The organism is Microbacterium stercoris (assembly GCF_017592545.1).
Classification (GTDB): domain Bacteria; phylum Actinomycetota; class Actinomycetes; order Actinomycetales; family Microbacteriaceae; genus Microbacterium; species Microbacterium stercoris.
The window spans coordinates 113,088-168,903 of record NZ_JAGFOA010000005.1 but is presented as its reverse complement, the minus strand read 5'-3'; the positions used below and the strand labels follow the sequence as shown (position 1 = coordinate 168,903).

Below are 55,816 nucleotides of genomic sequence, written 5' to 3'. Positions count from 1 at the left end.
CGAGGTCGAGGCTCGCGGTGGGCTCGTCGAGAAGCAGCAGCTCGGGATCGGTCATGATCGCGCGGGCCACCTGCACGCGCTTCTGCTCGCCCTCGCTGAGCGTGCCGAAAGTGCGGTCGGCGAGGTGATCGAGGCGCCACTCCTCGAGCACACGCAGGGCGCGCCGTTCGTCGATGTTCTCGTACTGCTCATTCCAGCGGCCGAGCACCGAGTACGCCGCGGTGAGCACCGCGTTCAGCACGGTCTCGTCGTTCGGGATGCGACGGGCGAGCGCCGACGACGCGAAGCCGATGCGAGGACGCAGCTCGAACACGTCGGTGCGACCCAGCTGCTCGTCGAGGATCTCGACCGTTCCGGAGGTGGGGTGCAGCAGCGTGTCGGCGAGCTGCAGGATGGTCGTCTTGCCTGCGCCGTTGGGCCCGAGCACAACCCAGCGCTCGTCGTCGTTCACCGCCCAGGTGAGTCCATCCACGATGTTCCGGCCTTCTCGGCGGACCACGACGTCATCAAAGGAGAGCACGGTGGGCATGCCGTCCAGCCTAGTCGCGAGCCCAGAGGGCGCAGGTGGGACGCGCGGGCCGGGTAATCTCGTTGCTCGTGACTGCTGCGCGTTTCCTCGTCGTCTTCGACGCCGATTCGACCCTCATCCGCAACGAGGTCATCGAGCTGATCGCCGACGAGGCCGGACGCGGCGCCGAGGTCGCCGCGGCGACCGAGGCGGCCATGCGCGGCGAGGTCGATTTCGCCGCGAGCCTGCGCTCCCGGGTGAAGGAGCTGACGGGCGTGCCGGTCGCCTCGTTCGATCGGGTCAAGAGCCGGATCGAGCCGACCCCGGGTGTGACGACGCTCATCGACGCCATTCACGCCAAGGGAGGCCTCGCGGCGGTGGTCTCGGGCGGCTTCCACGAGATCCTCGACGACATCGCACCCGCGCTCGGGGTGGACCTCTGGCGGGCGAACCGCCTCGCCGCGGCGCAGGGCGTGCTGACGGGCGAGGTCGACGGGCCGATCGTCGATGCCGCCGCCAAGCGCGAGTGGCTCACGTGCTGGGCTGCCGAGAACGGCGTGCCGATGTCGCGCACGATCGCCATCGGCGACGGTGCCAACGACCTCCTGATGCTCGAGGCGGCGGGCCTCGGCCTGGCCTTCAACGCAAAGCCCGCCGTGCGCGCCGCCGCTCCGCTCGTGATCGGCCCGGTGGACCTCTCCCAGGTCATCCCGCTGCTCCCGTGACCCGGCGGCACCGGATCACCAGGGCATAGGGCGATCCGGATCCCTCCGGCTGTCGTCGGGGAACTCCGGCAGCGGCTCGCCCCCGCCGCGGATGCACAGCCACCGCAGCTCGCCATCGCTGTCGGGCAGCGCGCGCCAGGTGCGCAGCACGTTCTGACCGACGCGCACGACGCTTCCCGGCCCCACCTCGACGACCTCGTCGTCGAGAGCCATCTGCCCGCGCCCGGAGAGGAAGACGTACAGCTCCTCGATGCGCGAGTGCGTGTGCCAGTAGCCCGCTTCCTCGCCCGGCACGAGGGCGTTCGCGGACAGACCGATGTACTGCGCCGCGAGCTCGTGGTCGACGATGCGTCGACCATCCCTCGACCGCGCCGCATCGAACCCGCCGTGATGCGCGCGCCATTCGTCGAGTGCACCGATCTCGAGCACTTCCCAGTCGGGCGATGCGACCTCGCTCATCCCTGCTCCTCCTGCTGCCAGCCGCCATCGGCGTGCGTGTAGACGATCCTCGTGTGCCGGCGGTCCGGCGATCCCTGCCAGAACTCGATGCGCTGCGGCACCAGCCACCACCGAACCCAGTCGGCAGGGTCGATGCCGTCGCGCGCCGCCGCCGAGCGGGCCGCGAGATCGGCCGCCGACTCCTCGGATGAGGCCTCGACCACCTCGCCCCGCGCCCGCACGGCACGCATCAGCGGCTGCCACCAGAAGCTGAGCGCGGCGGCGGACCGCCCAGCCAGCTGCGCGCCTTTGCGTGAGCGCCGCGGCCCGGCGAAGGCGAAGCCCCGGGCACCGAAGTCCTTCAGGAGCAGTGTGCGCGCGTCCGGCACTCCGTGGGCGTCGACCGTCGCGAGCGTCATCGCGTGAGGTTCGGCGACACTCTCCGACGCGAGCCGGATCCAGGTGTCGAACATCCGCACCGGATCCGCGGCGGCCGCCTCCCGGGCGGGAGCAGTGCCGGCGAGCGCCGGCAGCGACCGCAGCCACGTCTCGTTCGTCATCGCTCCCCCAGCAGACCGAGGAAGCCCCGCACGGCCGAGCGCATGGCATCCGGATCCTGTGCGGCGCGGGAGAGCACGTACCCTCCCTGGATGATCGCGACGGCCGCCGTCGCGCGGTCGCGTGCGTCGCCGTCCGACAGCCCCTGCTCGCGGAAGACCGCGCCGACCTCGTCCAGGAGGCGACGGAAGTAGCCGGCGACGTCGTCGCGCAGTGTCGCGTCGGCCATGACGAACGGATCCGAGGTCAGGCGCCCGATCCGACAGCCTCTGATCGCATCGCGCGGCCGCTGGAGATAGGCGGCGAGGCGCGAGCGCGGATCGGCCTCGCCGTGAAGATCGGCCTCGGCCGCGGCCAGCGCGGTGCTCACCGTGCGCTCGACCGCGGCGATCGCGAGCTCGCGTTTCGAGGGGAAGTGGTGATACAGGCTCCCCTGTCCGACTCCGCTGCGCTGGAGCACCTGCCGGGGCGTCGTCGCGGCGACCCCGCTCTCGGCGTACAGCTCCTGCGCCGCGCCGATGAGGGTGTCGCGTGTGTCTGAGGACATGGTGCGAGTGTGACATACCTAGAGGTAGGTCTGGAAGTGCCCGTTATGGTGAGGCGATGAACGCCGCTCTCATCTGCCCGGTCCTCGCCGCGGAGGCCGTCGTCGAACGCCACCGCGACCAGCTCGACACGTCCAGCGAGATCGGCGTGCCGCCCCACGTGACGGTCATCGTCCCGTTCGCGCTCCCCGACGCACTCGACGAGTCCCTGCGAGCCGAGCTCGCGGCGGTGATCGCTTCGGTCAGCGCGTTCTTCGTCGAATTCACCGACATCGGCTGGTTCGGAGAGGAGGTCGCGTGGCTCCGGGCTGCCGATGACTCCGGCTTCCGTGCCCTCACGAGCGCCGTCCACCACGCGTTCCCCGACTTCCCGCCCTACGCCGGAGAGTACGAGGACGCGGTGCCTCACCTCACGATCGGCACCGCGCCGCCCGGCACTCCCGCGACGCTGCGGGCCGCGACAGCGAACATCAGATCCGCGCTGCCCATCCGGGCGGTGATCTCCGAGGTGCATTACGGCACCTACGAGGATCACGCGGGGTCGTGGCGAGTCCTGGAGCGGCTGCCGCTCGGGTCGGTCGCCGGGGAGCGCACCGCTGAACGATGATGGGCGTATGAGCGCCGCACCCGGATCCCCGCGCACGACAGTTCACCTCGTCTCGCTGGCGCTCACCCTGGTCGCAAGCCTCGTCGCTCTCCTCGCTCCGACGTTCGCCGTCGCTGTCGCCCGCCACACGGGGAGCGGCGACGAGTTCGAGATGCGGGAATCGCTGCTCGCGTACATGGGACCCATGGCGATCCTGCTTCTGCTGATCCCGGTGGCGATCGCCGCGCTTCCCGTCGTCTTCCGACCGGCCGGCACGGCGCTCACGGTGGTGACGGCGGTGCTGCTCAACGTCTGGGTGTTCCTCGGCCTTGCGACCGTGGGCATGTTCTACATCCCCGCGGGCGTCGGCGTGCTCGCAGCGATCTTCGCCCCGCGACACGGCCGGGGACGCCCCGTGGCCGACTGACCCCTCGCGAGATGTCGGTGGTCGGCCGTAGCCTGCGGGCATGACCGACGTGATCCTGATCCCGGGCCTCTGGCTCGACGCCGACTCCTGGGGCCCCGTGACGACCGCGATCGATGCGGCCGGGCACCGCGCACATCCCCTCACCATGCCCGGCGTCGGCGAACCGGCCGCCGCGTCCTCCGACATCGGCATCCACGACTGGGTCGAGCGCGTGGTGGAGCACATCGACATGATCGACGGCCCGATCGTCGTGGTCGGGCACTCCGGCGGCGGGAACGTCGCCTACGGCGCCGTCGACAGACGTCCCGATCGCATCGCGCACGTTGTGCTCGTCGACACCGTGCCGCCGCCGGACGGCGCCGACATCTCGGAGTTCCCCGTGACCGACGGCGTGGTGGCGTTCCCCGGCTGGGACTTCTTCGGCGACGACGCGGGCGACCTCGACGAGGCGACCCGCGAACGCACCGCGGCGATGACGCGCAGCGTGCCGGCGCGTGTGCCGACCGACGCGCTGCGCCTGACCGACGATCGGCGCTTCGAGGTGCCGGTCACGATGCTGTCGGGCGCGGCTGACGAAGCCGAGGTGCGCGGGATGCTCGAGCAGTGGCCGGCATGGCGTGACAACGTCGCTCGCATCCGGTCATTCGAGGTGGTGAAGCTGGGCACGGCGCACTGGCCCCAGTTCTCGAAGCCCACGCTGCTGGCGGGCGAGATCCTGAAGGTCGCCGACCGCGTTCAGTGACCCATGCCGAGGCCGCCGTCGACTGGGATCACGGCACCCGAGATGTACGCCGAGTCGTCCGACGCCAGCCAGGTCACCGCGGCCGCGACCTCGGCGGCCGAGCCGTAGCGTCCGGCAGGGATCGCCTTGCGGTACTCGGCCTGGGTCGACTCGTCGAGCTCGGCCGTCATGTCTGTCTCGATGAACCCGGGAGCCACGACGTTCGCGGTGATGTTGCGCGCACCGAGCTCGCGCGTGAGCGAGCGAGCGAATCCGACGAGAGCGCTCTTCGACGACGCGTAGTTGACCTGGCCTGCCGACCCGTAGAGGCCGACGACGCTCGAGATGAGGATGACACGGCCGAAGCGGGCCTTGAGCATCCCCTTCGACGCGCGCTTGACCACACGGAACGAGCCGCCGAGGTTGGTGGCGACGACGCTGTCGAAGTCGTCTTCGCTCATGCGCAGCAGCAGCGTGTCCTTGGTGATGCCGGCGTTGGCGACGACCACCTCGACCGGCCCGAGCTGACGCTCGACCTCGGTGAACGCGGCGTCGATCGCGGCCGAATCGGTGACGTCGGCCCGCACGGTCAGCGTGCCCTCGGGGCCCTCGCCGCTGCGAGCGGTCACCGCGACGCGGTACCCCTCCTGAACGAAGCGCTCCGCGATCGCCCGGCCGATCCCGCGGTTGCCCCCGGTCACGAGGACCACACGCCCGGTGCTGTCGATGCTCACGATTCTTCGCTCCTGTCCGTCCGATCCGGCGATCCGCCGATCCTGGCCAGCCTACTGACCGCACCGTGTGGCACCGGGGTGCGGGCGCGCACAAACCCCGCTGGGAAGGCCTGTACTCCCAGGCCAACAGGGGCCGCGCGGCGTAGGCTGGATGCATCGTGCGATCCCCCAGAAAAGACCACTCCGCCGCCCAGTCGGCGACGTCGCTGCCCGTCTCTCCGAGTGACGACGCCAGCGACCGCGTGCGCAACTACCTGCTCACCATGGGCATCCGCGTCGCGTGCGTCATCCTGGCAGCTCTTGTGCAGCCCTTCGGCTGGTGGACGTGGGTCTTCGCGGTCGGCGCGGTGTTCCTGCCGTACATCGCGGTGGTCGGTGCGAATGCCGCCAGCGCCCGGTCCGCCACCACCGCACAGGCGCCGGAGATCGCGATCGAGCAGGCCGCGGAGAAGCCGGCCGAGGCGCCGCAGACACCTCCCACGGTGATCCGGATCAGCGAATCGCCTGCGAAGAAGCAGGATCGAGAGCCAGAGGCATGATCGGCGATCTCCTGGGCGGCGGCTTCGACGCCCCCACCTGCTCCCGCGCGGGCTGTCACGAGGCCGCGACGTGGACCATCGCGTGGCGCAACCCTCGCATCCACACCGCCGAGCGCCGCAAGCTCTGGCTGGCGTGCGACGAGCACGTGGGATACCTGCGCGAGTTCCTCGCGGCCCGCGACTTCCCCCTTGAGGTCACCGCCGGAGTGGAGGGCGCCGCATGAGCGTGATGAAGCAGCGCGCGGCGCGCTGGAGCGTCTATGCCGCGATCGCGATCGCATTCGCCATAGCGTGCGCGTATCTGTCGAACTGGCAGTTCTCTCGCAATGAGGAGCGCGCGACGATGCTCGCGCTCGTCGCGGCCAACTACGACGCCGAGCCGATCGATGCGGCGACCGTGCTCGACCAGGGGTTCGACCCCGAAGACGACGAGTGGCATCCCGTCGTGATGACCGGGCGCTATCTCACCGACCAGCAGCTGCTCGTGCGCAACCGCGCTCAGGGCGGCACCAGTGCCTTCGAGGTGCTTGTGCCCTTCGAGCTGGCCGACGGCCGCATCGTCGTCGTCGACCGCGGCTGGGTCGCCCCGGGCGAGCACGAGGTGCCCAAAAACGTCCCACCGGCACCCGAAGGCGAGACGACCGTGATCGGCAGGATGCGCCCGGGCGAACCGCTGCCGAAGTCGGGACGCAGCGCGCCCGATGGCCAGCTGCCGACCATCCATCTGCCCTCCGTCGCCGAGGTGGCAGGCGAGACGACCGAGACGTCGTTCTACCTGCTGATGGTGTCGGAGGACCCCGCGCCCGCGACGCGCCCTTCCGAACTCGCCTCCCCCACCGACGACCCCGGGCCGCACCTGTCCTACGCGATCCAGTGGATCCTGTTCGCGATCATGGGCTTCGTGTTCATCGGGTACATGATCCGCACCGAGATCAAGGCACGGCGCGAAGACGCGGAGGACGCGGACGACGACGAAGAGCTGCCCGCCGCGAAGATGCGCGCGGGGCGCGCGCCGCGCAAGGACCGCGACGCCGACGAAGAGGACGCCCTGCTCGACGCCTGAGCCGCGGGACGCGGCCCGGGCGGGTCAGGCCAGCGTGATCAGGTCGAGGTAGGACTTGTTCCAGATGTCCTCGACGCCGTCCGGCAGCAGCAGCACACGCTCGGGGTTCAACGCCTCGACGGCGCCCTCGTCGTGCGAGACGAGCACCACCGCGCCCTCGTAGTGCGAGAGCGCACCGAGGATCTCCTCGCGCGAGGCGGGGTCGAGGTTGTTGGTGGGCTCATCCAGCAGCAGCACGTTCGCACTCGAGACGACGAGCGTGGCCAGCGACAAGCGCGTCTTCTCGCCGCCCGACAGCACACCCGCCGGCTTGTGCACGTCGTCGCCGGTGAAGAGGAACGATCCCAGCACCTTGCGGGCCTCGGTCTCGTTGAGGTTCGGCGCCGCCGACACCATGTTCTCGAGCACCGAGCGCTTGACGTCGAGGTTCTCGTGCTCCTGGGCGTAGTAGCCGATCTTGAGGCCGTGACCCGGGAGGATCTCGCCCGTGTCGCTCTTGTCGGCGCCCGCGAGGATGCGCAGCAGCGTCGTCTTGCCCGCACCGTTGAGGCCCAGCACCACGACCTTGGACCCGCGGTCGATCGCGAGGTCGACGCCCGCGAAGATCTCCAGGGCGCCGTACGACTTCGACAGCGACTTCGCCATCAGCGGCGTCTTGCCGCAGGCGGCCGGCTTCGGGAAGCGCAGCGCGGCGACGCGGTCGTCCTGGCGCACTTCCTCGAGCCCTGCCAGCAGCTTCTCGGCGCGCGCGACCATCTGGTGAGCGGCGGCGGCCTTGGAGGCCTTGGCGCCGAAGCGGGCGGCCTGCTGCTGCAGCACGGACGCCTTCTTCTCGGCGTTGGCGCGCTCCTTCTTGCGACGCTCCTCATCGGCGACGCGCTGGCGCAGGTAGTGCTTCCAGCCCATGTTGTAGATGTCGATGACCTGGCGGTTCGCGTCGAGGTAGAAGACGCGGTTCACCGTCTCCTCGACCAGGTCGACATCGTGGCTGATGACGATCAGGCCGCCCTTGTACGACTTCAGGAACTCGCGAAGCCAGATGACGGAGTCGGCGTCGAGGTGGTTGGTGGGCTCGTCGAGGATCATCGACTCGGCATCCGAGAACAGGATGCGCGCGAGCTCGATGCGGCGGCGCTGACCACCGGACAGCGTCTTGAGGGGCTGGTCCAGGATGCGGTCGGGCAGCGAGAGGTTGCTGGCGATCACCGCGGCCTCCGCCTCGGCGGTGTACCCGCCGAGCGCCTCGAAGCGCTCCATGAAGTGCGCGTAGCGCTTCATCGCCTTCGCGGAGACCTTCGGGTCGTCCGACCCCATCGCCTCCGACGCCTCACGCATGCCCAGCTGCAGCGTGCCGAGACCGCGCGCGTCCAGGATCCGCGTGCGCGCGAGCATCTCGGGGTCGCCGGAGCGCGGGTCCTGCGGCAGGTAGCCGAGCTCGCCCGACCGCGTCACGGTGCCGTTGGCCGGGATCAGGTCACCCGCGAGCACCTTCGTGAGCGTGGTCTTTCCGGCACCGTTGCGCCCCACGAGACCGACCTTGTCGCCAGGGCTGACGCGGAAGGAGACATCGGACATGAGCATGCGCGCGCCCACGCGGATCTCGAGGTCGTGCACGGCAAGCACAGCGGACGTCCGTTCTTCAGAAAGCGGGAAATCGGCCGCAGATTCCGGGAGGAGCAGGCCAGCGTCCCAGCATAGCTTCCGCGGACGGACGGATCCTGTGCGCCGGACCGCCCGTGTCGCTCACCGGAAGTAGAGGTGGTGGTGCCGGCGACAGCCCGGGTTGAAGTCGCGACCGCAGGCGCCGCAGCGCGAGGTCGCGCGGTACTGCGCGATGGGGGTGGTGCCACCGCAGACGCCGCACAGCAGGGCATGGCGATCCCCCGCATCGGCGGACCAGGGCTGGGCCGGGTGGCCTGCGTCGTCCGCGTGGCAGTCGTGGCACGGATACCAGCGGTCGCAGCACGGGAACAGGATCGCCAGCACGTCGAGTTCGGTGTGCCAGTGCACGCATCGCGTCTGCGCGTCGACATTGCGTCCGTGCACCACGTGATCGCCCACGCGGATGGCGCCGATCGACTGCTCGTTCATGCGAGTCCGCGCGCGGTGAGCGCGTCGCCGACGTCGTCGGCGTGGCGCAGCGACATCACGAGGAGGGGGACGACGGCGCGCGGCCCGAGCCGCACGCCCCGCGCGCGCTGGGCATCGCGGATCCGCGTCGCGAAGTCGGCGACGACGGGCACCAGCGAGATGGCAAGAGTGAGCGTGAACCCCACTCTCCAGGGGTCGACTCCGACGCGGCGCAGCGGCGTCAGGGCGACCTGCAGCGCATCGAGCAGGTCCGCCGTGCGGGTGGTCAGCGTCAGGAGACTCGCGAGCAGCACGACCGCGATGATCCGGGTGGTGTTGACGATCGCGTCCGCCGGCGTGAGGAAGATCAGCTGCATCACGACCACGAAGACGACCAGCCAGCGCGTCAACCAGAGCTGCTTCAGCCAGGTGACCGGGCCGAACCCGCCGAGCGCGAACGCGCCGAAGACGAGCACGATCGCACCCCCCGCGAGGAGCGGCGTGCGCGCCCCGATCGAGATCGTGAGCGAGAGCACCACCAGGCCGGCGAGCTTCACGCCCGCCGGAAGGCGGTGCAGCGGACTGCTGCCCGGGCGATAGAGCGAGATCACGGCGCGAGACCCTCGCGTGCGGGGTCGCCGTGCTCGGCCCGGTATCGGGCGATCACCTGAGCGGGCTCCCCCGTCTCGACGAGTCGTCCGTCCGCGAATCGCAGCGCGACATCGCACCGTGCCGCGAGCTCGAGGTCATGAGTGACGATGACCGTCTGCGCGACGACGTCCTCGAGGAGGAGCCGACCGATCCGGCGCGCATTGCCGAGGTCGAGCAGTGTGGTCGGCTCATCCGCGACGACGACGGCAGGCTCGCGGATCAGCACCGAGATCAGCGCGAGAAGCTGCTTCTGTCCGCCGGACAGGCTGTACGCGGGCTGGTCGGCCCGCTCCCCCAGCCCGTGCCGCTCCAGCGCCGCCGCGACGCGCGCCGCGATCTCGCTCTTGTGCAGACCGGACCCCCGCAGCGACAGCGCCACGTCCTCCGCCACCGTCGGCATCAGGATCTGCGCATCCGGATTTGTGAAGACGAATCCCACTCTCTCGCGGATGCGTCTCGGATCGCGTTGCACGTCGATCCCGTGCACCGTGACACGCCCCGTCGTCGGCGCGAGGAGTCCGTTGAGCAGACGAGCGAATGTCGACTTGCCGGATCCGTTCGCGCCGATCACCGCGATCCGCGACTGATCGAGGCGCACCGAGACGTCGCGCAGCACCGGCTGCCCGCCGAGCTCGACCGATACCCCGTCGAGCTCGATCGACGGGGGCGACGACGCGTCGGTGCGCTCGCTCATCAGACCGTGTCGGCCTTCGCCTGCGCGCGCACCTCGGCACGCGCCGTCGGCGCGAAAGCGAACGCGGGCGGATATGCGCGCCACACAGCGGCCGCGAGCACCCCGGCCAGGAGCGACTTGAGCGCATCGCCCGGCAGGAAGGCGACGTTCGAGACGAGGGCATCCAGCGACGAAAGGCCCGCGACGAGCACAAGACCGAGGGTGCCGAAGGCATACACCACGATCACACCGCCCACGAGCCCGCCGAGCGCCGCGCGCCACCACCGGATGCGGGCGCGACCGGCTCGCGCGATCAGCCCCGTGACGACGACCCCGGGAAGCCAGCCGACGAGATAGCCGACCGTCGGCCCGGCGAACACGCCGAGCCCGCCGCGCCCACCCGCGAGCACGGGGAGGCCCACCGCGGTGAGGACGAGCACAACGAGCACCGCGAGCGCGCCGCGACGCGCGCCGAGCACGATCCCGGCGAGCATCACGCCGAGGGTCTGCAGCGTGACGGGGACGCCGAAGGGCAGCGGCACTTGACCTGCGATGCCGAGCACGATGATGATCGCGGCGAAGATCGCGACGCGGGCGAGGTCGCGAGCCTCGAGTCGGGCGGATGCGGCCATGGGGGTCCTTCCTCGGGTGTGGCGATCGCGAGCCGATCACCTGAACACTGTTCACCTGAACACCGTTCACTATACTGACCGTCATGGATGCCCGCGACGCACGAGCCGAACGGCACACCCGCGACGGCATCATCGACACGGCCCTGAGCCTCCTCGAGCAGACGGGACTCCCCGATCTGTCCATGCGGCGTCTCGCGACCGCGCTGGGGGTTCAGCCCAGCGCGCTCTACTGGCACTTCGAGAACAAGCAGGAGCTTCTCGCCGCCGTGGCCGACCGCATCGTCGCCGCCGCGCAGCCCGTCGCCCCGGGCTCCCGCGACGAGGAGGTCGCCGCGGTCGCTCACGCGCTGAGAGACGCGCTGCTCGCTCACCGCGACGGCGCCGAGACCGTGCTGAGCACGCAGGCGCTCGGACTGGGGTCGGATGCCGCGCACCTGCGACTCGCGGCCGCCCTCGTCGGCGACGCATCCCCCGCGGACATCGTCCCGGAGGATGTGCAGGCAGATGCGCGGGTGATCCTGCAGTTCATCCTCGGTCACGCCTCGCTCGTGCAGCAGCGTATCCAGGCGGCGCGCTTCGGCGCCTTCCCGGCCGGCGAGGCGGACATCGCGGAATCGACCGCGGACGACTTCGCGCGCGGACTGCGCATGCTGCTCGCGGGGCTTCCTGCGGCCGCGCCCCCTGACGCGGCCGGCACGCACGACGCGAGCCGCGCGGCGGATCAGCCGATGCGCTCGGCGACGCCGTTGCGCCAGTAGCCCATGAAGGCGACCCGGCGACGGTCGACGCCGTGACCGGAGACCAGCAGGCGACGCAGGGTCTTGATCGTCGACGCCTCGCCCGCGATCCACGCGTAGAACTCGCCTTCGATGGCCTCGGGGCTGTCCCAGAGCAGCTCGCGGTCGATGTCGACCTCGACGATCTCCTGCGGCCGCGGCGCCGCGGCTAGGGCGAGAACATCGCCATGGGCCGCTGCCCACTCCGTGACAGCCTCGATCAGGCCCTCACCGTGGGCGCGCTCTCCCGTCCCGCCGGAGGATCGTGCGATCCATCGCACGTTCACCTTCGGGTGCGACACCTCGAACACGCCGACGTCGGCGATGCTCGGCACCTCGACGAAGACATCCGCCGTCCGATCCGCCGGGAGGCTCTCCAGGATGCTGCCGATCGCGGGAACGGCGGTCTCGTCGCCGATCAGCAGCACCCGCTGCGCATTGGCCGGACGCCAGTCGGTGCCAGCGCTGCTGTAGGGGCTGCGGGCGTCCGGGCCGCAGATCACGACCTCCTCGCCGCCGCGCGCCGACTCGGCCCAGGTCCCTGCGGGACCGGCGTCGTGGTGCACAACGAAGTCGACCGTCAGCTCCGCAGCCACTGAGTCGACACGACGCACCGTGTAGGTGCGGAAGGGATTGCGCTCACCCTCGGGCAGGGAACGCCACTGGTCGTACCAGTCACCCGCCCACTGCTCCTCGTCGTACTGGCCGATGTCGGCCATCCGCCCGTCCGCGAGCGGGAAGAGGATCTTGATCCGCTGGTCGGTCGCCGTCGTGCCGAAGTGCTCGAAGCCGGGCCCGCCGAAGACGACCCGCGCGAAATGCGGGCTCAATCGCTCGACGCGCTGCACGGTCGCGCGGTACAGACGGTAGGCCGGGCGGACGGGAGAGTCGTCGAGGAGGGTCACGAGACGGCAGTCTACGTCACCAAGTTAGGACAGGCTTACCTCTGCCCCGGATTCGTCTCGTGTCCGTGCCCCAGCCTCATCCCGGGGACGAGAGCGAGAAGCGCCAGGCCCAGCGCGAGCAGGAACACCGCGGTGAACTGCGCGTCCGTGCCCGCCAGGGAGGTGAACACCAGTCCCATCACCGCGATCGACGCGGACGCCCCCACCGAATCGCTGATCTGCAGCGCGGAGGAGTTGAAGCCCTCCTCGGCGCGGTTCGAGTAGGCGAGCATCAGCACCGTCTGGCGGGGGTACATCAGGCCCATGCCGAATCCCGCGCACGACCACAGCGCGATCGGCACCCAGACCGGCAGCGCCAGGAGCGGCGTCAGCGCGCATGCGAGCGTCGCGATCGCGAGCAACGAGACCCCGATGACCGCGATGCGGGTGTTGCCGATCCGGTCTCCGTGGGTGCCCGAGATCTGCGCGCTGATCGCCCAGGCGATCGCCGCGGCGGTGAGCCCCAGGCCGGCCCACATCGCAGAGAACCCGAAGCGCTCGATCAGCAGGTAGGGCACGTACACCTCGGCGCCGAACAGCGAGCCCGCGATCAGGCTGCGCATCAGGATCACGCTCGGCAGGCCCCGGCGCATGCTGACCATCCCCTGCGGGAGCAGGGGCAGGATGGCGATCGCGATCACGATCACGGCTCCGACCGCGACGGCCCACCCGAGGGCCGGCGACAGCGACGACGAGAGCTCGGAGGTCATGCCCAACGCGAGCGCCGCCACCGCCACCACGACCGCGAACAGCAGTCGGCGTCCCACACCGGCGGGACGCTCGGCGGACGGCGCCTCGGCGAGGTGCCGGAGGCGCGGCGCGACCATCGCGAAGGCGGCGAGGGCCAGCACCGCCAGGGCCGCGAAGATCCATCGCCAGTGCAGCTGCTCGGTCACCGCCCCCGCGAGGAACGGGCCGATGAGAGACGGCACGACCCAGGCGGCGGAGAAGAGCGCCATCACCCGACCGTGCAGCGCCGGCGGATAGACGCGGGCGACGACCACGTACAGCGCCACCGTCTGGCCTCCCGCACCCAGCCCCGTCACGAGACGCCCGAGCACCAGCAGTTCCATGGTCGGCGCGGTCGCGGCCATCGCCTGCCCCAGGACGAACAGGATGACGGCCGTGGACAGCGGCGCGGCCGGGCCCGCACGATCCGACCAGGCACCCGACGCCACCATGCCGATGACACCCGTCGCCAGGGTGCCGGAGAACGCGATCGCGAACAGGGCCTCACCGTCGAGGTCCTCGGCGACGAAAGGCATCACCGTGGTCAGGGCCATCGCCGTGAGAGCGGCGAGGAAGATCAGCGAGACCGCGCCGAGCGTCACCCAGACGACTCGCGGGTCCCACAGGGTGAGGATGCTCGGCCGCCCGCCGCCCGAAGAGGACTGCAGTGCGGGCTCGGCGTGGGGCTCGGCGCTCAGCGGATCCGTCATGTCCGCCTCAGCCCCGCAGAGCGCCGATGCGCTCCACAGCCTCGGTGAGGATGGCCGGGGAGGTGCCGAAGTTGATGCGGATGTGGCCGCGTCCCTGCTCACCGAACAGCGGACCCAGATGCACCGCGACCTTCGCCTCGCGCAGGATCTTCAGCGCCGGGTTGTCCCCCCAGCCGAGCTCCCTCAGATCGACCCACGCGAGGTAACCCGCGTCCCCCGGCATGTAGCGGGCCTCGGGCAGGTGCTCAGCCAGCAGGTCGACGAGCAGCTGACGGTTGAGTTCGAGCCGCGCGATCAGGGAATCGAGCCACTCGTCGCCCTCCTCGAACGCCGCGACGTTCGCGAAGACGCCGAACAGCGAGGTGCGCCATTCGACCTCGTCGGGGATCGCGGAGACGATGCGTGCCGGCTCGGGCGCGTCCGTCAGGATGAAGGCGCACTTCAGCCCCGCGAGGTTGAACGCCTTACTGGCGCTCGTGACGGCGAAGCCGACCTCCTTGGCCTCGGGCGCCGCGTCGAGGAACGGGGTGAACGTCGCGCCCGCCAGTGTGAGGGGCGCATGGATCTCGTCGCTCACGATCCAGCCCCCGTGCCGCTTCGCAATGCGCGCCAGCTCGGCGAGGGTCTCTCGCGAGTGCACGGTGCCGGTGGGGTTATGCGGATTGCAGAGCAGCATCACCTTCGCGCCCTCGGCGAACGCGGCCTCGATGGACGGCAGGTCGAGCGACCAGCCGTCGTTGTGCTTCGACAGCGGAATGGCCACGACATCGGTCTTGGACTCGTCGTTCACCGCAAAGAAGGGCGGGTAGACCGGCGTGGTGATAATGACCCGATCGCCGGGGCTCGTGACCGCGCGCAGCAGTTCGGCGATGCCCATCATCACATCGCAGGTGGTGCGCACCCGTGCCGGGTCGACGGTCCATCCGAAGCGGCGCTGGGCGAAGGCCGCGAACGCGTCGGGCAGGCGTGTCGTGGGCGGCGTGTAACCCGTGTCGCCGCGCTGCACGGCTTCGGTGAGACACCGCGTGATGGCCGGAGCGAGCGCGAAGTCGGTCTCGGCCACGAAGAGCGGGAGCACGTCGTCCGGATACTTCGCCCACTTCGTGCTGCTTCTCCTGCGGAGCTCTTCGATGGGCAGGGCGTCGAGCGGCTGGGTCACCGATACAGCCTACCGACGGCGAAGGCCCGGGATCTCTCCCGGGCCTTCCCTGTGATCGTCGCGTGAGCGCGGTCGCGGTCAGATGGCGAAGCCGAGCGCGCGCATCATGTCGCGCCCGTCGTCCGTGATCCGCTCGGGACCCCACGGCGGCATCCAGACCCAGTTGATCCGGAAGCGGTCCACCACGTTGTCCAGCGCCTGTGCCGTCTGCTCCTCGAGCACATCGGTGAGCGGGCATCCGGCGCTCGTGAGCGTCATGTGGATGATGAGCGCATCGTTCTCGTCGTCCCAGGCGAGGTCGTAGATGAGGCCGAGGTCGACGACGTTCACGCCGAGCTCCGGGTCCATCACGTCCTTGAGGGCCTCGGTGACCTCGTCGTACTTCTCGGGTGTGAGAGTCGCGGTCATGGCGGTGAGCTTACGCCTCGAGGGGCGCGTCGGCAGGAAGGTAGGCCGCGTAGCCCTCGTTCTCGAGACGCTCGGCGAGCTCGGGGCCGCCCTCCTCCACGATCTGACCCTTGACCATCACGTGGACGAAGTCGGGCTGGATGTAGCGCAGGATGCGCGTGTAGTGCGTGATCAGGAGAACGCCGAGCCCGGTGTTGTCCTTGGCGCGGTTCACGCCCTCCGAGACGATCTTCAGCGCGTCGACATCGAGGCCCGAGTCGGTCTCGTCCAGGATCGCGAGCTTCGGCTTGAGCAGCTCGAGCTGGAGGATCTCGTGGCGCTTCTTCTCGCCGCCAGAGAAGCCCTCGTTGACGTTGCGCTGGGCGAACTTGTCGTCCATGCGCAGCGCCTTCATGCCCTCCTTGACCTCCTTGGTCCAGGTGCGCAGCGACGGCGCCTCGCCGTCGATGGCCGTCTTGGCCGTGCGGAGGAAGTTCGTCACGGTGACGCCGGGGATCTCCACCGGGTACTGCATCGCCAGGAAGAGACCGGCGCGGGCGCGCTCGTCGACGGCCATCTCGAGGACGTCCTCGCCGTCGAAGGTGATCGAGCCGCTCGTGACGGTGTACTTCGGGTGACCGGCGATCGTCGAGGCGAGGGTCGACTTGCCCGAGCCGTTGGGGCCCATGATCGCGTGGGTCTCGCCCGAGCGCACGGTGAGGTTGACGCCGTTGAGGATGGGGATGACGCCTTCGTCGGTTTCGACCGTGACGTGCAGATCGCGGATCTCGAGAACGGACATATCAGACTTCCTTCTTCAGGCTGGGATCGATGAGCACGTCATCGCCGTCGATCGTGACGACGAACACCGGGACGGGCTCGTAAGCAGGGAGGTTGAGGGGCTTGCCGGAGCGCAGCGAGAACGCGGAGCCGTGGGCCCAGCACTCGAGCGTGTCGCCCTCGACGAAGCCCTCGGAGAGGGAGATGTCGCCGTGCGTGCAGGTGTCGCCGATGGCGTGCACCTCTCCGGCGGAGTCGAGCACAACAGCGATCGCGACGCCGTCGGCCTCGACCTTGAGCGGCTGATCCTGGACCAGCTCGCTCAGGCCGCAGACGCGGGTGGCGCTCACGCGGTCACCTCGGCACCCTCGGCGAGCTCCTTCTCGATGAGCGCGGTCAGCTCCTCCTCCAGGGAGGGGATGCCGATCTTCTGCACGGTCTCGGCGAGGAATCCGAGCACAACGAGGCGACGCGCCTCCTCCTCGGTGATGCCGCGGGCCTGCAGGTAGAACAGCTGCTCGTCGTCGAAGCGACCGGTCGCCGACGCGTGGCCGGCGCCCTTGATGTCGCCCGTCTGGATCTCGAGGTTCGGGATCGAGTCGGCGCGCGCGCCGTTGGTGAGCACCAGGTTGCGGTTGGCCTCGTACGAGTCGGTGCCCTTCGCATCCGGACCGATGAGCACATCGCCGATCCACACCGTGCGGGCGCTGACACCCTGGAGCGCACCCTTGTAGAGCACGTCGCCGGTGGTCTCCTGGCCCTTGTGGTGCAGGTACACCTGGCTCTCGAGGTGCTGGCCCTCGTCAGCGAAGGCGAGACCGTAGAGCTCGCCGTTCGATCCGGTGCCGGCCAGCTCGAGGTTCGGGTTCACGCGCACAACGCCGCCGCCGAAGCTGACGACGATGTGGCGCACCGTGGCGTCGCGGTCCACACGCGTCTGGTGGGCGGCGACGTGGACGGCCTCGTCATCCCACTGCTGCACGCTGACCACGGTGAGGTGCGAGCCGTCACGCGCGATGATCTCGACGTTCTGCGCGTACTGCACGGCGCCCGAGTGGCGCAGCACGACCGTGGCCTTGCTGTGCTCCTGGGCCTCGATGACGAGGTGGCCGTCGGCACGGCGGTCGGCGCCCTGGCCCGTGACCTCGATCACGATCGGCTCGGCGACCTCGGCTTCGCGCGGCACGCGCACGTGCAGCGCCTCGCTCGCGCCCTGCCAGGCGATCGCCGCCGGCAGATCCTCGGGCAGGAAGAACTCGCCGCGCGGCGCCTGACCGATCGCGAGCGGCGCGGCGAGGTACTCGGCGCCCGCGGTGACCGCGACGGACACGCCGTCGTTGGCCACGGCCGGGGCGAACACGCCCTTCAGGCGCGCCACGGGAGCGTGCTTCCAGTTGACCTCACGGCCCGTCGGCACACCGAAGTCGGCGGGCTCGAACGAGCGGAGGCGCTCCGAGCGGGTCTGCACCGGGACGGTGGTGCCCGCGACCTGCGCCGCGGGGTCCACGTGGGCGCGCTCGTCCTGCGGCGCGGTCTGCGCCGTCGTCGACGTCGTCATATCAGCCGACCGATCCTTCCATGCCCATCTCGATGAGCTTGTTCAGCTCGAGGGCGTACTCCATGGGCAGCTCGCGCGCGATCGGCTCGATGAAGCCGCGCACGATCATCGCCATCGCCTCGTCCTCGGGCATGCCGCGCGACTGCAGGTAGAACAGCTGCTCCTCGCTGACCTTGGAGACCGTGGCCTCGTGGCCGAGCTGCACGTCGTCGACGCGGATGTCGATCGCCGGGTACGTGTCGGAACGCGAGATCGAGTCGACCAGGAGCGCGTCGCAGCGGACGGTGTTGGCCGAGTGGTGAGCGTTCGCGTCGACGCGGACCTCGCCGCGATAGCCGGCACGACCGCCGCCGCGGGCGATCGACTTCGAGACGATCGACGACTGCGTGTACGGCGCCATGTGGATCATCTTCGCGCCGGCGTCCTGGTGCTGCCCGGGACCGGCGAAGGCGACCGAGAGGGTCTCCCCCTTGGCGTGCTCGCCCATCAGGAAGATCGAGGGGTACTTCATCGTCACCTTGGAGCCGATGTTGCCGTCGATCCACTCCATCGTCGCGCCCTCGTGCGCCACGGCGCGCTTGGTGACGAGGTTGTAGACGTTGTTCGACCAGTTCTGGATCGTCGTGTAGCGCACGCGGGCGTTCTTCTTCACGATGATCTCGACGACGGCCGAGTGCAGCGAGTCCGACTTGTAGATCGGGGCCGTGCAGCCCTCGATGTAGTGGACGTACGAGTCCTCGTCAGCGATGATCAGGGTCCGCTCGAACTGACCCATGTTCTCGGTGTTGATGCGGAAGTACGCCTGCAGCGGGATCTCCACGTGGACGCCCTTGGGCACGTACACGAACGAGCCGCCCGACCACACGGCCGTGTTGAGCGCGGCGAACTTGTTGTCGCCCGCAGGGATCACGGTGCCGAAGTACTCCTCGAAGAACTCGGGGTGCTCGCGCAGCGCGGTGTCGGTGTCCATGAAGATGACGCCCTGCTCCTCCAGGTCCTCGCGGATCTGGTGGTAGACGACCTCGGACTCGTACTGCGCCGCGACGCCGGCGACGAGGCGCTGACGCTCGGCCTCCGGGATGCCCAGCTTCTCGTAGGTGTTGCGGATGTCCTCCGGAAGGTCCTCCCACGACTGGGCCTGCTTCTCGGTGGAGCGCACGAAGTACTTGATGTTCTCGAAGTCGATATCGCTGAGGTCGGCGCCCCAGGTCGGCATCGGCTTCTTGCCGAACAGGTCGAGACCCTTCAGACGGGTCTTCAGCATCCATTCGGGCTCGGCTTTGAGGGCCGAGATGTCGCGCACCACGTTCTCGTTGAGACCGCGCTTCGCGCTGGCTCCGGCGGCATCCGCGTCGTGCCAGCCGAACTCGTACACCCCCAGACCTTCGAGCTCGGGGCGGTCGATCAGCACATCGGACATGGCGTCACACTCTCCTCATCAGGCCTCAGACGGTGTCAGCCGCCCCGGCGACGCGCTGGGGATGCCAGCGCTCTCAGCCGTGGTGGGCCTTTCACATAAGACGCGTAGAAACTCGCGCCTAGACTTGGCGGCGCGGCGAGGCTTCTCGCGCGCATCCGCAGCTCTTCCCGAATTCTACAGGTTCCGCCCTTTCATCGGGCCGCCCCGGACCTGTCTCACGGGGTACCGCCAGGAGGCTCCACGGTCATGTCCGCAGACGTTCTCGCCCCCGCGAACCCGGCTCGCACCGCCGAGCGTGTGCGTCCCGCGCTGATCGTGCTGGCCTGGCTGTCGTTCATCGCCGAGGTCATCATCATCGGCACGGGCGGCGCGGTGCGCCTCACGGGTTCCGGCCTCGGCTGCTCCGAGTGGCCGCTCTGCACACCTGAGTCGCTTGTTCCCACGCCCGAGCTCGGCATCCACGGATTCATCGAGTTCGGCAACCGCACGATGACCGGAGTCGTGGGGCTGCTCGCGCTGGCCGTGCTGGTGCTCACCCTGCTGCACATCCGCGCGCGCCGTGAGCTCATCCGGACCGGGTGGTTCGCCCTGGGCGGTGTCGTCCTCGCCGGCGCGACGATCGCCGTGAGCGGATCCTTCGTCGCGGGTGTCGCCGTCGCCCTGGCCGCCGTGATCGCGGCTGCCGTCGTCACGGTCCGCACCGCACCCGCCCGGCGCGACCTGCTCATCCTGTCCTGGCTCGTGGTGATCGGCGTCGTGGCACAGGGTCTCGTCGGCGGCATCACCGTGCTCACCGGACTCAATCCGTTCATCGTCGGCTTCCACTACGCCAGCTCGGTCGCACTCGTTGTGCTGACGGCGGCGTATCTCGTGCGCGCATACGACGCCCCCGGTCCGCGCGAGCGTGCGGTGCCGAAGTGGTTCGCGATCCTCACGCACGTCACCTCGGTCGCCCTGGTCGCCACCATCGGCGCCGGCGTGCTGACCACCTCGAACGGTCCGCATTCCGGCGATCCCAACGTGATCCGCACCGGGTTCGATGCGACCGTGCTCGCGCACGTGCACTCGTGGCCCGGCTACGTGCTGCTGGCCCTCACCCTCGCCCTGACCGCGGCGGCCCTGCGGCTGCGCCTGCGTCCGCTTCGCTGGCTGCTGGCCCTGCTCGCCGTGATCGCCGTGCAGGTGATCGTGGGCATCATCCAGGCGCGCAACGGCCTGCCCGAGCTCCTCGTCGGCGTCCACATGGTGCTCGCGGGAGTGTCGGCCGCGGTGTTCACGGTGGTCGTCCTGCGCCTGAAGCGTCCCGTCTCCGCCGACTGACAACAGGCCGCGCGACGCGGCGGGATCAGTCGTCGGCGGTGGCCGTGGCGACCAGGACACCCCGCGCGAGCGAGTGGAAGTGCCGCTGGAACCCGAGAATCGCGGGAGTCACGTCCTCGGTGATGTCGAGGTGCTCGACATCCAGGGCGTCCACGACGAAGAAGTAGCGGTGCGTGCCGGTGCCGGGAGGCGGGCCCGCGCCGATGAAGCCCGGCACGCCCGTCTCGTTGCGGAGCAGCTTGCCGGCAGGGTTCTGGCCGGTCGCGACCGACGTGACATCGAGCGGGATGTCGTAGACCGCCCAGTGCCAGAAACCCGAGCCGGTGGGCGCATCCGGATCGAAGCAGGACAGGGCGAACGATCTGGTCCCCTCCGGAGCGCCGCTCCAGCTGAGCTGCGGCGACGTGTCCGAGCCTCCGCCCCCGGCGCCCCACTGCGCGCGCGGCAGCGGCTGTCCCTCGGCGATGTCCGTGCTGGTGAGCGTCAGCGGGGCGAAGTCGCGCAGCGTCGCGAGCTCTGCGTACGGGTCATAGGAGAACATGCCGACAGGCTAGCGGCGGGCCTCTTCGCGCGGCAGAGCGCCCTCGGCGCGTCGACGGTCGGCGAGACGCCGCGCCACGCGCTCCCGATCAGAAGGGAAGCAGGGGGTCGACCGCCACCGTGACGAACAGCAGCGTCAGGTAGGTGATCGACGCGTGGAAGACGCGCATCGGTCCGGCCACGAGTCCCTTGACCGTGCGGTTGTAGAGACGGTGCGACTCGTAGAGGAACCACCCGCCCAGCACCAGCGCGGATGCGATGTACAGCAGGCCCATGTCGGCCACCGGGATCAGCAGCAGCGAGCACGCGACCGTCGCCCACGCGTAGAGGATGATCTGCAGGCCCACCTGCACACCCGAGCGGGTGGCGCCGAGCATCGGCACATCGGTGTTCGCGTAGTCGGCCGCGTACTTGATCGACAGCGGCCAGTAGTGCGGGGGCGTCCAGAGGAACACCAGCAGGAAGAGGATGAACGGCGCCCAGTCGAGCGAGTTCGCCACGGCCGCCCAGCCGATCAGCACCGGGAAGCAGCCGGCGATGCCACCCCAGACGATGTTCTGCTCGGTGCGGCGCTTGAGGATCATCGTGTAGATCACGACGTAGAAGAAAATCGCGCCGGCCGACAGCGAAGCCGTGAGCAGATTCGTGGTCAGCAGGAACCAGATCGTGGAGACGATCGCGAGCGTCCACGCGAAGATCAGGGCATTGCGCGGGGTGATCTCCCCCGTCACGATCGGCCGGTTCTCGGTCCGCTGCATGTGCGCATCGATGTCGCGATCGATGTACATGTTGAACGCGGCCGCGGAGCCCGCGCTCAGCGAGCCGCCGATCACGGTGGCGAGCACAAGCCACAGGTCGGGAAGCCCGTTCGCGGCGAGGAACATCACGGGAACGGTCGACACCAGCAACAGCTCGAGCACGCGCGGCTTCGTCAGCGCCACATAGGCGCGCACCCTGCGCCCGAGTCCCGTCGGCTTCGAGGTCTCCGGTGCGATCGTCGACATGGCGATGCTCTACCTCTTTCAGACCTCGGGAACGACCTCTCGATTCTAGGGCATGCGCATCCGGATCCGCCCCGCACGCACGGACGCGCCCGCATCCTCCTCACCGTGAGGGCGTCCCCGTGGTGAAGGAGCCGATACACCCTCGTCACCACGTCGTCGCAGAGCGCGTGAAAGCGCCTGTCATGCTCCGTCACGGGCCGCCTCTGGTCCCCTATGCCCGGCGGTATGCTGGGAAAACACCCGCGCCGTGATGCGTGCCCCCGAGATCCACGATCCGTTGAGCACCGCGCCGGCGTGATTTACCCCACCACTGAAAGGCGATCCGGTGACGGAACTGCGTTGGGATGAGATCGACAAGCGCGCTGTGGACACGGCCCGCGTCCTTGCGGCGGACGCCGTGGAAAAGGTCGGAAACGGCCACCCGGGAACGGCGATGAGCCTCGCTCCCGCGGCGTACCTCCTGTACCAGCGCGTGCTGCGCCACGACCCGACGGACACGAACTGGGCCGGTCGCGACCGCTTCATCCTGTCTGCCGGACACTCGTCGCTCACGCAGTACGTGCAGCTCTACCTCGGCGGCTTCGGCCTCGAGCTCGACGACCTCAAGGCGCTTCGCACCTGGGGTTCGCTGACGCCCGGGCACCCGGAGTACGGCCACACCAAGGGCGTGGAGATCACGACCGGACCGCTCGGCCAGGGTCTGGCCTCGGCCGTGGGCTTCGCCTACGCGGCCCGCTACGAGCGCGGCCTGTTCGACCCCGAGGCCCCGGCGGGCGAGAGCCCGTTCGACCACTACGTCTACGTCGTCGCCGGTGACGGCGACCTCCAGGAGGGCGTCACCAGCGAGGCCGGTTCGCTCGCGGGCCACCAGCAGCTGGGCAACCTCATCGCGATCTACGACTCCAACCAGATCTCGATCGAGGACGACACCAACGTCGCCTTCACCGAGGACGTCAAGGGCCGCTACGAGGCCTACGGGTGGGACGTGCAGGTCGTCGACTGGAAGCAGACCGGCGAGTACGTCGAGGACGTCCCCGCGCTCTACGCCGCGATCGAGGCCGCGAAGGCCGAGACGTCGAAGCCCTCGCTGATCATCCTCAAGACGGTCATCGGCTACCCGGCGCCCAACAAGAAGAACACCGGCAAGATCCACGGCTCCGCTCTCGGCGCCGACGAGCTGGCCGCCACCAAGCAGGTGCTCGGCTTCGACCCGGAGCAGAGCTTCGCCGTCGCTGACGACGTGATCGCGCACACCCGCGGTCTCGCCGAGCGTGCCGCGGAGGTCCGGGCCGAGTGGCAGAAGTCCTTCGACGCGTGGGCCGCCGCGAACCCCGAGCGCAAGGCGCTGTGGGACCGCCTCGAGGCGGGCGAGCTGCCCGCCGACATCGAGTCGGCTCTCCCGGTCTTCGAGGCCGGCAAGGACGTCTCGACCCGCGCCGCGTCCGGCACGGTCATCAACGCCCTCGCCGCGCAGCTCCCCGAGCTGTGGGGCGGATCGGCCGACCTCGCCGAGTCGAACCTCACCACCATCAAGGGCGCCAAGTCGTTCATCCCCGCCGAGTGGTCCACGCACGAGTGGAGCGGCAGCCCGTACGGCCGTGTGCTGCACTTCGGCATCCGCGAGCACGCGATGGGCTCGATCCTCAACGGCATCGTCCTGCACGGCAAGACCCGCGCATTCGGCGGCACGTTCCTGATCTTCAGCGACTACATGCGTCCCCCAGTGCGTCTGGCCGCGCTCATGGACATCCCGACGATCTTCGTCTGGACCCACGACTCGGTCGCGCTCGGCGAGGACGGCCCCACGCACCAGCCGATCGAGCAGCTCGCGACGCTCCGCGCGATCCCGAACCTCGCCATCGTCCGCCCCGCGGACGCCAACGAGACCGCGGTCGTGTGGCTCGAGATGCTCAAGCGCCGGGGCGGCCCGGCCGGCATCGCGCTCACGCGCCAGAACATCCCGGTGTTCGCGCGCGGCGAGGGCGAGGCCTCGGGCGAGGTCTTCGGCTCCGCCAAGCTCGCCGCCAAGGGCGCCTACGTGCTGGCCGAGGCCCCGAACGGCACGCCCGACGTGCTGCTCATCGCCACGGGCTCCGAGGTCCAGCTCGCCGTCACGGCGCGCGAGACCCTGGCCGCCGAGGGCATCAACGCCCGCGTCGTCTCGGTGCCCTCGCTCGAGTGGTTCGCCGAGCAGGACGAGGCGTACCGCGAGTCGGTCATCCCCGCCGCCGTCACCGCGCGCGTCACCGTCGAGGCCGGTTCGGCTCTGTCGTGGCACGCCGTGGCCGGCGACAAGGGACGCTCCATCGCGATCGACCACTTCGGCGCCTCCGCCGACTACAAGACCCTGTTCGAGAAGTTCGGCTTCACCGCCGAGGCCGTGGTCGCCGCGGCTCGCGAGACCATCAAGGAGAACGCATGAGCACCACCCCCACCGCAGAGCTGTCCGCCCTCGGCGTCAGCATCTGGCTCGACGACCTGTCCCGCACCCGCATCACCTCGGGCAACCTCGCTCAGCTGATCGCCGAGAAGAACGTCACCGGTGTCACCACCAACCCGACGATCTTCCAGGGCGCCATCACCGCGCACATCGGCTATGAGGACTCCGTGGCCGCACAGGCAGCCAAGGGTGCGACCGCCGACGACGCGATCTTCGCGATCACCACCGCCGACGTCCGCGACGCCTGCGACATCTTCCGCCCGATCTACGACGCCACGGGCGGCGTCGACGGCCGTGTGTCGATCGAGGTCTCCCCCGACCTCGCCCACGACACCGAGGCCACCATCGCCCAGGCGAAGGAGCTGCACGCCGAGGTCGACCGCGAGAACGTGCTCATCAAGATCCCCGCGACGAAGGCCGGTCTCCCGGCGATCACCGCGGTCATCGGTGCCGGGATCAGCGTCAACGTCACGCTGATCTTCTCGCTCGAGCGCTACTCGGAGGTCATCGACGCCTACCTCGCCGGTCTCGAGCAGGCCCGCGATGCAGGCATCGACCTGTCGAAGATCCACTCGGTCGCCTCGTTCTTCGTGTCGCGCGTCGACACGGAGGTCGACAAGCGCCTCCTGGCGCTCGGCACCGACGAGGCCAAGGCCCTCACCTCGAAGGCCGGCCTCGCCAACGCGCGACTCGCCTACGAGCTCTACGAGCAGCGCTTCGCCGAGTCGCGCGCGACCGACCTGATCGCCGCCGGCGCCAACGTGCAGCGTCCGCTGTGGGCCTCGACGGGCGTCAAGGACCCGTCGCTGCCCGACACGCTCTACGTCACCGGCCTCGCCGCCGCCGGCACGGTCAACACCATGCCGGAGAAGACGCTCGACGCCACGTTCGACCACGGCGTCGTCGAGGGCGACACCGTGACCGGCGCCTATGGCGAGGCGCACGAGCTCTTCGCCAAGCTCGCCGACCTCGGCATCGACTTCACCGACGTCACCCAGACGCTCGAGGACGAGGGTGTGTCGAAGTTCATCGCCTCGTGGCACGACCTTCAGGCGACGGTCGCCAGCGCACTCGAGAGTGCGAAGGGAACCCAGGCATGACCTTCTCGATCCGGGTCTCGGGCGCTCCCGAGGCCGCGGTCGCGGAGCAGCTGCCCGTCCTGATCGGCGACCTCGTCGCGTCGAGCCTGACGAACCTCGACTCCACGCTGTGGGGCCCTGAGGCCGAGTCCGAGGCGTCGATCCGCCTCGGCTGGATCCAGGCGGTCTCGGTGTCCCGTCCGCTGGTCGCCGAGATCGTCGCGCTGCGCGACAAGCTCAAGGCGAAGGGCGTCGACCGGTTCGTGCTGGGCGGCATGGGCGGCTCGTCGCTCGCGCCCGAAGTCATCACCCGCACCGCGGGCGTCGACCTGACGATCCTCGACTCGACCGCACCCGGCCAGATCCTCGCGGCCCTGAACGGCGACCTCGCGCGCACCGCGCTCGTGGTGTCGTCGAAGTCGGGCTCCACGGTCGAGACCGATTCGCACCGTCGTGCGTTCGAGGCGGCGTTCACCGACCTGGGCATCGACCCCACCGAGCGCATCATCGTCGTCACCGACCCGGGCTCCCCGCTCGATGCGTCGGCGCGCGAGGCGGGCTACCGCGTCTTCAACGCCGACCCCAACGTGGGCGGCCGCTACTCGGCCCTCACCGCCTTCGGCCTGGTGCCGTCGGGCCTCTCGGGCGTCGACATCGACGAGCTCCTGGACGAGGCGGAGGCCTCGCTCCTCGAGGTCGCCATCGACGCCCCCGAGAACCCGGCCCTCGTCCTCGCTGCGGCCATCGCCGCGTCGAAGACGCCGGACGGCGCGGGTCGTCGCGACAAGCTCGGCCTGATCGAGGACGGCACCCACATCCAGGGTCTGCCGGACTGGATCGAGCAGCTCATCGCGGAGTCGACCGGCAAGCTCGGCACGGGCATCCTGCCCGTCGTCCTGCTGCCGGTCTCCCCCGAGCTCGAGTCGAAGCCGGCCGACCTGCAGATCGTCCGCATCGTCGACGACGCCGAAGAGGTCGCGCACCGCCACCCGGGTGAGATCCTCGTCAGCGGCTCGCTGGGCGCTCAGTTCGTGGTGTGGGAGTACGCGACGGCGATCGCCGGCCGCCTGCTCGGCATCAACCCGTTCGACCAGCCCGACGTCGAGTCGGCCAAGGTGGCCGCGCGCGGCCTGCTGGACGCGCGTCCGGAGCCCACGGCTCCGGCCTTCGTCGAGGAGGGCGTCGAGGTGCGCGTGAGCGATCCCGCCCTCGCCGCCAGCGGCACGATCCAGGGTGTGCTCGACGCGCTCTGGGCGACGCTGGCCGACAACGGCTACGTGTCGATCCAGGCCTACGTCGACCGGCTCGAGATCCCGCAGCTGCAGGGTCTTCGTGAGATGGTCGCCGCCGACTCCGGTCGCCCCACCACGTTCGGCTGGGGACCGCGCTTCCTGCACTCGACCGGTCAGTATCACAAGGGCGGTCCGGCGCAGGGTGTGTTCCTCCAGATCACGGAGCGCACGGAGGTGGACGTCGAGATCCCGGAGCGTCCCTTCACGTTCGGCCAGCTCATCGAGGCTCAGGCCGCCGGTGATGCCGCCGTGCTCAGCGCTGCCGGCCGCCCGGTCGTGACGCTCACGCTCACGGACCCGCAGACCGAGGTCCTCGCGCTCTTCGAGGCGGCACAGTGACGGTCGAGGTCGCGCGGGGAGTCAACCCCCTGCGCGACCCCGCCGACCGTCGACTGAACCGGATCGCGGGGCCCAGTGCCCTCGTGATCTTCGGCGTGACGGGTGACCTCTCCCGCAAGAAGCTGATGCCGGCCGTCTACGACCTCGCCAACCGCGGCCTGCTTCCGCCGGGCTTCGCGCTCGTCGGCTTCGCGCGTCGCGACTGGGAGGACCAGGACTTCGCCGAGGTCGTCCGGGATGCCGTGAAGCAGTACGCACGCACCGAGTTCCGCGAGGAGACCTGGCAGCAGCTGCAGCAGGGCATCCGGTTCGTGCAGGGCGAGTTCGACGACCCGCAGGCCTTCCGCCGGCTGCGCGAGACCGTCGACCGCCTGGATGTCGAACGCGGCACGATGGGCAACCACGCGTTCTACCTGTCGATCCCGCCGAAGGCGTTCCCCGTCGTGGCTCAGCAGCTGCTGGACTCGGGACTGGTGGACGACAACGCGGACGACGACCGCTGGCGTCGTGTGGTGATCGAGAAGCCGTTCGGAAACGACCAGGCCACGGCGCGCGAGCTGAACAACGCGCTCGAGGCCGCCTTCCCGGCCGACGCGATCTTCCGGATCGACCACTACCTCGGCAAGGAGACGGTCCAGAACATCCTGGCCCTGCGCTTCGCGAACGAGCTGTACGAGCCGATCTGGAACCGCAACTACGTCGACCACGTGCAGATCACCATGGCCGAGGACATCGGCGTGGGTGGTCGCGCGGGCTACTACGACGGCGTGGGCGCTGCCCGCGATGTCATTCAGAACCACCTCCTGCAGCTCCTCGCCCTCACGGCGATGGAGGAGCCCATCAGTCTCTCCGCGGATCACCTCCGTGCCGAGAAGGAGAAGGTGCTCGCCGCCGTCACGCTGCCCGAGGATCTGTCGGTCGCGACAGCCCGCGGTCAGTACGCGGGCGGCTGGCAGGGCGGCGAGGAGGTCATCGGCTTCCTCGACGAGGACGGGATGAACCCGCAGTCGACGACGGAGACGTACGCCGCGATCAAGCTCGAGATCAACACGCGCCGCTGGGCGGGTGTGCCGTTCTACGTGCGGTCGGGCAAGCGCCTCGGCCGTCGTGTGACCGAGATCGCCGTGGTGTTCAAGAAGGCCCCCGAGCACCTCTTCGGTCAGACCTCGGAGCTCGGACAGAACGCCCTCGTGATCCGCGTCCAGCCCGATGAGGGCGTGACGATCCGCTTCGGCTCGAAGGTGCCGGGGTACGGCACGCAGGTGCGCGATGTGACCATGGACTTCGGCTACGGCCACGCCTTCACCGAGGCGAGCCCCGAGGCCTATGAGCGTCTGATCCTGGATGTCCTGCTCGGCGACCCGCCGCTCTTCCCGCGTCACGAGGAGGTCGACCTGTCGTGGCAGATCCTCGACCCCGTCGAGAAGTTCTGGGCGGAGCAGGGTGGACCGCTCGAGCAGTACGACCCCGGTTCGTGGGGCCCGCCCTCGGCCGATGAGCTCCTTGCCCGCGACGGCCGCGTCTGGAGGCGCCCGTGATCATCGATCTGCCCGACACCACCGTCAGCAAGGTGGCCCGCCAGCTCGTCAACACGCGTGAAGAGGGCGGCGCGGTCGCCCTCGGTCGTGTGCTCACCCTCGTCATCAAGTCGGACAAGGGCTTCGAGGAGGCGGCGATCGAGGCGGCCAACGACGCGTCGCGTGAGCACCCGATGCGTGTCATCGTGCTCGTCACGGACACGGCGGGCGAGGCGCGTCTCGACGCCCAGATCCGCGTCGGATCCGATGCGGGCGCGTCCGAGGTCATCATCCTCGAGGCCACGGGAAAGGCTGCAGGCAACGAGCTCACGCTCCTGACCGGCCTCCTTCTGCCCGATGCCCCGGTCGTCGCCTGGTGGCCGAGCGATGCCCCCGAGAACCCGGGCGCATCCGCACTCGGCCGCATCGCCCAGCGTCGCATCACCGACTCCTCGACGGCCCCGGAGCCGTCCGAGCTGCTCGCGAAGCTCGAGGGCACCTACACCCCCGGCGACACCGACCTGGCGTGGACGCGTCTGACGCACTGGCGTGAGCAGCTCGCTGCGGTGCTGGATCAGCCGCCGTACGAGCCCGTCACCGCCGTCACGGTTCGCGGCGCCTCGACGTCCCCGTCGACCGCGCTGCTGGCCGCCTGGCTGGGCCTTGCTCTGGAGCTGCCGGTCGACTGGCAGTACGAGGAGCCCTCGGTGTGGGACCACGGCATCCACTCGGTGCGCCTCACGCGCGCGAGCGGAGACATCCTGCTCGAGCGCTCCGACGAGGCCACCGCGCGGCTGACCCAACCGGGCCAGCCCCACCACGAGCTGCACCTGCCGAGGCGCTCGCTGCGCGAGTGCCTCGCGGAGGAGCTGCGTCGGCTCGATCCCGACACGCTCTATGGCCGCGTGATCAGCGAGGGCTGGTCGCGTCTGGCCGAGCCGAAGGCGTCGGTCTGACATGACCGATCGTCGCGTGGTCGTGCTGCCCGACAAGGTCCAGCTCGCCGAAGGTGTGGCGAATCGGTTCGTCGGACGCCTCGCCCAGCTGACGCAGGAGGGCAGGACGGTCCACGTCTCCCTCACCGGTGGTTCGATGGGTTCGGCCGTGCTCGCCGCCGTGGCGCAGCACGGCTGGGCCGCGAACATCGACTGGTCGCTGGTGCACTTCTGGTGGAGCGATGAGCGCTTCGTGCCCCGCGCGGACGCCGAGCGCAACGCCGGCCAGGCGCGGACGGCGCTGCTGGATCGAATCGCCATCCCGTCGGAGAACATCCACGAGCCCGCCGCGTCGGACGACGAGCTGTCGCTCGATGAGGCGGCAGCGGCCTACGCGGCGGAGCTCGCTCGCTTCGGCGTCGAGGGCCGCCCGTGGCCGGCGTTCGACGTCTGCTTCCTGGGCGTCGGACCGGACGGTCACATCGCGTCGCTGTTCCCCGATCGCGACGAGGTGCTCGTGACGGACGGGTCGGTGCTGCCCGTGAGGCAGTCCCCGAAGCCGCCGCCCGAGCGGGTGACGTTCACCCTCCCCGTCATCAACGCCTCGGCGGACATCTGGATGGTCGTTGCGGGGGCCGACAAGGCCTCCGCCCTCGGGCTGATGCTCGCGGGTGCGGCGCCCACCGCGGTGCCGGCGGCGGGGGCCGAAGGAACGGCCGACACCGTCGTGTTCGTGGATCAGGCCGCTGCCGCAGACGTTCCGGACGATCTGATCGATCCGGACTACTGACACGCACGTCGAACACAAGAGAGCCCCTGCCGATCGGCAGGGGCTCTCTTGTGTGAAGCGATGTATGAAGCGAGTCGATACGCGACGGCGGCGAAGCCGCGCGGGTCGACCTACTGGCCGCGCTTCTCGCGGAGCTTCTGGAGTGCCTCTTCGAGCAGCTCCTCTGCCTCGCCGTCGGTGCGACGCTCCTTCACGTACGCGAGGTGCGTCTTGTAGGGCTCGTTCTTCGCGACCGCCGGAGGGTTGTCCTTGTCGCGACCCGCGGGAAGACCGGAGTGCGGGTGATCGACGATCTCGGGGATCTCCTCCTCCGGCAGGCCGGCCGCGTAGTAGCGGACCGTCTCGTTGCCGAGGCCGTCCCAGTAGCTCACCGCGATGCGCTCGGTGTGGTGACCGTGATCCTGCTCGCCCATGGGGCCGGATCCGACACGCGTGCCCCGGATCGCGTTTCCGCCGACGGCCACGTCAGATCACCTGGAACTTCGTGACGAGGCCGAGGCCCACGATCGAGAAGAACCACACGAGCGCCAGCACGATCGTGATGATGTTCAGGTTGCGCTCGGCGAGGCCGGAAGAGCCCATCGCCTGCGACATTCCGCCGCCGAACATGTCCGACAGACCGCCACCACGACCCTTGTGGAGCAGGATCAGCAGCGTGAGGAGCAGGCTGGTGATGCCCAGCAGCACCTGCAAGATGAATTCGATGATCTGCACGGAGAACCTTTCGTGAGTGCGGCGAAGAACGCCGGCACGAGACTCCAGTATAAGTGGGTGCCCCGCCGCGGAGCCGAGGCTCACGCGGCGGGGCAGATACCGCGGTGCGTCAGACGCCCACGTGCTTCTGGTAGCGGATGATGGCCGCGAACTCCTCGGCGACCAGGCTCGCGCCGCCCACGAGCGCTCCGTCGACGTCGGGCTGACGCATGAAGCTGGCGATGTTCGCCGACTTCACCGAGCCGCCGTACAGCACGCGCGTGCGCGCGGCCGCGTCGTCGCCGAGCTTCGCCTTGATGACCTCGCGCAGCTTCGCGCAGACCTCCTGGGCCTGCTCCGGCGTCGCGGCCTGGCCGGAGCCGATGGCCCAGACAGGCTCATAGGCCACAACGATGTCGGCATCGGATGCCACGCCCTCGAGGGCGATCTCGAGCTGCCCGACCGGCACCGCGCTGGCGCCGTGCTTCTCGAGGTCCTCGGCGGTCTCGCCCACGCAGATGACCGGCACGAGCTCGTTCTTCAGCGCGGCCTTCACCTTCGCCGCGACGATGTCGTCGCCCTCGTTGTGGTACTCGCGGCGCTCGGAGTGGCCGATGATCACCTGGCTGACGTCGAGACGCTTCAGGAAGGCACCCGACACCTCGCCGGTGTACGCGCCCGAGTCGTGCACCGAGAGATCCTGCGCACCCAGAGCGAACGGGATCTTGTCGGCGTCGATGAGCGTCTGAACGCTGCGGAGGTCGGTGAACGGCGGGAACACCGCGACCTCCACCGAGCCGTCCTCGTGCTTGGCGTCCTTCAGCGTCCAATGGAGCTTCTGGACGAACGCCACCGCCTGCAGGTGGTCGAGGTTCATCTTCCAGTTGCCCGCGATGAGGGGGGTGCGGTTGGTCACCATCCGAGGACCTCCAGTCCGGGGAGCTTCTTGCCCTCGAGGAACTCGAGGCTTGCGCCGCCACCGGTCGAGATGTGACCGAAAGCGGAGTCCTCGAAACCGAGGATGCGGACGGCCGCGGCCGAGTCGCCGCCGCCGACGACGCTCAGGCCGTCGACGTCGGTGAGAGCAGCGGCCACGGCCTTGGTGCCGGCCGCGAACGGGGCCAGCTCGAACACACCCATGGGCCCGTTCCAGAAGACGGTCTTCGACGCGCGGATGGCCTCCGCGAACGTCGCGGCCGACGCGGGGCCGATGTCGAGACCGAGGCCCGAGGCGCCGAACGGCGTGTCCTCGATGGCGTCGGCGGCCGTCACGACGTGCTCCGCGTCGGCGCCGAACTTCGACGCCACCACGATGTCGGTCGGCAGCACGAGCTCGACGCCCTTCTCGGCGGCGGTGGCGATGTACGCCTTGGCGGTGTCGATCTGGTCGGCCTCGAGCAGGCTCGAGCCCACCTTGTGACCCTGCGCCGCGAGGAAGGTGAAGAGCATCCCGCCGCCGATGAGGATGCGGTCGACGCGCGGGAGCAGATGATCGATGACGCCGAGCTTGTCGGAGACCTTCGATCCACCGAGGACGACGGTGTACGGGCGCTCCGGAGTCTCGGTGAGGCGGTCGAGCACGTCGAGCTCGGTCGCGATGAGCAGACCGGCGGCGCTCGGAACGAGCTTCGCGAGGTCGTACACGCTCGCCTGCTTGCGGTGCACAACACCGAAGCCGTCGGAGACGAGCACATCGCCGAGCTCGGCCAGCTGAGCGGCGAATGCGCCGCGCGCCGCGTCGTCCTTCGCGGTCTCGCCCGGGTTGAAGCGCAGGTTCTCGAGCACCGCGATGTCGCCGTCCTCGAGCGCGGCCACGGCCTCCTGAGCCGACTCGCCGACGGTGTCACGAGCGAAGGAGACGGGCTTGCCGAGCAGCTCGGACAAGCGCTGCGCCACGGGCTCGAGGCTGTACTTCGCGTCGGGCGCACCCTCGGGGCGACCGAGGTGCGAGACCACAACGACGCGTGCGCCGGCGTTGATCAGGGCGTTGAGGGTCGGGAGCGAGGCGCGCACGCGGCCGTCGTCCGTGATGGATCCGTCCTTCAGGGGGACGTTGAGGTCGCAGCGCACGATGACGCGCTTGCCGGCGACCGAACCGAGGGAGTCGAGAGTTCGAAGAGACATCGGTTCGACTCTACCAACCCTGGGGGAACGCTGAAGGCCCGCCGACTCCGCATGACGCGGGATCGACGGGCCTTCGAGACGTCGTCAGGTGACGGGCTCAGCTCAGAGCTGGCCGCCCACGTACGCGGCGAGGTCGACGAGGCGGTTCGAGTAGCCCCACTCGTTGTCGTACCAGGACGAGACCTTGACGAGGTTGCCGTCGACGTTGGTCAGGCCCGAGTCGAAGATCGACGAGTGCTGGTTGAGCTGGATGTCGCTCGAGACCAGCGGGTCGGTCGAGAACTGCAGGATGCCGTTGAGGCGCCCCTCGGAGGCGGCGGCCTGGTAGGCGGCGTTGATCTCGTCGACGGTCAGGCCGTCCTTGGTGATGATCGTCAGGTCGACGATCGAGCCCGTGGGCACCGGCACGCGGTAGGACGAGCCGGAGAGCTTGCCGTTCAGCTCGGGCAGCACCAGGCCGATGGCCTTGGCGGCACCGGTCGAGGCCGGAACGATGTTGACGGCGGCGGCGCGGGCGCGACGCAGGTCGCTGTGCGGGCCGTCCTGCAGGTTCTGGTCGGCCGTGTAGGCGTGCGCCGTCATCATGAAGCCGCGCTCGATGCCGAAAGCGTCGCTGAAGACCTTGGCCAGCGGGGCCAGGGCGTTGGTCGTGCACGAGGCGTTCGAGATGACGTGGTCGGTCTCGGCGTTGTACTTCTCCTCGTTCACGCCCATCACGAACGTCGGAGCCGGGCCCGAGGCGGGAGCCGAGATGATGACCTTCTTGGCACCACCGGACAGGTGAGCCGAGGCGTCCTCCGGCTTGGTGAAGCGACCGGTCGACTCGATGACGATGTCGGCGCCGATCTCGCCCCACGGCAGGGCCTTCGGGTCGCGCTCGGCGAAGGCCTTGATGACCTTGCCGTCGACCGTGATCGACTGCTCGTCGAAGGTGACGTCCTTGCCCAGCGGGCCGCCCACCGAGTCGAACTTGAGCAGCTGCGCGAGCGCCTTGTTGTCGGTGAGGTCGTTGACACCGACGATCTCGATGTCGGCGCCCTGCGAGAGCGCGGCGCGGACGAAGTTGCGGCCGATGCGGCCGAAGCCGTTGATTCCGATCCTGACAGTCACTGATGGACTCCTGTATCTCATGCGCGCGACGCGCGCGGTTTGTGGATGACGGTGGATCCCGGCGGGCACGCACCCCGCCGGGATCCGGACCGTCTGTCAGCCGGCGATGAGAAGGCCGGCGGTCTTGGTGCGGGCGGCGTCGAAGCGGGCGGCGACGTCAGCCCAGTTGGCGATGTTCCAGAACGCCTTGACGTACTCGGCCTTCACGTTGAGGTAGTCGAGGTAGAACGCGTGCTCCCACATGTCGAGCATCAGCAGGGGCGTCACACCGAGCGGGACGTTGGCCTGCTGGTCGAAGAGCTGGAAGATCGAGAGGCGCTGGCCGATGGCGTCCCAGGCGAGGACGGACCAGCCGGATCCCTGGATGCCGTTGGCGACGGCGGCGAAGTGCGCCTGGAAGGCGGCGAACGATCCGAACTGGTCGGCGATCGCGGCGGCGAGCTCACCCTCGGGCTCTCCCCCGCCGTTCGGCGAGAGGTTGTTCCAGAAGATGGTGTGGTTGGTGTGACCGCCGAGGTGGAACGCGAGGTCCTTCTCGAGCTTGTTGATGTTCGCGAAGTCACCGCTCTCACGCGCGGCGCCGAGCTGCTCGAGCGCCGTGTTGGCGCCGGCCACGTAGGCGGCGTGGTGCTTGTCGTGGTGCAGCTCCATGATCTTGCCGCTGATGTGCGGCTCGAGCGCCGCGTAGTCGTAGGGCAGATCGGGGAGGGTGTAGACAGCCATGCGATGTTTCCCATCCGCGCCGGAAGCGGCGCTCCGAGGTGAACGTCCGCGTCGCGCACGACGGGACCGGACCCTCTTCATCCTAGTGAGCCTGGGAAGCCTCTGGACGCCCCTTTACGCGAACCGCCCCGGCTGATCCGTTCGGATCGGCCGGGGCGGCGCGCGAAGCAGAGGTGCGGTGGTTCAGGAGCCCGCGGGCACGGCGGACTCGGTGCCGGGCACGCCATCCTGCTCGGCGCGCTTGTCGGCCATCGCGAGGAGCCGGCGGATGCGTCCCGCCACGGCGTCCTTGGTGAGCGGCGGCTCGGCGTGGTGGCCGAGCTCGTCGAGGCTCGCGTCGCGGTGCGCGAGACGGAGCTCTCCGGCCTGCTTGAGGTGAGCCGGCACATCCTCGCCGAGGATCTCCAGGGCGCGCTCGACACGTGCGCACGCGGCGACCGCGGCCTGCGCCGAACGGCGCAGGTTGGCGTCGTCGAAGTTGACGAGGCGGTTCACGCCCGCGCGCACCTCGCGGCGCTGGCGGAGCTGGTCCCACTCGGCCGCGGTCTGAACGGCGCCGATGGCGAGCAGCATTCCGCGGATGGCCTCGGCCTCGCGGATGACCACGCGCGGGACGCCGCGCACCTCGCGGGCCTTCGCGGCGACGCCGATGCGGTGGGCGGCGCCGACCAGCGCCATGCCCGCTTCGCCCGTCGGGCAGGCGATCTCGAGGGAGGCCGACCGACCGGGCTCAGAGAGGCTGCCGGAGGCGAGGAACGCGCCGCGCCAGACCGCCGCGAGGTCGTCGCGCGAGCCGGTGGTGAGCTTGTTCGGCAGACCGCGCACGGGGCGGCGGCGGATGTCAAGGAGGCCCGTCTGACGCGCCAGCGTCTCGCCGCCGTCGACGACGCGCACGGCGAAGTACTCGCCCTCGCGGCTGCCGGAGCCCTGGATGCGGGCGAGCTCGGGACGCACGCCGTAGATCTCGGCGATGTCGCGCGCGGTGCGGCGCGCGAGGTCGGGGGTGTCGACCTCGGCCTCGACCGCCACACGTCCCGCGATGGAGTGGAGGCCGCCCGCGAACCGCAGAAGAGCGGTCAGCTCGGCGACGCGCACCGTCGGTCGCGGGTCCCGGATGGCGGTCAGTTCGGCCTTGACATCGGCGGTCAGAGACACCGTGCTCCCTACTTCGAAAACTGCGCGCGCCATGCCCGGCGCGAAGAGAAAGCCTACCTGGCGAGGTCCGTGCGGCGCTCGGAGACCGGGGGCGACTTCACAGCCAGGGGCGCTAGGAGCGCCTCTTGTTCACCGGATGGGCGCACCCGCCTCGGTGGAGCCAGATCCGGCTACTCGCGGCCGAGATCGCGGTGACGCAGGCGCACGGCGACGCCGGGAACATCCTTCAGCCGCTCGGCGAGGGCGATCGTCATCGCAACCGAGCGGTGCTTGCCGCCGGTGCATCCGATCGCCACGGTCGAGTGGCGCTTGTTCTCGCGCTGATAGCCGGCGAGCACGGGCTTGAGCGCGGCGGCGTAGGCCTCGAGGAACTCGGCCGCGCCCTCCTGCTTGAGCACGTAACGAGACACCTCCGCGTCCTCGCCCGTGTGCCCGCGCAGCTCGTCGATCCAGAACGGGTTCGGGAGGAACCGCATGTCGGCGACGATGTCCGCATCGGTGGGCACGCCGTACTTGAACCCGAAGCTCTGCAGCGTGACGATGTGCGCCGGGGTGTCGGCGTCGGCGAACAGCTCGCCCACCCGCGTGGCCAGCTGGTGGATGTTGAAGCGCGAGGTGTCGATGACCAGGTCTGCGCTCTCGCGAAGGGGCGCGAGCATCTCCCGCTCGCGGCGGATGCCGTCGACGAGGGTTCCGTTGCCCTGCAGCGGATGCGGTCGGCGCACCGACTCGAAGCGCTGCACGAGCACGTCGTCGGAGGCGTCGAGGAAGACCACCCGCAGGTTGTTGCCGTCACGGATCGCCTGCGCCTCCGCGGGCAGCTCCGCGAACAGATCACGGCCCCGCACGTCGACCACCGCCGCGACGCGGGGAAGATGATCGCCCAGGCGTCCCGAGAGATCGAGCAGCGGCCGCAGCATCTGGGGCGGGAGATTGTCGACTACGTACCAGTCGAGGTCCTCGAGCGCGTTCGCCACCGTGGACCGGCCCGCGCCGGACATGCCCGTCACGATGAGCACCTCGCCCATGCGGGTCGCCGGTTCCGTTGCCTGCTCCTCGCCGATCATCGATTACAAGCCTATGCGGTGGCGGCGGCTTCCCGCGCGTCATCTCGGAGGTGCTCGAAGATGGTGGCGGCGAGTTTCGGTCCGATGCCGGGCAGCTCGGCGATCTGCTCCTGGGTGGCCGAGCGCAGCGCGGAGACCGACCCGAAGTGGCGCAGGAGGGCCTTGATGCGTGCCTCCCCCAGACCGGGGATCTCGGTGAGCACACTGCGGATGTCGCGCTTGCGCTTGCGACGCTGGTGCGAGATGGCGAAGCGGTGCGCCTCGTCACGCAGACGCTGTACCAGGTACAGCGCCTCGCTCGTGCGCGGAAGGATCACCGGATAGTCGTCCCCCGGCAGCCAGATCTCCTCGAGGCGCTTGGCGATGCCGCACAGCGCGATCTCCTCGTGTCCCGCATCCGCGAGCGCGCGCGCCGCGGCCTCGACCTGCGGCCGGCCGCCGTCGACGATCAGCAGCTGCGGCGGATAGGCGAAGCGGCGCCGCCTCTTCGTCTCGGTCTCGACGATGGCATCCGGGTCGGTCACGTCGGGACCCGGATCCGGGGCGTCCTCGATGCGATCGAGATGCGCGAGCCGCCGGGTCAGCACCTGGTGGATCGAGTCGGTGTCATCCGTCGTGTGCGCGATCGAGAAGGACCGGTACTGATCCTTGCGGGGCAGGCCGTCTTCGAAGACCACCATGGAGCCCACGACGTTGGTGCCCTGGAGGTGCGAGATGTCGAAGCACTCGATGCGCAGGGGTGCCTCGGTCATGCCGAGCGCCTCCTGCAGGTCGCTGAGCGCCTGGGTGCGCGCGACGTAGTCGCTCGTACGGCGCATCTTGTGCCGCAGCAGCGCCTGCTGCGCGTTGAGCGTGGCGTTGCGCAGCAGCTCGGCGCGCTGGCCCCGCTGCGCGACAGCGATCTCGACCGCCTTGCCCCGGCGCTCGCGCAGCCACAGCTCCAGATCGGCGGCATCCGGGGGAAGGACCGGGACGAGGACGCGGCGCGGGACGTCGGCGGGGGCGGCGTCGCCGTACTCACGCTGGAGGATCTGGTCGACGAGATCCCCACCGGAGATGTCGAGTTCCTTGTCGATGGTCGTCGAGCTGACGCCGCGCACGCGCCCTCCGCGGATGACGAAATGCTGCACGGCGGCCGAGAGCTCGTCCTCGGCGATGCCGAACAGATCCGCATCCTCGTTTGCCGGCAGCACGAGCGCGCTCTTGTTGAGCACCGCCTCGATCGAGGTCAGCCGGTCGCGCAGGATCGCGGCCTGCTCGTAGTCCATCGCGGCGGCGGCCGCCTTCATGCGCGCAGTCAGGTCACGAGTGAAGCGCTCGTCCCCGCCCTGCATAAACGCGATGAAGTCGTCGACGATCGCGCGGTGCTCCTCGATCGTCACCTTGTGCGAGCAGGGGCCGCCGCACTTGCCGATCTGACCGGGAAAGCAGGGGCGCCCGGTCTGCATGGCGCGCTTGTAGGAGGCGTCACTGCAGGTGCGGATCGGGAACACCTTCACCATCAGGTCGATGGTGTCGTGCACCGCCCAGACCTTCGGGTACGGCCCGAAGTACTTGGCGCCCGGAATGCGGTGGTTGCGTGTGACGATCACACGCGGCGCCTCATCAGCCAGGGTGATCGCCATAAACGGGTACGACTTGTCGTCCTTGTAGCGGACGTTGAAGGGCGGATCGAACTCCTTGATCCACTGGTACTCGAGCTGCAGGGAATCGACGTCCGTCGGCACAACGGTCCACTCGACCGACGACGCGGTCGTGACCATCCGGCGCGTGCGCTCGTGCAGGGTGTGCAGCGGCGCGAAGTAGTTCGACAGCCGCTGGCGCAGGTTCTTCGCCTTGCCGACGTAGAGCACCCGCCCGTTGGCGTCGCGGAAGCGGTACACGCCGGGATTGGTCGGGATCTCCCCCGCTCTCGGCTTGTACGCGAGCTGCTGTGCCATCAACCCGCCTTGCGGGCCGTGGCCTTGGACTCCCTCGCCCGCAGGCCCAGCACCTCGGACAGGAACTCGCCGGTGTGGCTGCCGTCGACGGTCGCCACCTGCTCGGGCGTGCCGGTGGCGATGATCTGCCCGCCTCCGGAGCCGCCCTCCGGGCCGAGGTCGATGATCCAGTCAGCCGACTTGATGACGTCGAGGTTGTGCTCGATGACGATCACGGTGTTGCCCTTCTCGACGAGGCTGTTGAGCACCTCGAGCAGGCGGCGGACATCCTCGAAGTGCAGACCGGTGGTGGGCTCATCGAGCACGTAGATGCTGCGCCCGTTGCTGCGACGCTGGAGCTCGGTTGCGAGCTTGACGCGCTGCGCCTCGCCACCCGAGAGCGTCGTCGCCGACTGACCGAGTCGCACATAGCCGAGCCCCACATCGACGAGCGTCTTCATGTAGCGATGGATCGCCTGGATCGGCTCGAAGAACTCGGCGGCCTCGGCGATGGACATCTCCAGCACCTCGGCGATGTTCTTGCCCTTGTAGTGCACCTGCAGGGTGTCGCGGTTGTACCGCTTGCCGTGACAGACCTCGCAGTCGACGTAGACGTCGGGCAGGAAGTTCATCTCGATCTTCAGGGTTCCGTCGCCCGAGCACGCCTCGCAGCGTCCACCCTTGACGTTGAAGCTGAAACGGCCGGCCTGGTATCCGCGCACCTTCGCCTCGGGGGTCTCGGCGAAGAGGTTGCGGATGCGGTCGAACACTCCGGTGTAGGTGGCGGGGTTCGAACGAGGGGTGCGCCCGATGGGCGCCTGGTCGACGTGGACGACCTTGTCGAGGTGCTCGAGGCCCGTCACGCGCGTGTGCTTGCCGGCAACGCGGCGCGCGCCGTTGAGACGCGTGGCCAGCACCTCGTACAGGATGTCGTTGACCAGCGTGGACTTGCCGGATCCGCTCACGCCGGTGACGGCGGTGAGCACACCCAGCGGGAAGTCGGCCGTGACATCGCGCAGGTTGTTCTCGCGCGCGCCCACGACCGAGACCATGCGCTTGCGATCGATCTTGCGACGCTTCTGCGGCGTCGGGATCTCACGGCGCTTGGCGAGGTAGTCGCCGGTGATCGACGCGGTGTCGGCGAGCAGCTCGGCGTAGGGCCCGGAGTGCACAACGGCACCGCCGCCCTCACCGGCGCCCGGACCGATGTCGACGATCCAGTCGGCGGCCTCGATGGTCTCCTCGTCATGCTCCACGACAACGAGGGTGTTGCCGAGGTCGCGCAGCGTGACGAGCGTCTCGATCAGGCGACGGTTGTCACGCTGGTGCAGGCCGATCGACGGCTCGTCGAGCACATACAGCACGCCCGTCAGGCCGGTGCCGATCTGCGTGGCGAGGCGGATGCGCTGGGCTTCGCCGCCCGAGAGCGAACCCGCAGCCCGGCTGAGCGTGAGGTAGTTCAGTCCCACCCGGATGAGGAAGTCGAGGCGCACGCGGATCTCGCGCAGCACCTGCGCGGCGATGTGCGCCTCGCGATCAGTGAGCGTCAGGAGATCCATGAACCCGCGGGCGTCTTCGAGGCTGAGGTGCGAGACATCCGCGATCGAGCGATCGTGCACCTTCACGGCCAGAACCTCGGGCTTGAGGCGATCGCCATCGCAGACGGGGCACGGGACCTCACGGAGATACTCGGACCACCGCTGGCGCTGGGCATCGCTCTCGGCCTGCGACCACTGCCGCTCGATGTACGGGACGACGCCCTCGAAGCCGCTGGCGTACCGCACCTCGCGGCCCCAGCGGTTCTTGTAGCGGACGTTGACGTTGTAGCCCTCGCCGTGCAGCACCGCGTCCTTGACATCCTGAGGAAGCGCGCGCCAGGGGGTGTCGAGCGAGAAGTTGAGGTCGTGCGCCAACCCGACCAGCAGGCGCTCGTAGTACTGGAACAGGCCCTTGCCCTGGGTGGTCCAGGGCACGATGACGCCCTCGCGGATCGAGAGCTCCTCGTCGCCGAGCATGAGCTCGACATCGACCGACATGCGCGTCCCGAGACCGGAGCACGCCGGACAGGCCCCGAAGGGGGCGTTGAACGAGAAGGTGCGCGGTTCGATCTCCGTCAGCTGCAGCGCGTGCCCGTTCGGGCACGAGAGCTTCTCCGAGAACGACTGCCAGGCGTCGTCGCCCTCTTCGTCGACGAAGTTCACCTGGAGGACCCCGCCCGCCAGTCCGAGCGCCGTCTCGACCGAGTCGGTGATGCGTCCGAGCATGTTCTCGCGCGAGACGAGGCGGTCGATGACGACCGAGATGTCGTGCTTGTAGCTCTTCTTCAGCACGGGCGGCTCGGCGAGCTGGATGAGATCGCCGTCGACGATGGCTCGCGAGTAGCCCTTGGCGCCGAGCTCCTTGAAGAGGTCGACGAACTCGCCCTTCTTCTGGCTGACGACGGGGGCGACGACCTGGTACCGAGTGCCCTCGGGCAGATCGTTGAGCTGATCCGCGATCTGCTGCACCGTCTGCCGCTGGATGCGCTCCCCGCACTGGGGACAGTGCGGCACGCCGATGCGCGCCCAGAGAAGGCGCATGTAGTCGTAGATCTCGGTGATCGTGCCGACGGTCGAGCGCGGGTTGCGGTTGGTCGACTTCTGGTCGATCGAGACCGCGGGGCTCAGGCCCTCGATGAAGTCGACGTCGGGGCGGTCGACCTGGCCGAGGAACTGACGGGCGTAGGCACTGAGCGACTCGACATAGCGGCGCTGGCCCTCGGCGAAGATCGTGTCGAACGCGAGGCTCGACTTTCCCGACCCGGAGAGACCGGTGAACACCACCATGGAGTCACGTGGGATCTCGAGGTCGACGTTCTTCAGATTGTGCACGCGGGCACCGCGCACACTGATCTTTCCGGGGCTGGAGACGGGGACGATCGGCACCCGTCCAGTCTAGGCGGGGCCACCGACAGTTGGATCTTTGTTCGAAGATCCGGCGCCGATCCGGAGGGGAATCCCAGGCGGGAGACCCGCTCAGAGGGACTTGTCGATGCGACCCGAGAACGGCTTGAGCGCGTCACGCAGGGACGCCACCTCGTCGGGGGTCATGCCCACGCGCTCCATGATCTGCAGCGGAACGCTCAGTGCGCGCTCACGCAGTGCGCGGCCCGACTCGGTGAGCTCGATGTCGAGACGGCGCTCGTCATCGGGTCGGCGGCTGCGGGTCACCAAGCCCTGAGCCTCGAGGCGCTTGACGAGCGGCGACGCGGTCGCCGGGTCGAAGGCCAGTTCTTCCGCGATCTCGCCGAGAGTGCGGGGCGACTGCTCCCAGAGGGCCAGCATCACCAGGTACTGGGGATGGGTGAGCCCGAGCGGGTCGAGCACGGGCCGATAGATCGAGACGACATTGCGCGCCGCCGTCACGATCGCGAAGCAGAGCTGGTTCTCCAGCCTCAGCAGATCGTCATCAGGATCGAGCACTCGTCCAGTCTCACACATCGGGCTATTTAGTACACTAAGGGTTATGACGGAGAAGACCCCGCTGGGTACCCGCATCCGAGAGGCGGGCGGGCTGTACCTGTGGCTCAACAAAACCCTCATCCGCCTCGCCGGCCCGCCGCAGGTGAGCCCGAACCTGCCCCGCAACCGCGACGGCGATGCCTGCGCGCACTGCGGCCTCCGCCGTGACGCCCATCGCGAGGACGCCGACGGCACGCTGCACTGCCCGAGCGCTTAGGCCCGCTCCCCTCTCACGTCAACCCTCTCGGCTCGCGCACCGTGCCCGACTTATCGTCGCCGCATCCGCTGACGACGACGAGGGAGAGGCCTCATGGCATCTGCACGCGAGAACGACATCCCGATCCCCGGCTCCCCCAGCCCGGTTCCTCCGACGCTGGAGGAGCCGACGGCGCCGCGCCGGCCGCTGCCCCCGAAGCCGGATCAGGACGGCCCCGAGGTCCGCACGCCCACGGGCGCCGCGACCGATCTGCCGGGCGGCACGGTGGCACAGCAGGGCGCGTATCTCACGACCGCGCAGGGCGCACGTCTCCCCGACACCGATCACTCGCTGAAGGCCGGTCCCCGCGGTCCGGTGCTCCTCCAGGACCACCACCTGCGCGAGAAGATCACGCACTTCGACCACGAGCGCATCCCCGAGCGCGTTGTGCACGCGCGCGGCGCCGCGGCACACGGCGAGTTCGTCGCGAACGGCGCCGCCGCCTCGGTGACCAAGGCGGCGTTCCTCCAGGCGGGCGCCCGCACACGCACGTTCGTGCGGTTCTCGACCGTGCTCGGCTCGCGTGGTTCGCTTGACACCGCGCGCGACACCCGCGGCTTCGCGACGAAGTTCTACACGCACGAGGGCGTGTACGACCTCGTCGGCAACAACATCCCGGTGTTCTTCATCCAGGACGCGATCAAGTTCCCCGACATCATCCACGCGGGCAAGCCGCACCCGGATCGCGAGATCCCGCAGGCGCAGTCGGCGCACGACACCTTCTGGGACTTCGTGTCGCTGCACACCGAGGCGCAGGCTCACGCGATGTGGAACATGTCGGACCGGGCGCTCCCCCGCTCGTACCGCATGATGCAGGGCTTCGGCGTGCACACGTTCCGTCTCGAGAACGAGGCGGGCGAGACCGTCCTGGCGAAGATCCACTGGCGTCCGCGCCTCGGCACGCACTCGCTCACGTGGGAGGAGGCGCAGCTCGCGGGCGGCAAGGATCCGGACTTCCACCGACGCGATCTCGCCGACGCCATCGAATCCGGGGCGCTGCCCGAGTGGGACCTCGCGCTCCAGGTGTTCCCGGACACGCCGGAGGAGACCTTCGAGGGCATCGATCTGCTGGATCCGACGAAGTTCGTCCCGGAGGAGCTCGCCCCACTGCAGGTGGTCGGCACCATGACGCTCACGTCCAACCCGTCGAACTTCTTCGCCGAGACCGAGCAGGTCGCCTTCCACCCCGGTCACCTCGTGCCGGGCATCGACGTGACGAACGACCCGCTGCTGCAGGGGCGGCTGTTCTCGTACCTCGACACGCAGATCTCGCGCCTGGGTGGGCCGAACTTCGCGCAGATCCCGATCAACCGCCCGCACGCGGACGTGAACGACATGCTGCGCGACGGCATGCACCAGACGGCCGTGCACCGCGGTGTCGCGCCCTACCACCCGAACTCCCTGGACGGCGGATGCCCGTTCCTCGCGGGCGCGGATCTCGGCGGTTTCGTGGAGGTGCCGGCGGCGGTGGCCGAGTCGGTGAAGGAGCGCACGAAGCCCGCCAGCTTCGACGACCACTTCTCGCAAGCGACGCTGTTCTACCGCTCGCTCACGCCGATCGAGCAGCGCCACGTGATCGAGGCCTACTCGTTCGAGCTCGGCAAGTGCTACGAGCAGGCGATCAAAGAGCGCCAGCTGGCGGCGCTGGCCAACATCGACGAGGACCTCTGCGCGCAGGTGGCCGAGGCGCTGGGCCTGCCTGCGCCCGCCCCGACCGTGGACATCGCCGACGTGGAGCCGAGCCCGGCTCTCCGCCAGGTCGGCGAGACGTGGCCGGTCTCGGGTCGCGTCGTGGGCATCCTGGCGGACGAGAGCGCCGATTCGGCTGAGCTGATCGCGGTGCGCAAGGCTCTGCACGCGGCCGGCACCGTGCCGCTGCTCATCGCACCGCACGGCGGCATGCTGCACGGGCAGCCGGTGCAGCGCTCCGCTCAGACCGCGGCGAGCATCGAGCTGGACGCGCTGCTCGCGCTCGGTCCGTCGAAGGATCCCCGCACTCTGCGGATGCTCGATGAGCTGTTCCGTCACGGCAAGGTGATCGCCGCCGCGCCCGCCGCCTCGCCGATGCTCGAGGACGCCGACATCGACCTCGCCGCTCCGGGAATCGCCACCGGGGACGCGGCCGAGGCCGTGACTCAGCTGCTCGATCTGCTGGGGGCTCACCGCGTCTGGCAGCGGATGGAGCTGCTGCCCGTCTGAGCCGAGCGACCGAGAGGGCCGGGCGCGCTATGCGTGCCCGGCCTTCTCCATCTGGCGAAGCTCGCGCTTGAGATCCTGCACCTCGTCGCGCAGCCGGGCGGCGAGCTCGAACTTCAGCTCATCGGCCGCCGCGAGCATCTGCCCCGTGAGATCGGCGATCGTCTGCTCGAGCTGCTGCGCGCCCTCGGCGGCCAGCCCTTCGCGCTTGCGGATCGGCGTGGGCGTGCGGCCCTTGCCGCTCTTGGTGCGAGCGGCATCGCGCTTGGAGAGCAGTTCGTCGGTGTCGGCGCCCTCGCGCGCGAGCTGATCGGTGATGTCGGCGATCTTCTTGCGCAGCGGGGTGGGGTCGATCCCGTTCGCCTTGTTGTAGGCGATCTGGATCTCGCGGCGTCGCTCGGTCTCCTCGATCGCCTTCGTCATCGAGTCGGTCATGGTGTCGGCGTACATGTGCACCTGACCCGACACGTTGCGGGCCGCGCGTCCGATGGTCTGGATGAGCGACGTGCCCGACCGGAGGAAGCCCTCCTTGTCGGCGTCGAGGATCGCCACGAGTGAGACCTCGGGCAGGTCGAGGCCCTCGCGCAGGAGGTTGATACCGACGAGCACGTCATAGACGCCCTGGCGCAGCTCGGTGAGCAGCTCGACTCGACGCAGGGTGTCGACATCCGAGTGCAGGTAGCGCACATGCACGCCGTGCTCGCCGAGGAAGTCGGTGAGCTCCTCCGCCATCTTCTTGGTGAGTGTTGTGACCAGCACGCGCTCGTCGCGCTCGACGCGCACGCGGATCTCCTCGAGCAGGTCGTCGATCTGGCCCTTGGACGGCTTGACGACGATTTCCGGGTCGATGAGGCCGGTCGGGCGGATGATCTGCTCGACCACGCCGTCGGCGATGCCCATCTCGTACTTGCCGGGCGTCGCCGACAGGTAGACCGTCTGCCCGATGCGGTTCTTGAACTCGTCCCAGCGCAGCGGGCGGTTGTCCATCGCACTCGGAAGGCGGAAGCCGTGCTCGACGAGCGTGCGCTTGCGCGAGGCGTCACCCTCGTACATGGCGCCGATCTGCGGCACCGTGACATGCGACTCGTCGATCACGAGGAGGAAGTCGTCCGGGAAGAAGTCGAGCAGGGTGTGCGGCGGAGCGCCGGGGGCGCGTCCGTCGAGGTGGCGCGAATAGTTCTCGATGCCGGAGCAGAAGCCGAGCTGCTGCAGCATCTCGAGATCGAAGGTGGTGCGCATGCGCAGGCGCTGGGCCTCGAGCAGCTTGCCCTGGCGCTCGAACTCGGCGAGGCGCTCCTCGAGCTCGAGCTCGATGGTCTTGATGGCGCGCTGCACGGTCTCGGTGCCGGCCGCGTAGTGCGTGGCGGGGAAGATCGCGATGGCGTCGAGCTTCTCGAGCACCTCGCCCGTCAGCGGATGCAGCTTGTAGAGCGCCTCGATCTCGTCGCCGAACAGCTCGATGCGGATCGCATGCTCTTCATAGACCGGGATGATCTCGATCGTGTCGCCGCGCACGCGGAAGTTGCCGCGGGAGAAGTCGACATCGTTGCGGTTGTACTGCATGCCGATGAACTGCCGGATGAGGGCGTCACGGTCGTAGCGCTCGCCCACCTGCAGCGCGACGAGGGCGCGCAGATACTCCTCGGGGGAACCGAGGCCATAGATGCAGGAGACGGTGGACACCACGACCACGTCGCGGCGCGAGAGCAGAGAGTTCGTGGTGGAGTGCCGGAGGCGCTCGACCTCGGCGTTGATCGAGGAGTCCTTCTCGATGAAGGTGTCGGTCTGCGGGACGTATGCCTCGGGCTGGTAGTAGTCGTAGTACGACACGAAGTACTCGACCGCGTTGTTCGGCAGCAGGTCACGGAACTCATTCGCCAGCTGGGCCGCGAGAGTCTTGTTGTGGGCCATCACGAGCGTGGGGCGCTGCACCTGCTCGATGAGCCAGGCCGTGGTCGCGGACTTGCCGGTGCCGGTGGCGCCGAGCAGCACGACGTCGGTCTCTCCCGCGTTGATGCGGGCCGCGAGCTCGGCGATCGCCTTCGGCTGGTCGCCGGACGGCATGTACTCGCTGACCACCTCGAACGGGCGCACGCTTCGGGTCGTCTGCATGATTCCAGCCTAGGAGGGGCCTCCGACATTCGGGCCGGAGAGGCGGAATCGCACTCGCGCACCGGGAGGAAGCTGTCCGGCGCGATCCAGATCCGCCTCGATCACCGTCGCGATCACGGGATAGCCGCCGGTCACCGGGTGATCGGGCAGGAACAGCACGGGCTGCCCGTCCGGCGGCACCTGGATCGCGCCCGTCACCACGCCTTCGCTCGGCAGCTCTCCTGCCACCGCCCGCTCGAGTGGGACGTCGCCTGCGAGGCGGATGCCGATCCGATCCGACCGCGGGGTCACCCGCCACTCCTGCTCCAGGAGGGTGCGGATGCCGGCCGCCGTGAACCACTCGTGCCGGGGGCCGAGCTCGACGCGCAGCTCCGAGACGTCGTCGAGAGCGGTCGGCGCGGGCGCCGGGATGCCGCCGGGCTCGACCGCGTGCGGAGCGGCCGCCGGTCCGCGCAGCGGCACGACCGCGCCCGCGGCGAGCGGGCGCTCAGGGCCGATGCCGCCCAGGGTGTCGGTGGCGAGGCTGCCGAGCACGGGCTCGACCGCGAACCCTCCGCGGATCGCGACCACCGCGCGCAGGCCCGCCGTTGCGAAGCCGAGGTGCAGCTCGTCGCCGTCGGCGACCGCCGTGGGCCGCTCGGGCGCGACGGCCCACGCCGAGCCATCCGGGCGCGCGATGACCGCCGGAAGCGAGGCTCCCGCGACCGCGACCACCCCTGGGCCGCGGAACCGCAGCACCGACCCGCCGACCGCGACCTCGAACGCGGCCTCGCCGGGCGCGTTGCCGACCGCGCGGTTCGCACGCCGCAGCGCGCCACGATCCGCTGCTCCGGAGGGCGAGACGCCCAGCGCCGCGCGCCCCGGGCGCCCCAGGTCCTGGATCGTGAGCTGCACGCCGGTCGCCACGACCTCCACCGCGTGCGCCGAGCGGGTGCTCTCACGCCGAGCGGGCAGTCGTTCGCGCACCCGATCGGCGTTGGAGCACCCGCTCGGCGATGCGGCGACGAACCGCACGCAGGCGCCCGGCGCCAGCAGCGCCGGAGGATCGCGCCGCACGTCCCACATCTCGGCGTCGGTGCGTCCGATCAGCTGCCAGCCTCCCGGACTCTCGCGCGGATAGACACCCGTGTAGGGGCCGGCGAGCGCGACGGATCCGGCCGGGATGCGCGTGCGCGGGCTCGCCCGGCGCGGCACGTCGAAGAGCGCGTCGTCGCCCACGAGGTAGCCGAAACCCGGCGCGAAGCCGGCGAAGCCCACGCGCCAGCTCGCCGCCTGATGCCGGGCGATCAGCTCGTCGCGCGACACCCCGAGCAGCGCCGCGACATCATCGAGATCCTCGCCGTCGTAGATCACCGGGATCTCGACGACACCGCCCGCCTGTGCGAGCGACTCGGCGACGGGCGCACGTGCGAGACGCTCCCTGAGATCCCCCGCCGCCACCGCCTGAGGATCGAAACTCACCAGCACCGTCCGTGCCGCCGGCACAAGCTCCACAACGCCGTCCAGCGGCTCGGCGACGAGCGCGGCATGCAGCCGCATCGCCGCCTCGAGGTCGGAGGTCTCGACGAGCAGCGCGCGATCGCCCGCGCTCAGGATCCGCCTCACAGGGCGCCGGCGAAGGGCGAGATCCGGATCCCCTCCGCCTCCAGCTGATTGCGCACCGCGCGGGCCAGGACGACCGCCCCGGCACTGTCGCCGTGCACGCAGATCGACTCGGCGTGCACGGGAACGAGGGAACCGTCGATCGCCTCGATCACCCCCTCGTGCGCGAGTCGCAGCATCCGGGCGGCCACGGTCACGGGGTCGTGCAGCACCGCCCCGGCCTCGCGGCGCGACACGAGCGCACCATCGGGGGCATACGCGCGATCGGCGAACGCCTCCGCCGCCGTCGGCAGGCCCGCCCCCTCGGCAAGCGCCAGCACGGCCGAGCCCGGCAGACCCAGCACCACGAGCGACGGATCGATCGCGCGCACCGCCGCGACGACGGCCCGCGCCTGCGTCTCGTCCCACGCGATGCGGTTGTACAGCGCGCCGTGCGGCTTCACGTACCGCACCGCACCGCCGACGGCGGAGGACAGGCCGAGCAGGGCCCCGAGCTGATATTCGACCTCCGACTGCAGGATCGCGGCCGGCACCTCGCGATCGTGCCTCCCGAAGCCCTCGAGATCGCGGTACCCCGGATGCGCGCCGATCCTCACACCGCGCGCGACCGCGGCGGCGAGCGTCGCACGGATGCCATCCGGGTCGCCCGCGTGGAAGCCACAGGACACATTCGCCGAGCTCACGATGCCGAGCATCGCCTCGTCGTCGGCGACGATCCGCTCGGGGGTGTTCTCGCCGAGATCCGCGTTCAGGTCGATCGTGCGCATCGCTCAGCCGTGCAGCTCCGCCCAGAGCGCATCCGCCTGGGCGAGAGTCTCCTCGATCGAGCCCGCGGTGTCGATCACCCGGTCGGCGAGCTTCAGCCGCTCCTCGTCGGAGACCTGGTTGGCGACGCGGGCCCGGGCCTCCTCCTCGGACATGCCGCGGTTCGCGACCATCCGCGCCACGCGCACCTCCGCGGGCGCGTGGGCCACAACGACCAGGTCCCACTCGCCGGTGCCGCGCGCCTCCGCGAGCAGCGGAACGTCGTAGACCACCACTGCCCGCGGATCGGCGTCGAGCGCGGCGCGGAACCGGCGCTGCGATTCCACCTTGACTGCCGGGTGCACGATGCCGTTGAGCACCCCGAGCTTCGAGCGATCGGCGAACACGATCGCTCCGAGCGCCGCGCGATCGAGCTCGCCCGCGGGCGTCAGCACCGAGGGGCCGAACGCCTCGGCGATCGCCGCGAGCACAGGCTGCCCCGGCTGCTGCAGCTCGCGCACGAGCGCGTCGGCGTCGATCACGACGGCGCCGTGTTCGGCGAGGCGGGCGGCGATGGTCGACTTGCCGGAGGCGATGCCGCCGGTGAGTGCAAGGAGAGGCATGGCCCCAGTCTCTCTCAGCTGCGCGAGGCGTAGAACTCCCGCACGACCTCCGCGCCGGGCTTGGCATAGGGGCAGTAGTCGCGGTTCGAGGCCGCCTCTTCGCGGGCGTAGAGCTGCGCCGGCCAATCCCACAGCACAAAGCCGTCGACCCAGTCGCGTGCCCCGGCCTCGCGGAACATCTCCGCCAGGTAGTCGGCCTGCTCCTGCATGTCGGCCTCGCCGCCGAACGTCCAGTCATTCGGCCGCGCGGCCGAGCCGGCGCGGCTCGGGCAGCCCGCCTCGATGAACAGGAACGGCTTGTTGTGCGCGCGCACGACCCTCTCGATGCGATCCAGCTGCGCGGGCCATCCGCCCGACGGGTAGTAGCCACTGGCCGAGATCACGTCCACGGCATCCCACCACGTGATGTGGTCCTCCTGGTACTTGTCGCAGTTGTAGGTGATCGGACCGTCGTAGACGGCTCGCACCTGCCGGATCAGCTCCCGCCACTCCGCCTCGCGGCGATCGGCGCGCACCATCTCGCAGCCGATCACAAAGAGCTCCACGGCCTCGTCCTGTGCGATGCGCGCGTGGTGCACCACGAACTCGGTGTAGCTCGCCCACCAGTCGGCCCAGCCGTGCTCTCCTGGCACGTCGATCTCGAAGAAGCCGATGAAGGCGCGCCAGGTGCCGTCCGCGCAGTTCACCACCGGCTTCAGGATGACCTTCTGCCCGCGGGCGCGCGCGCCACGGATCGCCCAGCGGATCTCGTCGTCGGTGACCGTGGGCTCGTCGCGCCAGTGGATCTGGGTGCTCGACGGCTTGTCCTGCAGCGCCGCGTAGGTGACGCAGTTCCATCCGACCGCCACCTCGGCGAGCGCGTCGAGCGACGCCTCCGCCTCCGGGGTGCCCCAGGTGCCGCGAATGCCCGTCCAGCCCCAGGTCATGCCGGTGACGAACCCGAGGCGTTCACGCACCCGGGCAGGATGCCACTCAGCGGACACCGGTGACCTCCTCCTCGAGCGCGCTCTCGGTCGCGGCGGAGACCTCGGCGATCCGGATCTGCGGCGCACCGGCCACGAGGTCGTTGCCCGTGCGGATGACCCCCGGGGCGCCGAACGCCGACGGACCGACCGCGGCGGCTGTCGAGACGATGAAGGATGCGCTCTCCCCCGGCAGAAGATGGACGAGCGCGTCATCGGCCACCGCGTCGGGCGCGATCGTGTCGACGAGCAGCGCGAGGTCGCGCACGACGGTGCGCGCGGTGACGTCGACGCGCACTCCCCCGGCGGCCGGCCCCACCACGACGTCGAGCGCGGCGGACGACAGAGCCGCATCGCGCAGGTCGGCGAAGAACCACCAGCCGACGGCGTCGCCGAGCCGGGCGCGCAGGAGCTCGCCCTCGGCGTTCTCCGTGACGCCCAGCTCTCCGAGCGGCACGGTCACGGTGGCACGCGGCGCGACCTCTGCGGCGAGCGCGACGCGTGCCACCTCGCTCCCGTCGACGGTGTGACGGGCGACCGTGAGGGATCCGGACCACTCCTCGTCCGTCTCGTTGCTCAGCACGACCGCGAGGCCCTCCTCGCGCGGCTGCACCGTGACCAGGCGCGGGGCGAAGGCGTGCTTCATGGCGTACAGGAGCGGCTTCTCGCGGCCGTCGCCGTCGACCGCGGACCATGAGATCACCGGCCAGTCGTCGTTGAGCTGCCAGACGATCGCCCCCGCATTGTGCGGGGAGAGCGAGCGGAAGTGCTCGAGGGCGGTGCCGATGGCCCGCGCCTGGTTGAGCTGCATGGCCCACACCCAGTCGCGCATGTCGCGGGGCACGGGCGTGTGGGCGACGAGTCCGCTCGTCAGCTTCGCGTCGCCCTCGATCGCCTTCTGGTGCACCTGGACGCCGGGCGACACGGGCGAGATCGGATCGTCGTGGATGGCCCGCGTGAGCGTCGCCCAGGTCGGCGGCCCCTGCCAGCCGAACTCCGCGACGAAGCGCGGCGTGTAGCTGCGATAGTCGTTCCAGTCGCGCCGGTTCCAGAGATCCCAGATGTGCACGCTTCCGTGATCCGGGTCGTTCGGACGGTGCGTGCCGCCCGGGGTGAACGGGCTTCCCGGGGTGTAGGCGATGTGCGGGGCCAGCTCCTCCACGATCCGTGGGAACAGGTCGTGGTAATAGTGCTCGCCCCAGGTGGCGCCGTCGAGCCGGGCGGGCCAGCCCCACTCGTGATAGCCCTCGAGGTTCTCGTTGTTGCCGTTGAGCACGATGAGCGACGGATGCGCCGCGAGGCGGGCGACGTTCTCGCGCGCCTCGGCCTCGATCTCGGAGCGCAGCGGTTCCTCCTCGGCATACGCGGCGCAGGCGAGCAGGAAGTCCTGCCAGGTGAGCATGCCGCGCTCATCGCAGAGGTCGTAGAAGTCGTCGCTCTCGTAGATGCCGCCGCCCCAGACGCGCAGCAGGTTCACGTTCGCGAACTCGGCCTGGGCGATGCGGGCCTCGTAGCGGGCGCGGTTCACCCGGTGCGGGAACGCGTCGTCCGGGATCCAGTTCGCACCGCGGATGTAGACGGGCCGCTCGTTCACGAGGATGCGCAGGGGCGTGCCCGCGTCATCCGGCGTGGTGTCGACGCGCACCTCGCGGAAGCCGATCCTCAGCGATCGGGCGTCGAGTTCCGCTCGATCGTCGCGAAGGGCGACGTCGAGCGGGTAGCGGGTGGGATCGCCGAAGCCGCGGGGCCACCAGCGCTGCACGTCGGGCACGCGCACGGTGACCACGGCCGAGTCCTGACCCGCGGCGAGCGCGAGCTGCCCCGCCTGTTCGCCCACGCGCACCGCGAGGTGCAGGGGCGCATCCGACACGCGCTCCAAGGACACGTGCACATCGACCACCCCGTCGGGTCCCTCGATGCGCGGCACGGGGCGCACCTGGGCGATGCGCGCACCCGACCAGCTCTCCAGGCGCACGGAGCGCCAGATGCCGGTCGCGGAGGTGTCGATGCCCCAGTCCCAGCCGAAGCCGGAGGCCATCTTGCGGATCGCGTTGTAGGGGTGGTGGTTGACGTGCGGGCGGGCCCCCAGCTCGCGCTCGGCGAGGGCTGCGGCGCGCACCGGCGCCGTGAAGCGCACCCGCAGGTCGTTGACCCCCTCGCGCAGCAGCTGCTTCGCGGCCACCCGGTGGGAGCGGTGCTGGTTGCGCGTCTCGAGCACGCTCACGCCGTTCAGCGACACCTCTGCGACCGTGTCGAGCCCGTCGAAGGCGAGGTCGACACGGTCCGATCCGTCGTCGGTCCACTCCAGCGGCAGCGCGTACTCGAAGTCGGTGACGCCGATCCACGCCTGCAGGCGCTCGTTGTCGTCGAGGTACGGATCCGCGATCAGGCCGGCGGCGAGCAGATCGGTTGTCGCACTGCCGGGTACCTGGGCCGGGATCTCCCCCGCGGCGCGCACGTTCGGGGGCACGCGGGGGCCGTGTGCGCGCACGGTCCAGCGGTCGGTCAGGTGTCGGAGATCGACGGTCATTTGGTGGCTCCCGAGGTGATGCCGCTGTAGATGTAACGCTGGAGGAGCAGGAAGATGACGAGCGTGGGCAGGATCACGATCATCGTTCCCGCCGCGATCACCTCCCACTGTGCACCGAACGGACCCGTGAAGCGGAACAGCGAGGTGGAGATGACGCCCAGCTTGGGCGAGGGCATGTAGAGGTACGGCAGGTAGAACTCGTTGTAGATCGCGATGCCCTTGATGATGCAGACGGTCACGATCGCGGGGCTCAGCAGGGGCAGGATGAGGCGCCAGTAGATCGTCCAGCGGTTGGCGCCGTCGATCATCGCGGCCTCGTCGATCGAGCGCGGGATCGACTGCATGAACTGCAGGAAGATGTAGATCGCGATGATGTCGGTGCCCATGAACAGGATGATCGCCGCGCCGTGCGTGTTGAACAGCTCGAGCGCGTTGACGATCTGGAACGTGGCCACCTGCGTGGTCACGCCCGGCACGAGCGAGGCGACGAGGAACAGCCCCACCACCAGCGCCTTGAAGCGGAACTGGAACCGGTCGATCGCGTAGGCGGCCATCGTGCCGATCAGGATCGTGCCCGCCAGCGAGAACACCAGGATGATCGTGGTGTTCCAGAAGCCCAGCAGCATGTTCCCGCGCGTGAACGCCGTGATGAAGTTGCCGAACTCGAGCCAGTTGGAGGGAGGCGCGAGCGAACCGGTCGTGGCGTACTCCTCCTTCGTCTTGAACGACGCGAAGAGCACGACCACGAGCGGCACGAGGGCGACGAAGGTCGCGAGCACGAGGGAGACGTACTTGACCGTGCCGGCGATGCCGGAGCCGATGCGCGGCCGGGCCTTGACGATCTCGCGGGGGCGGGTGACGGTGGCGCTCATGAGAGGCTGACCTCCTCGTCCGGCACGAGCCGGCGCTGCACCCAGGTGACGATGAGCACGATCGCGAGCAGCACCACGGCCATTGCCGAGGCGAAGCCCACACGCCGGAACTCGAACGCCATCTGGACGGTCTGGATGACGAACGTGGCGGTTCCGTTGGCGCCGCCCGTCATGATGAATGGGACCTCGAAGACGCTCAGGGCGCCCGAGATCGACAGGATGAACGACAGGCTGATCACGCGCTTGATGCCCGGCGCGATGATGTAGCGGAACTGGTGCCAGCGGTTCGCGCCGTCGAGCTCGGCGGCCTCGTACAGCTCACTCGGGATCGACTGGATGGCGCCGAGGAACAGCACGAAGTTCAGGCCCATGTAGCGCCACACGCTGGTGGCGGCCAGCGACCAGTTCGCCAGATCCGGGTCGCCGAGCCAGTGGCGCGGCTCATCCGTTCCGAGGCCGACGGCGGTCAGCAGGGCATCGAGGGTGCCATCCGGCTGGAACAGGTAGAGGAAGACGAAGCCGATGGCCACGCCGTTGATGAGGTACGGAAAGAAGAGGACGCCCTTGAAGAAGTTGCGCAGGCGCGTCCTGAAGCTCAGCAGCGTCGCGAAATAGAGCGCCAGCGCCATCTGGATCACGGATCCGGCCAGGTAGTACAGGCTCACGAAGAAGACCTGGAACATCTCGGGACGCGTGAAGATCTCGACGTAATTGTCGAAGCCCACCACGTCCTTGGTCTTGTCGAGGCCGTCCCAGTCGGTGAAGGAGTACCAGATCATGTTCGCCACGGGAACGTAGGTGAACACCACCAGCAGGCCCACCGGAACCAGCAGGTACAGCCACGGGGTGAACCAGCGCGTGCCGTTCGGGTTGCCCGCGCCCCGACGCCGGCGCATCTTGGCGGGCACCGTGATCGTGCGCGTCGCGCCGGTGCCGGGTTGCATCGGCAATGGCTGCAGCTTGGGTGCATCTGTCAGATCTGTCATCCTCGTTCCTCTCGTCAGCGCTCGTGGGCACCTGCGGGCGCGGACGGGGACGG

At 69.6% G+C, this 55,816-nt stretch carries 56 protein-coding genes (1 of these 56 running past the window's edge); 17 read left to right on the top strand and 39 right to left on the bottom strand.

Going from position 1 to position 55,816, the window contains the following annotated elements; genetic code table 11:
• Nucleotides 1–529, bottom strand: partial view of an ABC transporter ATP-binding protein gene (locus J5V96_RS13180; protein ID WP_208500135.1) — the 5' portion only. 257 nt of this gene lie to the left of the window's left edge; the window shows 529 of its 786 coding nt (coding positions 1–529); the start codon lies at nt 527–529; the stop codon falls past the left edge of the window.
• Nucleotides 530–597: 68 nt separating this feature from the next.
• Between J5V96_RS13180 and serB the strand changes: the two genes are divergently transcribed.
• The gene (serB, locus tag J5V96_RS13175) at nt 598–1,233 is read left to right on the top strand and encodes a phosphoserine phosphatase SerB (RefSeq protein ID WP_208500134.1); all 636 of its coding nucleotides are present in this window, start codon (nt 598–600) and stop codon (nt 1,231–1,233) included.
• Between the two features lie 15 nt (nt 1,234–1,248).
• On the opposite strand, the gene J5V96_RS13170 is transcribed toward serB, so the two are convergent.
• Genes J5V96_RS13170 through J5V96_RS13160 form a run of 3 tightly spaced genes read right to left on the bottom strand, consistent with a single transcriptional unit; the run spans nt 1,249 to nt 2,776 of the window.
• Nucleotides 1,249–1,692, bottom strand: a complete 444-nt coding sequence (locus J5V96_RS13170) for a cupin domain-containing protein (protein ID WP_208500133.1) — start codon at nt 1,690–1,692, stop codon at nt 1,249–1,251.
• Complete coding sequence (locus J5V96_RS13165; RefSeq protein ID WP_208500132.1) at nt 1,689–2,231, bottom strand: pyridoxine/pyridoxamine 5'-phosphate oxidase; 543 nt, start codon at nt 2,229–2,231, stop codon at nt 1,689–1,691. Before J5V96_RS13165 ends, J5V96_RS13170 begins: the two co-directional genes overlap by 4 nt.
• Entirely contained in the window at nt 2,228–2,776 is a 549-nt protein-coding gene (locus tag J5V96_RS13160) for a TetR/AcrR family transcriptional regulator (RefSeq protein WP_208500131.1), read from the bottom strand. Before J5V96_RS13160 ends, J5V96_RS13165 begins: the two co-directional genes overlap by 4 nt.
• A 56-nt stretch (nt 2,777–2,832) precedes the next feature.
• Between J5V96_RS13160 and J5V96_RS13155 the strand changes: the two genes are divergently transcribed.
• The 3 genes from J5V96_RS13155 to J5V96_RS13145 are packed head-to-tail and all read left to right on the top strand — an operon-like array spanning nt 2,833 to nt 4,529.
• Nucleotides 2,833–3,381: a 2'-5' RNA ligase family protein gene (locus J5V96_RS13155; RefSeq protein WP_208500130.1), complete on the top strand. Its 549-nt coding sequence runs from the start codon at nt 2,833–2,835 to the stop codon at nt 3,379–3,381.
• Nucleotides 3,382–3,388: 7 nt separating this feature from the next.
• Entirely contained in the window at nt 3,389–3,787 is a 399-nt protein-coding gene (locus J5V96_RS13150) for a hypothetical protein (protein WP_208500129.1), read from the top strand.
• A gap of 40 nt (nt 3,788–3,827) precedes the next feature.
• A complete protein-coding gene (locus J5V96_RS13145; RefSeq protein ID WP_208500128.1) occupies nt 3,828–4,529 on the top strand; it encodes an alpha/beta fold hydrolase in 702 nt (233 codons plus the stop codon).
• Here J5V96_RS13145 and fabG read toward each other — a convergent pair.
• Nucleotides 4,523–5,242 (bottom strand): 3-oxoacyl-ACP reductase FabG, encoded by a 720-nt coding sequence (fabG, locus tag J5V96_RS13140; protein ID WP_307793350.1) that lies wholly within the window; start codon nt 5,240–5,242, stop codon nt 4,523–4,525. The genes J5V96_RS13145 and fabG overlap by 7 nt on opposite strands.
• A gap of 158 nt (nt 5,243–5,400) precedes the next feature.
• Here fabG and J5V96_RS13135 point away from each other — a divergent pair, with 158 nt between their 5' ends.
• The 3 genes from J5V96_RS13135 to J5V96_RS13125 are packed head-to-tail and all read left to right on the top strand — an operon-like array spanning nt 5,401 to nt 6,844.
• Nucleotides 5,401–5,781 (top strand): DUF3099 domain-containing protein, encoded by a 381-nt coding sequence (locus tag J5V96_RS13135; protein ID WP_208500127.1) that lies wholly within the window; start codon nt 5,401–5,403, stop codon nt 5,779–5,781.
• Nucleotides 5,778–6,005, top strand: a complete 228-nt coding sequence (locus tag J5V96_RS13130; protein ID WP_208500126.1) for a hypothetical protein — start codon at nt 5,778–5,780, stop codon at nt 6,003–6,005. Before J5V96_RS13135 ends, J5V96_RS13130 begins: the two co-directional genes overlap by 4 nt.
• A complete protein-coding gene (locus tag J5V96_RS13125; RefSeq protein ID WP_372439922.1) occupies nt 6,002–6,844 on the top strand; it encodes an SURF1 family cytochrome oxidase biogenesis protein in 843 nt (280 codons plus the stop codon). Before J5V96_RS13130 ends, J5V96_RS13125 begins: the two co-directional genes overlap by 4 nt.
• Nucleotides 6,845–6,868: 24 nt before the next feature.
• Here J5V96_RS13125 and J5V96_RS13120 read toward each other — a convergent pair whose 3' ends face one another.
• The 5 genes from J5V96_RS13120 to J5V96_RS13100 all read right to left on the bottom strand — a co-directional run bounded on the left by J5V96_RS13120 (nt 6,869) and on the right by J5V96_RS13100 (nt 10,870).
• Nucleotides 6,869–8,467, bottom strand: coding sequence for an ABC-F family ATP-binding cassette domain-containing protein (locus J5V96_RS13120; RefSeq protein ID WP_208500125.1), 1,599 nt, complete (start codon nt 8,465–8,467; stop codon nt 6,869–6,871).
• Nucleotides 8,468–8,587: 120 nt separating this feature from the next.
• Entirely contained in the window at nt 8,588–8,935 is a 348-nt protein-coding gene (locus J5V96_RS13115) for a CHY zinc finger protein (protein ID WP_208500124.1), read from the bottom strand.
• Complete coding sequence (locus J5V96_RS13110) at nt 8,932–9,525, bottom strand: energy-coupling factor transporter transmembrane component T family protein (protein WP_208500123.1); 594 nt, start codon at nt 9,523–9,525, stop codon at nt 8,932–8,934. Before J5V96_RS13110 ends, J5V96_RS13115 begins: the two co-directional genes overlap by 4 nt.
• A complete protein-coding gene (locus J5V96_RS13105; RefSeq protein WP_208500122.1) occupies nt 9,522–10,259 on the bottom strand; it encodes an energy-coupling factor ABC transporter ATP-binding protein in 738 nt (245 codons plus the stop codon). The genes J5V96_RS13110 and J5V96_RS13105 overlap by 4 nt, the downstream gene beginning before the upstream one ends.
• Nucleotides 10,259–10,870: a biotin transporter BioY gene (locus J5V96_RS13100; protein ID WP_208500121.1), complete on the bottom strand. Its 612-nt coding sequence runs from the start codon at nt 10,868–10,870 to the stop codon at nt 10,259–10,261. The genes J5V96_RS13105 and J5V96_RS13100 overlap by 1 nt, the downstream gene beginning before the upstream one ends.
• A gap of 83 nt (nt 10,871–10,953) precedes the next feature.
• On the opposite strand from J5V96_RS13100, the gene J5V96_RS13095 reads away from it, so the two are divergent.
• On the top strand, nt 10,954–11,628 hold the full coding sequence (locus J5V96_RS13095) for a TetR family transcriptional regulator (RefSeq protein ID WP_208500120.1): 675 nt from the start codon (nt 10,954–10,956) through the stop codon (nt 11,626–11,628).
• On the opposite strand, the gene J5V96_RS13090 is transcribed toward J5V96_RS13095, so the two are convergent.
• The 8 genes from J5V96_RS13090 to sufB all read right to left on the bottom strand — a co-directional run bounded on the left by J5V96_RS13090 (nt 11,592) and on the right by sufB (nt 19,333).
• Complete coding sequence (locus J5V96_RS13090) at nt 11,592–12,551, bottom strand: siderophore-interacting protein (protein ID WP_208500119.1); 960 nt, start codon at nt 12,549–12,551, stop codon at nt 11,592–11,594. The genes J5V96_RS13095 and J5V96_RS13090 overlap by 37 nt on opposite strands.
• Before the next feature lie 35 nt (nt 12,552–12,586).
• Complete coding sequence (locus J5V96_RS13085) at nt 12,587–14,029, bottom strand: MFS transporter (protein ID WP_208500118.1); 1,443 nt, start codon at nt 14,027–14,029, stop codon at nt 12,587–12,589.
• Nucleotides 14,030–14,036: 7 nt separating this feature from the next.
• Complete coding sequence (locus J5V96_RS13080; RefSeq protein ID WP_307793347.1) at nt 14,037–15,188, bottom strand: MalY/PatB family protein; 1,152 nt, start codon at nt 15,186–15,188, stop codon at nt 14,037–14,039.
• A 78-nt stretch (nt 15,189–15,266) separates the two neighbouring features.
• Complete coding sequence (locus J5V96_RS13075) at nt 15,267–15,596, bottom strand: metal-sulfur cluster assembly factor (protein ID WP_208500117.1); 330 nt, start codon at nt 15,594–15,596, stop codon at nt 15,267–15,269.
• Between the two features lie 10 nt (nt 15,597–15,606).
• Nucleotides 15,607–16,377 (bottom strand): Fe-S cluster assembly ATPase SufC, encoded by a 771-nt coding sequence (gene sufC, locus J5V96_RS13070; protein ID WP_208500116.1) that lies wholly within the window; start codon nt 16,375–16,377, stop codon nt 15,607–15,609.
• A gap of 1 nt (nt 16,378) precedes the next feature.
• Nucleotides 16,379–16,705, bottom strand: a complete 327-nt coding sequence (locus J5V96_RS13065) for a non-heme iron oxygenase ferredoxin subunit (protein ID WP_208500115.1) — start codon at nt 16,703–16,705, stop codon at nt 16,379–16,381.
• Complete coding sequence (sufD, locus tag J5V96_RS13060) at nt 16,702–17,913, bottom strand: Fe-S cluster assembly protein SufD (RefSeq protein ID WP_208500114.1); 1,212 nt, start codon at nt 17,911–17,913, stop codon at nt 16,702–16,704. The genes J5V96_RS13065 and sufD overlap by 4 nt, the downstream gene beginning before the upstream one ends.
• Nucleotide 17,914: 1 nt before the next feature.
• Nucleotides 17,915–19,333 (bottom strand): Fe-S cluster assembly protein SufB, encoded by a 1,419-nt coding sequence (gene sufB / locus J5V96_RS13055; RefSeq protein ID WP_208500113.1) that lies wholly within the window; start codon nt 19,331–19,333, stop codon nt 17,915–17,917.
• 246 nt (nt 19,334–19,579) lie between these two features.
• Here sufB and J5V96_RS13050 point away from each other — a divergent pair, with 246 nt between their 5' ends.
• Nucleotides 19,580–20,653: a COX15/CtaA family protein gene (locus J5V96_RS13050; protein ID WP_208500112.1), complete on the top strand. Its 1,074-nt coding sequence runs from the start codon at nt 19,580–19,582 to the stop codon at nt 20,651–20,653.
• 25 nt (nt 20,654–20,678) lie between these two features.
• On the opposite strand, the gene J5V96_RS13045 is transcribed toward J5V96_RS13050, so the two are convergent.
• On the bottom strand, nt 20,679–21,194 hold the full coding sequence (locus tag J5V96_RS13045) for a YbhB/YbcL family Raf kinase inhibitor-like protein (RefSeq protein WP_208500111.1): 516 nt from the start codon (nt 21,192–21,194) through the stop codon (nt 20,679–20,681).
• A gap of 88 nt (nt 21,195–21,282) precedes the next feature.
• Nucleotides 21,283–22,197 (bottom strand): heme o synthase, encoded by a 915-nt coding sequence (locus J5V96_RS13040; protein ID WP_208500110.1) that lies wholly within the window; start codon nt 22,195–22,197, stop codon nt 21,283–21,285.
• A gap of 325 nt (nt 22,198–22,522) precedes the next feature.
• Between J5V96_RS13040 and tkt the strand changes: the two genes are divergently transcribed.
• Genes tkt through pgl form a run of 6 tightly spaced genes read left to right on the top strand, consistent with a single transcriptional unit; the run spans nt 22,523 to nt 30,589 of the window.
• On the top strand, nt 22,523–24,619 hold the full coding sequence (gene tkt, locus J5V96_RS13035; RefSeq protein WP_208500109.1) for a transketolase: 2,097 nt from the start codon (nt 22,523–22,525) through the stop codon (nt 24,617–24,619).
• Nucleotides 24,616–25,737: a transaldolase gene (gene tal / locus J5V96_RS13030; RefSeq protein ID WP_208500108.1), complete on the top strand. Its 1,122-nt coding sequence runs from the start codon at nt 24,616–24,618 to the stop codon at nt 25,735–25,737. Before tkt ends, tal begins: the two co-directional genes overlap by 4 nt.
• Nucleotides 25,734–27,347 carry a glucose-6-phosphate isomerase gene (locus J5V96_RS13025; protein ID WP_208500107.1) on the top strand — a complete coding sequence of 538 codons (1,614 nt, stop codon included), beginning with the start codon at nt 25,734–25,736 and terminating at the stop codon, nt 27,345–27,347. The genes tal and J5V96_RS13025 overlap by 4 nt, the downstream gene beginning before the upstream one ends.
• Nucleotides 27,344–28,885 carry a glucose-6-phosphate dehydrogenase gene (gene zwf, locus J5V96_RS13020; RefSeq protein WP_208500106.1) on the top strand — a complete coding sequence of 514 codons (1,542 nt, stop codon included), beginning with the start codon at nt 27,344–27,346 and terminating at the stop codon, nt 28,883–28,885. The genes J5V96_RS13025 and zwf overlap by 4 nt, the downstream gene beginning before the upstream one ends.
• Entirely contained in the window at nt 28,882–29,820 is a 939-nt protein-coding gene (locus tag J5V96_RS13015; RefSeq protein ID WP_208500105.1) for a glucose-6-phosphate dehydrogenase assembly protein OpcA, read from the top strand. The genes zwf and J5V96_RS13015 overlap by 4 nt, the downstream gene beginning before the upstream one ends.
• Before the next feature lies 1 nt (nt 29,821).
• Nucleotides 29,822–30,589, top strand: a complete 768-nt coding sequence (pgl, locus tag J5V96_RS13010; RefSeq protein WP_208500104.1) for a 6-phosphogluconolactonase — start codon at nt 29,822–29,824, stop codon at nt 30,587–30,589.
• A gap of 110 nt (nt 30,590–30,699) precedes the next feature.
• On the opposite strand, the gene J5V96_RS13005 is transcribed toward pgl, so the two are convergent.
• The 11 genes from J5V96_RS13005 to J5V96_RS12955 all read right to left on the bottom strand — a co-directional run bounded on the left by J5V96_RS13005 (nt 30,700) and on the right by J5V96_RS12955 (nt 42,841).
• Complete coding sequence (locus tag J5V96_RS13005; RefSeq protein ID WP_208500103.1) at nt 30,700–31,053, bottom strand: RNA polymerase-binding protein RbpA; 354 nt, start codon at nt 31,051–31,053, stop codon at nt 30,700–30,702.
• 1 nt (nt 31,054) lies between these two features.
• On the bottom strand, nt 31,055–31,303 hold the full coding sequence (gene secG / locus J5V96_RS13000) for a preprotein translocase subunit SecG (RefSeq protein WP_208500102.1): 249 nt from the start codon (nt 31,301–31,303) through the stop codon (nt 31,055–31,057).
• A 109-nt stretch (nt 31,304–31,412) separates the two neighbouring features.
• Nucleotides 31,413–32,201, bottom strand: coding sequence for a triose-phosphate isomerase (gene tpiA, locus J5V96_RS12995; protein WP_208500101.1), 789 nt, complete (start codon nt 32,199–32,201; stop codon nt 31,413–31,415).
• On the bottom strand, nt 32,195–33,406 hold the full coding sequence (locus J5V96_RS12990; protein ID WP_208500100.1) for a phosphoglycerate kinase: 1,212 nt from the start codon (nt 33,404–33,406) through the stop codon (nt 32,195–32,197). Before J5V96_RS12990 ends, tpiA begins: the two co-directional genes overlap by 7 nt.
• Before the next feature lie 102 nt (nt 33,407–33,508).
• Entirely contained in the window at nt 33,509–34,516 is a 1,008-nt protein-coding gene (gene gap, locus J5V96_RS12985; protein WP_208500099.1) for a type I glyceraldehyde-3-phosphate dehydrogenase, read from the bottom strand.
• 96 nt (nt 34,517–34,612) lie between these two features.
• Nucleotides 34,613–35,239 (bottom strand): superoxide dismutase, encoded by a 627-nt coding sequence (locus tag J5V96_RS12980; RefSeq protein ID WP_208500098.1) that lies wholly within the window; start codon nt 35,237–35,239, stop codon nt 34,613–34,615.
• A gap of 183 nt (nt 35,240–35,422) precedes the next feature.
• On the bottom strand, nt 35,423–36,394 hold the full coding sequence (gene whiA / locus J5V96_RS12975; protein WP_208500097.1) for a DNA-binding protein WhiA: 972 nt from the start codon (nt 36,392–36,394) through the stop codon (nt 35,423–35,425).
• Between the two features lie 170 nt (nt 36,395–36,564).
• Nucleotides 36,565–37,461 (bottom strand): RNase adapter RapZ, encoded by an 897-nt coding sequence (rapZ, locus tag J5V96_RS12970; RefSeq protein WP_236014368.1) that lies wholly within the window; start codon nt 37,459–37,461, stop codon nt 36,565–36,567.
• Between the two features lie 11 nt (nt 37,462–37,472).
• Entirely contained in the window at nt 37,473–39,401 is a 1,929-nt protein-coding gene (uvrC, locus tag J5V96_RS12965; protein WP_208500096.1) for an excinuclease ABC subunit UvrC, read from the bottom strand.
• Nucleotides 39,401–42,304, bottom strand: a complete 2,904-nt coding sequence (gene uvrA, locus J5V96_RS12960; RefSeq protein ID WP_208500095.1) for an excinuclease ABC subunit UvrA — start codon at nt 42,302–42,304, stop codon at nt 39,401–39,403. The genes uvrC and uvrA overlap by 1 nt, the downstream gene beginning before the upstream one ends.
• 90 nt (nt 42,305–42,394) lie before the next feature.
• The gene (locus J5V96_RS12955; RefSeq protein WP_307793335.1) at nt 42,395–42,841 is read right to left on the bottom strand and encodes a MarR family winged helix-turn-helix transcriptional regulator; all 447 of its coding nucleotides are present in this window, start codon (nt 42,839–42,841) and stop codon (nt 42,395–42,397) included.
• 43 nt (nt 42,842–42,884) lie between these two features.
• On the opposite strand from J5V96_RS12955, the gene J5V96_RS12950 reads away from it, so the two are divergent.
• Nucleotides 42,885–43,097: a hypothetical protein gene (locus tag J5V96_RS12950; protein ID WP_208500093.1), complete on the top strand. Its 213-nt coding sequence runs from the start codon at nt 42,885–42,887 to the stop codon at nt 43,095–43,097.
• Between the two features lie 93 nt (nt 43,098–43,190).
• On the top strand, nt 43,191–45,335 hold the full coding sequence (locus J5V96_RS12945; RefSeq protein ID WP_208500092.1) for a catalase: 2,145 nt from the start codon (nt 43,191–43,193) through the stop codon (nt 45,333–45,335).
• A gap of 27 nt (nt 45,336–45,362) precedes the next feature.
• On the opposite strand, the gene uvrB is transcribed toward J5V96_RS12945, so the two are convergent.
• From uvrB to J5V96_RS12905, 8 genes are read right to left on the bottom strand one after another with little or no spacing between them, the layout of a single operon-like run.
• Nucleotides 45,363–47,444, bottom strand: a complete 2,082-nt coding sequence (uvrB, locus tag J5V96_RS12940) for an excinuclease ABC subunit UvrB (protein WP_208500091.1) — start codon at nt 47,442–47,444, stop codon at nt 45,363–45,365.
• A gap of 9 nt (nt 47,445–47,453) precedes the next feature.
• Complete coding sequence (locus J5V96_RS12935; protein ID WP_307793330.1) at nt 47,454–49,049, bottom strand: 5-oxoprolinase subunit B/C family protein; 1,596 nt, start codon at nt 49,047–49,049, stop codon at nt 47,454–47,456.
• A complete protein-coding gene (locus tag J5V96_RS12930; RefSeq protein ID WP_208500090.1) occupies nt 49,046–49,813 on the bottom strand; it encodes a LamB/YcsF family protein in 768 nt (255 codons plus the stop codon). Before J5V96_RS12930 ends, J5V96_RS12935 begins: the two co-directional genes overlap by 4 nt.
• Before the next feature lie 3 nt (nt 49,814–49,816).
• Nucleotides 49,817–50,413, bottom strand: coding sequence for a dephospho-CoA kinase (gene coaE / locus J5V96_RS12925; RefSeq protein WP_208500089.1), 597 nt, complete (start codon nt 50,411–50,413; stop codon nt 49,817–49,819).
• Between the two features lie 14 nt (nt 50,414–50,427).
• A complete protein-coding gene (locus J5V96_RS12920) occupies nt 50,428–51,369 on the bottom strand; it encodes a glycoside hydrolase family 113 (RefSeq protein WP_307793325.1) in 942 nt (313 codons plus the stop codon).
• Nucleotides 51,370–51,385: 16 nt separating this feature from the next.
• Nucleotides 51,386–53,905: a glycoside hydrolase family 2 protein gene (locus tag J5V96_RS12915; protein ID WP_208500088.1), complete on the bottom strand. Its 2,520-nt coding sequence runs from the start codon at nt 53,903–53,905 to the stop codon at nt 51,386–51,388.
• Nucleotides 53,902–54,777 (bottom strand): carbohydrate ABC transporter permease, encoded by an 876-nt coding sequence (locus tag J5V96_RS12910; RefSeq protein WP_208500087.1) that lies wholly within the window; start codon nt 54,775–54,777, stop codon nt 53,902–53,904. The genes J5V96_RS12915 and J5V96_RS12910 overlap by 4 nt, the downstream gene beginning before the upstream one ends.
• Nucleotides 54,774–55,721, bottom strand: a complete 948-nt coding sequence (locus J5V96_RS12905) for a carbohydrate ABC transporter permease (protein WP_208500086.1) — start codon at nt 55,719–55,721, stop codon at nt 54,774–54,776. The genes J5V96_RS12910 and J5V96_RS12905 overlap by 4 nt, the downstream gene beginning before the upstream one ends.
• Nucleotides 55,722–55,816 lie beyond the last annotated feature (95 nt).

What these genes read in the sequence shown, in the direction of transcription:
- sufB (WP_208500113.1), bottom strand. Translation starts at nt 19,333, where the DNA reads ATGTCCGATGTGCTGATCGACCGCCCCGAGCTCGAAGGTCTGGGGGTG.
- J5V96_RS13125 (WP_372439922.1), top strand. Translation starts at nt 6,002, where the DNA reads ATGAGCGTGATGAAGCAGCGCGCGGCGCGCTGGAGCGTCTATGCCGCG.
- J5V96_RS12945 (WP_208500092.1), top strand. Translation starts at nt 43,191, where the DNA reads ATGGCATCTGCACGCGAGAACGACATCCCGATCCCCGGCTCCCCCAGC.
- sufC (WP_208500116.1), bottom strand. Translation starts at nt 16,377, where the DNA reads ATGTCCGTTCTCGAGATCCGCGATCTGCACGTCACGGTCGAAACCGAC.
- J5V96_RS13085 (WP_208500118.1), bottom strand. Translation starts at nt 14,029, where the DNA reads ATGACGGATCCGCTGAGCGCCGAGCCCCACGCCGAGCCCGCACTGCAG.
- uvrC (WP_208500096.1), bottom strand. Translation starts at nt 39,401, where the DNA reads ATGGCACAGCAGCTCGCGTACAAGCCGAGAGCGGGGGAGATCCCGACC.
- J5V96_RS13130 (WP_208500126.1), top strand. Translation starts at nt 5,778, where the DNA reads ATGATCGGCGATCTCCTGGGCGGCGGCTTCGACGCCCCCACCTGCTCC.
- pgl (WP_208500104.1), top strand. Translation starts at nt 29,822, where the DNA reads ATGACCGATCGTCGCGTGGTCGTGCTGCCCGACAAGGTCCAGCTCGCC.
- J5V96_RS13115 (WP_208500124.1), bottom strand. Translation starts at nt 8,935, where the DNA reads ATGAACGAGCAGTCGATCGGCGCCATCCGCGTGGGCGATCACGTGGTG.
- J5V96_RS13145 (WP_208500128.1), top strand. Translation starts at nt 3,828, where the DNA reads ATGACCGACGTGATCCTGATCCCGGGCCTCTGGCTCGACGCCGACTCC.
- J5V96_RS12905 (WP_208500086.1), bottom strand. Translation starts at nt 55,721, where the DNA reads ATGCAACCCGGCACCGGCGCGACGCGCACGATCACGGTGCCCGCCAAG.
- sufD (WP_208500114.1), bottom strand. Translation starts at nt 17,913, where the DNA reads ATGACGACGTCGACGACGGCGCAGACCGCGCCGCAGGACGAGCGCGCC.
- J5V96_RS12910 (WP_208500087.1), bottom strand. Translation starts at nt 54,777, where the DNA reads ATGAGCGCCACCGTCACCCGCCCCCGCGAGATCGTCAAGGCCCGGCCG.
- J5V96_RS13045 (WP_208500111.1), bottom strand. Translation starts at nt 21,194, where the DNA reads ATGTTCTCCTATGACCCGTACGCAGAGCTCGCGACGCTGCGCGACTTC.
- J5V96_RS13050 (WP_208500112.1), top strand. Translation starts at nt 19,580, where the DNA reads ATGTCCGCAGACGTTCTCGCCCCCGCGAACCCGGCTCGCACCGCCGAG.
- J5V96_RS13165 (WP_208500132.1), bottom strand. Translation starts at nt 2,231, where the DNA reads ATGACGAACGAGACGTGGCTGCGGTCGCTGCCGGCGCTCGCCGGCACT.
- J5V96_RS12990 (WP_208500100.1), bottom strand. Translation starts at nt 33,406, where the DNA reads ATGTCTCTTCGAACTCTCGACTCCCTCGGTTCGGTCGCCGGCAAGCGC.
- rapZ (WP_236014368.1), bottom strand. Translation starts at nt 37,461, where the DNA reads ATGATCGGCGAGGAGCAGGCAACGGAACCGGCGACCCGCATGGGCGAG.
- J5V96_RS13155 (WP_208500130.1), top strand. Translation starts at nt 2,833, where the DNA reads ATGAACGCCGCTCTCATCTGCCCGGTCCTCGCCGCGGAGGCCGTCGTC.
- J5V96_RS13040 (WP_208500110.1), bottom strand. Translation starts at nt 22,197, where the DNA reads ATGTCGACGATCGCACCGGAGACCTCGAAGCCGACGGGACTCGGGCGC.
- J5V96_RS13095 (WP_208500120.1), top strand. Translation starts at nt 10,954, where the DNA reads ATGGATGCCCGCGACGCACGAGCCGAACGGCACACCCGCGACGGCATC.
- J5V96_RS13105 (WP_208500122.1), bottom strand. Translation starts at nt 10,259, where the DNA reads ATGAGCGAGCGCACCGACGCGTCGTCGCCCCCGTCGATCGAGCTCGAC.
- J5V96_RS13100 (WP_208500121.1), bottom strand. Translation starts at nt 10,870, where the DNA reads ATGGCCGCATCCGCCCGACTCGAGGCTCGCGACCTCGCCCGCGTCGCG.
- J5V96_RS13160 (WP_208500131.1), bottom strand. Translation starts at nt 2,776, where the DNA reads ATGTCCTCAGACACACGCGACACCCTCATCGGCGCGGCGCAGGAGCTG.
- tpiA (WP_208500101.1), bottom strand. Translation starts at nt 32,201, where the DNA reads ATGGTGACCAACCGCACCCCCCTCATCGCGGGCAACTGGAAGATGAAC.
- J5V96_RS13075 (WP_208500117.1), bottom strand. Translation starts at nt 15,596, where the DNA reads ATGACCGCGACTCTCACACCCGAGAAGTACGACGAGGTCACCGAGGCC.
- tal (WP_208500108.1), top strand. Translation starts at nt 24,616, where the DNA reads ATGAGCACCACCCCCACCGCAGAGCTGTCCGCCCTCGGCGTCAGCATC.
- J5V96_RS12980 (WP_208500098.1), bottom strand. Translation starts at nt 35,239, where the DNA reads ATGGCTGTCTACACCCTCCCCGATCTGCCCTACGACTACGCGGCGCTC.
- J5V96_RS12915 (WP_208500088.1), bottom strand. Translation starts at nt 53,905, where the DNA reads ATGACCGTCGATCTCCGACACCTGACCGACCGCTGGACCGTGCGCGCA.
- J5V96_RS12930 (WP_208500090.1), bottom strand. Translation starts at nt 49,813, where the DNA reads ATGCGCACGATCGACCTGAACGCGGATCTCGGCGAGAACACCCCCGAG.
- coaE (WP_208500089.1), bottom strand. Translation starts at nt 50,413, where the DNA reads ATGCCTCTCCTTGCACTCACCGGCGGCATCGCCTCCGGCAAGTCGACC.
- J5V96_RS12950 (WP_208500093.1), top strand. Translation starts at nt 42,885, where the DNA reads ATGACGGAGAAGACCCCGCTGGGTACCCGCATCCGAGAGGCGGGCGGG.
- uvrB (WP_208500091.1), bottom strand. Translation starts at nt 47,444, where the DNA reads ATGCAGACGACCCGAAGCGTGCGCCCGTTCGAGGTGGTCAGCGAGTAC.
- J5V96_RS13170 (WP_208500133.1), bottom strand. Translation starts at nt 1,692, where the DNA reads ATGAGCGAGGTCGCATCGCCCGACTGGGAAGTGCTCGAGATCGGTGCA.
- J5V96_RS13025 (WP_208500107.1), top strand. Translation starts at nt 25,734, where the DNA reads ATGACCTTCTCGATCCGGGTCTCGGGCGCTCCCGAGGCCGCGGTCGCG.
- J5V96_RS13150 (WP_208500129.1), top strand. Translation starts at nt 3,389, where the DNA reads ATGAGCGCCGCACCCGGATCCCCGCGCACGACAGTTCACCTCGTCTCG.